This window comes from Nostoc sp. (assembly GCF_036917415.1).
Taxonomy (GTDB): domain Bacteria; phylum Cyanobacteriota; class Cyanobacteriia; order Cyanobacteriales; family Nostocaceae; genus Nostoc.
On record NZ_JBALDJ010000083.1, the window covers coordinates 1 to 57,671 of the forward strand.

Annotated in this window: 48 protein-coding genes (1 of these 48 running past the window's edge); 29 read left to right on the forward strand and 19 right to left on the reverse strand. The window is 40.3% G+C overall.

Annotation, left to right across the window (positions count from 1 at the left end):
- Positions 1–150: 150 nt before the first annotated feature.
- Entirely contained in the window at positions 151–1,497 is a 1,347-nt protein-coding gene (locus V7K41_RS17495; RefSeq protein ID WP_334850110.1) for a hypothetical protein, read from the reverse strand.
- Between the two features lie 622 nt (positions 1,498–2,119).
- Here V7K41_RS17495 and V7K41_RS17500 point away from each other — a divergent pair.
- A complete protein-coding gene (locus V7K41_RS17500) occupies positions 2,120–2,884 on the forward strand; it encodes a glycosyltransferase (protein ID WP_334850112.1) in 765 nt (254 codons plus the stop codon).
- A 4-nt stretch (positions 2,885–2,888) separates the two neighbouring features.
- On the opposite strand, the gene V7K41_RS17505 is transcribed toward V7K41_RS17500, so the two are convergent.
- Complete coding sequence (locus V7K41_RS17505; RefSeq protein WP_334850114.1) at positions 2,889–4,421, reverse strand: glycosyltransferase family 2 protein; 1,533 nt, start codon at positions 4,419–4,421, stop codon at positions 2,889–2,891.
- Positions 4,422–4,626: 205 nt separating this feature from the next.
- Between V7K41_RS17505 and V7K41_RS17510 the strand changes: the two genes are divergently transcribed.
- Positions 4,627–4,851 carry a hypothetical protein gene (locus V7K41_RS17510; protein ID WP_334850115.1) on the forward strand — a complete coding sequence of 75 codons (225 nt, stop codon included), beginning with the start codon at positions 4,627–4,629 and terminating at the stop codon, positions 4,849–4,851.
- Here V7K41_RS17510 and V7K41_RS17515 read toward each other — a convergent pair.
- From V7K41_RS17515 to V7K41_RS17525, 3 genes are all read right to left on the reverse strand, one after another.
- Complete coding sequence (locus V7K41_RS17515) at positions 4,848–5,870, reverse strand: zinc-dependent alcohol dehydrogenase (RefSeq protein ID WP_334850211.1); 1,023 nt, start codon at positions 5,868–5,870, stop codon at positions 4,848–4,850. The two genes, V7K41_RS17510 and V7K41_RS17515, sit on opposite strands and share 4 nt — an antisense overlap.
- Positions 5,871–5,977: 107 nt before the next feature.
- Positions 5,978–6,163, reverse strand: coding sequence for a hypothetical protein (locus V7K41_RS17520; RefSeq protein WP_181931823.1), 186 nt, complete (start codon positions 6,161–6,163; stop codon positions 5,978–5,980).
- 56 nt (positions 6,164–6,219) lie between these two features.
- Entirely contained in the window at positions 6,220–7,290 is a 1,071-nt protein-coding gene (locus V7K41_RS17525) for a glycosyltransferase family 4 protein (protein WP_334850117.1), read from the reverse strand.
- 459 nt (positions 7,291–7,749) lie between these two features.
- On the opposite strand from V7K41_RS17525, the gene xth reads away from it, so the two are divergent.
- Positions 7,750–8,532: an exodeoxyribonuclease III gene (xth, locus tag V7K41_RS17530; RefSeq protein WP_334850118.1), complete on the forward strand. Its 783-nt coding sequence runs from the start codon at positions 7,750–7,752 to the stop codon at positions 8,530–8,532.
- Positions 8,533–8,737: 205 nt separating this feature from the next.
- Here the strand turns inward: xth and V7K41_RS17535 are convergent, their stop codons facing one another.
- The 3 genes from V7K41_RS17535 to V7K41_RS17545 all read right to left on the reverse strand — a co-directional run bounded on the left by V7K41_RS17535 (position 8,738) and on the right by V7K41_RS17545 (position 12,246).
- Positions 8,738–9,802, reverse strand: coding sequence for a T3SS effector HopA1 family protein (locus V7K41_RS17535; protein WP_334850120.1), 1,065 nt, complete (start codon positions 9,800–9,802; stop codon positions 8,738–8,740).
- A gap of 103 nt (positions 9,803–9,905) precedes the next feature.
- On the reverse strand, positions 9,906–11,165 hold the full coding sequence (locus tag V7K41_RS17540) for a phosphotransferase family protein (protein ID WP_334850122.1): 1,260 nt from the start codon (positions 11,163–11,165) through the stop codon (positions 9,906–9,908).
- A gap of 760 nt (positions 11,166–11,925) precedes the next feature.
- Entirely contained in the window at positions 11,926–12,246 is a 321-nt protein-coding gene (locus V7K41_RS17545) for a TMEM14 family protein (RefSeq protein WP_334850124.1), read from the reverse strand.
- An 87-nt stretch (positions 12,247–12,333) separates the two neighbouring features.
- Between V7K41_RS17545 and V7K41_RS17550 the strand changes: the two genes are divergently transcribed.
- The 3 genes from V7K41_RS17550 (at position 12,334) to V7K41_RS17560 (ending at position 16,642) form a co-directional block, all read left to right on the forward strand.
- On the forward strand, positions 12,334–13,683 hold the full coding sequence (locus V7K41_RS17550) for an ATP-binding protein (protein ID WP_334850125.1): 1,350 nt from the start codon (positions 12,334–12,336) through the stop codon (positions 13,681–13,683).
- Positions 13,684–13,929: 246 nt separating this feature from the next.
- Positions 13,930–15,219: a tellurite resistance TerB C-terminal domain-containing protein gene (locus V7K41_RS17555; RefSeq protein ID WP_334850127.1), complete on the forward strand. Its 1,290-nt coding sequence runs from the start codon at positions 13,930–13,932 to the stop codon at positions 15,217–15,219.
- A gap of 94 nt (positions 15,220–15,313) precedes the next feature.
- The gene (locus V7K41_RS17560) at positions 15,314–16,642 is read left to right on the forward strand and encodes an ATP-binding protein (RefSeq protein WP_334850129.1); all 1,329 of its coding nucleotides are present in this window, start codon (positions 15,314–15,316) and stop codon (positions 16,640–16,642) included.
- A gap of 231 nt (positions 16,643–16,873) precedes the next feature.
- On the opposite strand, the gene V7K41_RS17565 is transcribed toward V7K41_RS17560, so the two are convergent.
- From V7K41_RS17565 to V7K41_RS17575, 3 genes are read right to left on the reverse strand one after another with little or no spacing between them, the layout of a single operon-like run.
- Positions 16,874–17,461 carry a Uma2 family endonuclease gene (locus V7K41_RS17565; RefSeq protein ID WP_334850131.1) on the reverse strand — a complete coding sequence of 196 codons (588 nt, stop codon included), beginning with the start codon at positions 17,459–17,461 and terminating at the stop codon, positions 16,874–16,876.
- Positions 17,462–17,500: 39 nt separating this feature from the next.
- Complete coding sequence (gene cdiI / locus V7K41_RS17570) at positions 17,501–17,836, reverse strand: ribonuclease toxin immunity protein CdiI (RefSeq protein WP_334850133.1); 336 nt, start codon at positions 17,834–17,836, stop codon at positions 17,501–17,503.
- 37 nt (positions 17,837–17,873) lie between these two features.
- Positions 17,874–19,067 carry an AGE family epimerase/isomerase gene (locus V7K41_RS17575; RefSeq protein WP_334850134.1) on the reverse strand — a complete coding sequence of 398 codons (1,194 nt, stop codon included), beginning with the start codon at positions 19,065–19,067 and terminating at the stop codon, positions 17,874–17,876.
- Positions 19,068–19,265: 198 nt separating this feature from the next.
- Here V7K41_RS17575 and V7K41_RS17580 point away from each other — a divergent pair, with 198 nt between their 5' ends.
- The gene (locus tag V7K41_RS17580) at positions 19,266–20,165 is read left to right on the forward strand and encodes an aspartoacylase (protein ID WP_334850136.1); all 900 of its coding nucleotides are present in this window, start codon (positions 19,266–19,268) and stop codon (positions 20,163–20,165) included.
- Positions 20,166–20,182: 17 nt separating this feature from the next.
- On the opposite strand, the gene mazE is transcribed toward V7K41_RS17580, so the two are convergent.
- From mazE to V7K41_RS17610, 6 genes are all read right to left on the reverse strand, one after another.
- Complete coding sequence (mazE, locus tag V7K41_RS17585) at positions 20,183–20,428, reverse strand: type II toxin-antitoxin system MazE family antitoxin (protein WP_334850138.1); 246 nt, start codon at positions 20,426–20,428, stop codon at positions 20,183–20,185.
- Positions 20,429–20,725: 297 nt separating this feature from the next.
- A complete protein-coding gene (locus tag V7K41_RS17590) occupies positions 20,726–21,520 on the reverse strand; it encodes a Tab2/Atab2 family RNA-binding protein (protein WP_334850140.1) in 795 nt (264 codons plus the stop codon).
- Positions 21,501–21,782, reverse strand: coding sequence for a hypothetical protein (locus V7K41_RS17595; protein WP_334850141.1), 282 nt, complete (start codon positions 21,780–21,782; stop codon positions 21,501–21,503). Before V7K41_RS17595 ends, V7K41_RS17590 begins: the two co-directional genes overlap by 20 nt.
- Positions 21,783–21,859: 77 nt before the next feature.
- Positions 21,860–22,129, reverse strand: a complete 270-nt coding sequence (locus tag V7K41_RS17600; protein WP_334850143.1) for a YciI family protein — start codon at positions 22,127–22,129, stop codon at positions 21,860–21,862.
- Positions 22,130–22,234: 105 nt separating this feature from the next.
- Positions 22,235–24,685, reverse strand: coding sequence for a phenylalanine--tRNA ligase subunit beta (pheT, locus tag V7K41_RS17605; RefSeq protein WP_334850145.1), 2,451 nt, complete (start codon positions 24,683–24,685; stop codon positions 22,235–22,237).
- A 407-nt stretch (positions 24,686–25,092) separates the two neighbouring features.
- The gene (locus V7K41_RS17610) at positions 25,093–25,590 is read right to left on the reverse strand and encodes a hypothetical protein (RefSeq protein ID WP_334850147.1); all 498 of its coding nucleotides are present in this window, start codon (positions 25,588–25,590) and stop codon (positions 25,093–25,095) included.
- Between the two features lie 1,119 nt (positions 25,591–26,709).
- Here V7K41_RS17610 and V7K41_RS17615 point away from each other — a divergent pair.
- Complete coding sequence (locus V7K41_RS17615; protein ID WP_334850149.1) at positions 26,710–27,795, forward strand: hypothetical protein; 1,086 nt, start codon at positions 26,710–26,712, stop codon at positions 27,793–27,795.
- Here the strand turns inward: V7K41_RS17615 and V7K41_RS17620 are convergent.
- On the reverse strand, positions 27,745–28,038 hold the full coding sequence (locus tag V7K41_RS17620) for a response regulator (protein ID WP_334850151.1): 294 nt from the start codon (positions 28,036–28,038) through the stop codon (positions 27,745–27,747). The genes V7K41_RS17615 and V7K41_RS17620 overlap by 51 nt on opposite strands.
- A 31-nt stretch (positions 28,039–28,069) precedes the next feature.
- Positions 28,070–29,455 (reverse strand): response regulator, encoded by a 1,386-nt coding sequence (locus tag V7K41_RS17625; RefSeq protein WP_334850153.1) that lies wholly within the window; start codon positions 29,453–29,455, stop codon positions 28,070–28,072.
- Between the two features lie 756 nt (positions 29,456–30,211).
- Here V7K41_RS17625 and V7K41_RS17630 point away from each other — a divergent pair.
- The 21 genes from V7K41_RS17630 to V7K41_RS17730 all read left to right on the forward strand — a co-directional run.
- Positions 30,212–30,886 (forward strand): vWA domain-containing protein, encoded by a 675-nt coding sequence (locus V7K41_RS17630; RefSeq protein WP_292750552.1) that lies wholly within the window; start codon positions 30,212–30,214, stop codon positions 30,884–30,886.
- A gap of 50 nt (positions 30,887–30,936) precedes the next feature.
- Positions 30,937–31,719, forward strand: a complete 783-nt coding sequence (locus V7K41_RS17635; RefSeq protein ID WP_334850155.1) for a PP2C family serine/threonine-protein phosphatase — start codon at positions 30,937–30,939, stop codon at positions 31,717–31,719.
- A gap of 57 nt (positions 31,720–31,776) precedes the next feature.
- Positions 31,777–33,945: a tetratricopeptide repeat protein gene (locus V7K41_RS17640; protein ID WP_334850157.1), complete on the forward strand. Its 2,169-nt coding sequence runs from the start codon at positions 31,777–31,779 to the stop codon at positions 33,943–33,945.
- 327 nt (positions 33,946–34,272) lie between these two features.
- The gene (gene rfbF / locus V7K41_RS17645) at positions 34,273–35,058 is read left to right on the forward strand and encodes a glucose-1-phosphate cytidylyltransferase (protein WP_334850159.1); all 786 of its coding nucleotides are present in this window, start codon (positions 34,273–34,275) and stop codon (positions 35,056–35,058) included.
- Between the two features lie 78 nt (positions 35,059–35,136).
- On the forward strand, positions 35,137–36,351 hold the full coding sequence (gene lhgO / locus V7K41_RS17650) for an L-2-hydroxyglutarate oxidase (protein ID WP_334850161.1): 1,215 nt from the start codon (positions 35,137–35,139) through the stop codon (positions 36,349–36,351).
- A gap of 634 nt (positions 36,352–36,985) precedes the next feature.
- The gene (locus tag V7K41_RS17655) at positions 36,986–38,014 is read left to right on the forward strand and encodes an NAD-dependent epimerase/dehydratase family protein (RefSeq protein ID WP_334850163.1); all 1,029 of its coding nucleotides are present in this window, start codon (positions 36,986–36,988) and stop codon (positions 38,012–38,014) included.
- 101 nt (positions 38,015–38,115) lie between these two features.
- Positions 38,116–39,069, forward strand: a complete 954-nt coding sequence (locus V7K41_RS17660; RefSeq protein ID WP_334850165.1) for a glycosyltransferase family 2 protein — start codon at positions 38,116–38,118, stop codon at positions 39,067–39,069.
- A 38-nt stretch (positions 39,070–39,107) separates the two neighbouring features.
- Positions 39,108–40,115 (forward strand): glycosyltransferase family 2 protein, encoded by a 1,008-nt coding sequence (locus tag V7K41_RS17665; RefSeq protein WP_334850167.1) that lies wholly within the window; start codon positions 39,108–39,110, stop codon positions 40,113–40,115.
- Positions 40,116–40,165: 50 nt separating this feature from the next.
- A complete protein-coding gene (locus V7K41_RS17670; RefSeq protein WP_334850169.1) occupies positions 40,166–41,008 on the forward strand; it encodes a phytanoyl-CoA dioxygenase in 843 nt (280 codons plus the stop codon).
- A gap of 21 nt (positions 41,009–41,029) precedes the next feature.
- Positions 41,030–41,851: a phytanoyl-CoA dioxygenase gene (locus V7K41_RS17675; RefSeq protein WP_334850171.1), complete on the forward strand. Its 822-nt coding sequence runs from the start codon at positions 41,030–41,032 to the stop codon at positions 41,849–41,851.
- 156 nt (positions 41,852–42,007) lie between these two features.
- Positions 42,008–42,565, forward strand: a complete 558-nt coding sequence (gene rfbC, locus V7K41_RS17680; protein WP_334850173.1) for a dTDP-4-dehydrorhamnose 3,5-epimerase — start codon at positions 42,008–42,010, stop codon at positions 42,563–42,565.
- A gap of 361 nt (positions 42,566–42,926) precedes the next feature.
- Entirely contained in the window at positions 42,927–44,240 is a 1,314-nt protein-coding gene (locus V7K41_RS17685; protein ID WP_334850175.1) for an NAD(P)H-dependent oxidoreductase, read from the forward strand.
- A gap of 295 nt (positions 44,241–44,535) precedes the next feature.
- Positions 44,536–45,636, forward strand: a complete 1,101-nt coding sequence (locus V7K41_RS17690; protein WP_334850176.1) for a glycosyltransferase — start codon at positions 44,536–44,538, stop codon at positions 45,634–45,636.
- A 125-nt stretch (positions 45,637–45,761) separates the two neighbouring features.
- Complete coding sequence (locus V7K41_RS17695; RefSeq protein WP_334850178.1) at positions 45,762–47,993, forward strand: GumC family protein; 2,232 nt, start codon at positions 45,762–45,764, stop codon at positions 47,991–47,993.
- Positions 47,994–48,828: 835 nt separating this feature from the next.
- Positions 48,829–49,548, forward strand: coding sequence for a heterocyst development glycosyltransferase HepC (hepC, locus tag V7K41_RS17700; RefSeq protein ID WP_334850180.1), 720 nt, complete (start codon positions 48,829–48,831; stop codon positions 49,546–49,548).
- Positions 49,549–49,759: 211 nt separating this feature from the next.
- A complete protein-coding gene (gene hepA, locus V7K41_RS17705) occupies positions 49,760–51,610 on the forward strand; it encodes a heterocyst formation ABC transporter subunit HepA (protein WP_334850182.1) in 1,851 nt (616 codons plus the stop codon).
- A 184-nt stretch (positions 51,611–51,794) separates the two neighbouring features.
- Positions 51,795–52,955, forward strand: a complete 1,161-nt coding sequence (locus tag V7K41_RS17710; RefSeq protein ID WP_334850184.1) for a glycosyltransferase family 4 protein — start codon at positions 51,795–51,797, stop codon at positions 52,953–52,955.
- A gap of 251 nt (positions 52,956–53,206) precedes the next feature.
- Positions 53,207–54,199, forward strand: a complete 993-nt coding sequence (locus V7K41_RS17715) for a glycosyltransferase family 2 protein (protein WP_334850186.1) — start codon at positions 53,207–53,209, stop codon at positions 54,197–54,199.
- A 143-nt stretch (positions 54,200–54,342) separates the two neighbouring features.
- On the forward strand, positions 54,343–55,545 hold the full coding sequence (locus V7K41_RS17720) for a glycosyltransferase family 4 protein (RefSeq protein WP_334850188.1): 1,203 nt from the start codon (positions 54,343–54,345) through the stop codon (positions 55,543–55,545).
- A complete protein-coding gene (locus V7K41_RS17725; protein WP_334850190.1) occupies positions 55,463–56,419 on the forward strand; it encodes a glycosyltransferase family 2 protein in 957 nt (318 codons plus the stop codon). Before V7K41_RS17720 ends, V7K41_RS17725 begins: the two co-directional genes overlap by 83 nt.
- A 70-nt stretch (positions 56,420–56,489) precedes the next feature.
- Positions 56,490–57,671, forward strand: the 5' portion of a protein-coding gene (locus tag V7K41_RS17730; RefSeq protein ID WP_334850192.1) for an O-antigen ligase domain-containing protein. The gene runs 285 nt beyond the window's last position; 1,182 of the gene's 1,467 nt are visible here — the first part of the coding sequence; it begins with the start codon at positions 56,490–56,492; its stop codon lies beyond the right edge, outside the window.

The following is a 57,671-nucleotide window of genomic DNA, read 5'->3' on the forward strand; positions in this document are numbered from 1 at the left end:
GAATCCGCAAAAAACTAGACCAGTTTGATTGTTTACGAGATGCCATTGAGCATATCTTATATATTGCGTCCTAACCGCCTTGGCGGTTGCTATATCACTTGTCTTGCTTGCAACAGTAATATAGGAATCCGATTTGATTTATGAAAAAATCTAAGTATCTGTAGAGGGAGCCAGCCGCGTGGGCGGGTTTCCCGACTTGAGCGGACTGGCGTTGGCGTAAGAGTCTTCAGGATTGTAAGAATAACCAACAACTTGACCAGAGTTATTGATACCATGAGCCTCGCTAGAAGTATCGCCAGGTAAAATGCCAAGGTCAGTAATTTGACCATTCTGGTAAAGGAAAGCGTCATCAGTTGAGAAGTAGTCAATTTCGGTGTAGTCACTGCCATAACCGCCACCAGGAATTATGTACTCGTAAGACTTCGGAAAATAAGAATGACCAACGATAGCACCAGAGTCATTGATAGCTGTAGCATGGCTGTCACTATCTCCAAATAGAGTACCGAGATCAGTCACCTTACCATCACTGTAAAGAAAGGCATGAGAGGCAGAGCCAGCATTAGTGTAAAAATCACCAACAATAGCACCAGAATTATTGATAGCTATAGCGTTGCTGTAAATGCCTCCAATCAATGTGGTAAGGTCAGTGATGCTGTAACTGTTAGCAATTAAGCTTTGTGCATCACTCAATTCTGACTGCAAGCTAAGTCCAGGGCTACTGGAGTCAGCAGTATTTTTCAGTGTAATATTCCCAGCACTAATACTACCTTTCGTTTGAACCTGAAGTGAAGAACCAGTATAGTTGCCAAACTTAATATTATTGAATGCTGAAATTTGAACTTTTGTTGAGCCATCAGTACCTTTGAAGATAACTTGCTCAAAGCTAGAGTTTCTAAAGACTTCACCCACTCCATCGCCTGTTAGAGAAAAAGTTTCTGGATTGCCATTAGTATCTTGCAGAGTTAACTGAAAATCTTGATGACCATCAAAATCTCCAAACTTTCCTACTGATACCAAGGAGTCACTTGGTGAGTTAGCATCAGTACTCTTAACAGAATTGTTTGATAGGGAAGCTGTTTTGAAGGTAGGGCTACCTGTAGTGCTAACTAGAGGAGCATCTTTTGCATTTCCTGTGAGTGGGTCAAAATCTGTTGTGCTGTTATTGTTTGTACTATTGTTAATTAGCGATGAGGATGGAACACTCGTTAAAAAACTTGATTGTTTAAACAATGGCGAACCATCAAGAACATTGTCTACAAATTGAAGCTCATTTGCACTTAAGTCAGTTGCTCTTGTATCTAATGCTGAAATCCGGTCTAAATCAGAATAAATAGAAGTAGCGCTAGGAGATGTAAATGCCTGTTGAGAACTTAAAATCCCTAATGTACTATCTAAGGTCGAACTTAAAGATACATTGTCTAGTAGAGATTTTGTTAGGATTCCATCTGTACTAGACACAAACATACCACTAGTCAAGAATGTTTCAGTACTTTCCATTGCTAACCTTTTGCAATTAATGAATTATTTAAAATTAAAAGTAAATTAAATACTTGATTCAGAACAAGGCTGGCTTAGTAATAATTGAATCGATTATATTACCTTTAATATGATATTACTGTCATCCAAATGTGAGTTTATTGGCTAGTCACTAGCCAGACGAAGCAAACTGTTACTAAACAGGTATAGTATACTAAGATTTATTTCCAAGGTCAGCATGGCATATACCCTACAATCGTTGGCAAGATTTACCAGTCTTCTTTACTAAATAAATATATTTATAAGTCGAAAAACTCAGAGCAACGAAAACAACTGTATTCCTAGTAATATAAAACTTTTATGTATTTGGAAAGAGATAAATTCAGATAATTTTTGTGTGAAGCTTTTACTTATATAGGTTGCAAGTTTCTTAATATTTTTAAGTGAATGAGTGTAATCTACAACAAGTTTTGGTTTTTCAAAATCAAGTTTTATATCAAGGGAAGAAAATTAAATAATCAGAAATTTAACAGTGTATTTACTTATCTAATTAGAGAGATATTCTTTTTAAAATACGTAAATTCAACATTGTTTTGATGACAACTTATATTCAAAGCTGAAAGTTGATTAGCTTGCTTATATTATGCTGACGGCTATTTCGATTGTTATACCTGTTTATAATCGGGAGCGCTACCTTAGCGCTGCTATTGAGAGCGTCCTTGGGCAAACTCGTCGTGATTTTGAACTACTAATTTGGGACGATGGCTCAACAGACGATTCTTTAAATATTGCCCGCTATTATGCCAAACACAACGAACAGATAAAAGTTGTGGCAGCAGAGCATCTTGGGCAAACTCTCTCGCTCAAAGCAGCGCTTTCAATGACTTGTGGAACTTATCTTGGTTGGGTAGATAGCGATGACCTTTTGGCTCCAACTGCACTTGAAGAGACTACTACTGTTCTGGATACCAATCCAAAAATCGGACTTGTTTACACAGATTATGTCGTCATTGATGAGAATAACTTAGTGGTGGGTTCAGGGCAGCGTTGTCGCGTTCCCTACTCCGCAGACAGACTCTTAGTTGACTTTATGATTTTCCACTTTTGGCTAATGCGCCGTTGTGTCTACGAGCAAGTGGGTGGTATTGATTCTAATTCTGGACTCGCCCAAGATTATGATTTGTGTTTGCGACTTTCAGAAGCAACAGAAATACAACAACTCAAGCGTTCGCTGTACTATTACCGGAATCATTCTCTTGGTGTATCCAATCAAAAGCGAATCGAACTGATTTTTAGTTCTCAACAAGCTATTGCACGAGCGCTTCAGCGCCGAGGATTAGCTAACCGCTATGAAATTAACGTAGAAATTGTCGGTCGTTACTATCTAAAGCCCAAAAGTGGAATATGAACCGTTACGCTAAGGATTGAGTCAAGATAGTAGTAGAGACTTGTTTTGACGTTTTGGACGTGACCTGCATTAATAATCCAGTTACTCTTAGCTTGTCTAATATCCGAAGAATTGCTTCTCGCTGTTCTGTAAATAGAGGTGCTTGTAGAGGTACAGTAGTGATGAAATTTAACAAGTTTATACTTGATTGACTTGGAGGCAGTAAAGCTTTTTCAGAGAAGGTACGATCATTGTCTAAAAGCAAACCTACACATACAGAAAGTGCTTCGGTAACACTCATTTTATAAACTTCAGGATGCAGCACGACTTGCTTCCATAGAAAGCGAATAATTTGATTAGTATGACCCATTAGTGTATCAACACTACGCAGGTATTTCATTGCTAGGACAATTCTGGCTTCAGCAGGTGTCAGTGTCATTCCCACACCATTCGAGAGATGTTGGAGCCAAAAACACGCCTTTCCTTCCTGTCTTATTTGTATTGGTACTAAACTCCAAAAGCCCCAATTTAATCCCAGTAAAAACCTGTGTTCTGCTGACAATTGCTGAACCTGTTGTTCAGTTGCATAATGTTGAAAGCGTACAGCTATTTGTTTGAGGCTTTGAACTCGCTGCCAATAAGGAGTAGAGCGACTAGTTTGTGTCTCAGACCAATGATTGTAACGTACAGTCGCTGTAGGCACATTCAGAAAGCGCAACCCCAGAACAGATGCTAGGGTAAAGTATTCTAAGTCAGTGTTGATTTGTCTTTGAGGATGCCATGCTTGAATTTGGTTTAATTTTTGAGCCGCGCTCCGACAGAGTAGGTAAGCATGGGGAGGATGCCAGTATTGCAGCAATAAATACCGTAGTGGATCGTTGAGTTTTTCAGAGGGAAACACTAACTTGTATTGATACTGGTGATTCTGATAAAAACACCATTCCCAGCTTCCATAGGCAATATCAAACTGGCGGTTTTGTTCTAATGCATTTACCTGTAAGGCAATTTTATTAGGTGTCAGTTCGTCATCTGCATCTAACCATTGAATGTAGCTTCCTTGAGCTATCGTAAATCCGTGCTTACGAGCCAAATTTACTCCTATTTGCTGACACTCTGTAAAAATTACCCGATGTTCTGCAATCCTAGCCAATTGCTTGGCAATAGTAATGGAATCATCTGTGGAGTTGTTGTCAACAATAATAATTTCAATATGAGGGTAAGTCTGCTGCAAACAGCTTGATAAGCACCGTTCAATCATTTTTCCAGCATGATGACAGGGAATAATAATTGACACCAAAGGCTGCTGATGAATTTGGATGTCTAGTGTTTGCTTTTTTAAGCTTTTACCGATTAAAAAATCCTCTTTTGTTCTCTGAGATATTTTTGATTTTAAAAAACCAATGTTCTTATCCAATTTAATCAGACTGCTTGGCTCAGAAATAGGTGCTTCTTTGGCATTCTCTGTAAAAGACTCGGATAAGCCTTTGTATCGTAGCACCGCCAATCCATGTTTGAAGGGAGCGATTTTTATGAGTTCTAGTTCAGGAATTTCTTTCAACCACAGATTTACTATCTCGGTTTCCTGATACCTAGAATAATCGTCTAATAGTAGCCATGTCCCTGGTTGAATAAATGCTTTTAGTAAATGTGGAGCTGGATATCGCGCTCTTAAGGAGCTTTTCTTGAGGAGGCCCGTCCACCATAATCAGGTCGGCGGCTGCGTTCCCTCATATCTTTTTTAGTCTAAACTCCAAGCTCAAGAGTTGTTAGTAAATCGTGGCAGTACCCTCAGATGTCATCCTATCAAGTGGGAAGATACCAGCGAAAGGGCATTTGGTTTGCCAAATGAAGAACAATTGGTTGACATACCATATCAGTTTTCCATCTCCTCAAATGAACATGGTAGGGTTCATGGATTCTTTCTTAACGAGATTTTCTACATTGTTTGGCTAGACCCAAATCATTTGCTGTACGCCGCAAAAAATTAAGGAATCATTGTTACCTTTATTACTTTACGCGCCTTCATATCAGAAAACACCTGTTCTAAATCTTTTAATGGTCGCTGTTCGCTAATAAGTAACTCAAAAGGAATTTTGCGACTAGCTATGAGTGCCAGCGCCGATCGCACATACTCTGGTGTATTATGAAACACGCCTTTGATGGTAAGTTCGCTATAGTGCAGCTGTTCAGTACTGACGGCAATCCTGGTATCCCGTGGACATCCACCGAATAAGTTGACTGTTGCACCAGGACGGGCGCAGGCGATCGCAGTTTCCCAAACACTTGGTACACCAGTGGCTTCAATTACTACATCTGCACCCCATCCTTGGGTAAGTTCTTTCACTACACTGGGAATCTCTGGAATTTGATGATAATTAAAGGTCTGGGTTGCACCCAATTTCTGACCAATTTCTAGCCTGTGGTTATTACCTCCCCACAACAAAACTTCAGCTTTCTCACTCAAGGCTGCCACAAACATCAGCCCGATCGCCCCATCTCCCAACACAACTACTTTATCTTTGGGCTTAATATTTGAACGCGCTACGCCATGCAACACACAAGCTAAAGGTTCGGTCATGGCTGCCAATTCCCACGGCAACTCATCGGGAATCTGCAACAAATTATGCTCTACGATTGGTGCAGGAATTTTTAGGTATTGGGCAAAAGTCCCATTATTCCATGTCAAATTTGGACATAGGGAATATTCTTGGCGTTGACAAAAAAAACATTTCATGCATGGTGCAGAATTATTAGCGACGACGCGATCGCCTACTTGCCAATTTGTCACCCCTGTACCCACAGCAACAATTCGCCCAGCACCTTCATGACCAAATAGGGTTGGCGGTATCAGCATCCTGGCATGACCACCACGCCGCCAGACTTTCAAATCTGTACCACAAGTTGTTGCTGCCCCCACTTGGATTACAACTTCCCCAGTCGCCGGAGTCGGATCGCAAACTTCCTCTAAGCGGAAATCTTCTTGACCATAAAGTAACGCTGCTAACAAAACTTTAAACCTATCAATTAGCTCCATCTGATTTTACCAGTTGAGGCTTATTGATAGGTTTAAACTAAATCAGTATTGATTTTTAGTAGGTTTTATATGTTGAAAAACTAGGTATTCACCGCTGGCTGGGGAACCACTCCGGTGTTCCGGGTTTCCACATTAGGCAGGCGAGTAACAGTTAACAGCGGTACTTCTTGTCGGCACGACAGGCAAAACCAATATAGTTCACCATGACGGGCATGACGCAGGAGGGAACCACCGCAGCATGGGCAGGTGTTGGCTCTCGTACTCATACCAATATCCTCCTTAAAAAAATTGTTGTTTTAAGCTCAGTAAAAAAAGCAGTTAATTAAAACTGAATCTTAGCTGCATGAATGCGGCCATTCGATTCTATGCGGTCTTTTATAATTTGTCTGTAAACAGCTTCATATCCGTTAACCATTTGGCTAACACTAAAGTTGTTTTCTACGTGTTTTCGACAGGTTTGACGATTGAGTTCCAAAGCTAGTGGAATCATTGTCGCCATTTCTGCATAGCTATTGCAGATAAAACCTGTTTTACCGTGGGCAATCACTTCAGGTACAGAACCTAAATTCATCGCAATCACTGGTGTACCAGTTGCCATTGATTCAGTCATTACTAACCCAAAAGGTTCTTGCCAGTTAATGGGGAAAAGAGTAATCGCAGCATTGCCCAAAAGTTCAGTTTTTTGGGCGTGGTTAATTTCGCCGAGATATTCGATTTGCTGACCATCTATGTGGGGGACAATCTCTTGTTCAAAAAACTCCGAATGGACTGCATCAACTTTTCCTGCCATCTTCAAGCGCCAACCACTCTGTTTAGCAATGGCGATCGCATATTGCGGGCCTTTTTCTGGCGAAAAACGACCTAAAAATGCCAAATATGGAGGTTCTGACGGTTGGACTACAAATGGGTAATCTGCTAGCTGAATTCCGTTATAAACCGTGCCAACATAATTAAGATCGATTTGACGCTGCGAGTTACTAATGCTGATGTATGGTTGCTTTTGGTGGTAGCTAAATGCGTGACGGTTGTCAGTTGTAAAATTATTGTGCAGGGTGTGGACTGTAGAAGTTGCTGTTATCAAACTCGCTAAAGGTAATGCCGAAATCCCTACATGAGAATGGATAATATCGAATTGGTCAGCACGCTGGTAAACTTGGCTTAGTTCTAACATTTCATACACTGCATACTCTTTCACATTTGGGTCTAAGCGCAATGCACGTGGATAAACTGCTTCTAAATGAGCCAAAGTTTGAGAATCGCCAGAGGCAAATAAAGTTACCTCATGACCGCGACGAACAAGTTCATCAGTCAAGCGACTCACTACCAGTTCGATTCCTCCATAATTAGGAGGTGGAACCCTTTCCCATAAGGGGGCAACTTGAGCGATTTTCATAAGTTTTTCTGGTTCAGTCTATGAAATTGTCCTCAATATAATGAGCGACATCATTATTTTATGAGTAAAGAGCATTTGTACTTACTCTTTTGACATTTAAATTAACCTAACAGGCTAACAAAAGCGCAATAACGGTTAACCGTCCCGCAAATTTTCTACCGACAAATCTAACGGACTATCGGCAAAAGTCAACTCTGAGCTACACTTCTAACCCTATAGCTAACCTATTACTTGTTACATCTGCCTTGGGGATCATAATCAGGTAGAATATTTTGTAGCAGAACTTACAAAATGGAATATTTTGTAGCTGACAATACTAAAATATTGAATGGGATCAAGTCATTAAAGCTTCATTTAAAGGTAATTAGCAAAGGGAACAGAAATTATAAATATTAAGTAATTGTACAATAATTACATAATTTGTAATTAGTAATTTAGAAAAAATCTGATAATTAACTAATGAAAATCGCTACTTGGAACGTCAACTCAATTCGCACTCGCCTTGAACAGGTTATCGATTGGTTAACCCTGAATCCCGTTGATGTTCTCTGCTTGCAAGAAACCAAAGTTGTGGATGCTGAATTTCCGCGATCGCCTTTTGAGCAGTTAGGCTATAACCTTTATATATCAGGACAAAAATCTTATAACGGCGTAGCCCTGATTAGCCGCCAGCCACTCCTAGATGTCAGTAGCGGGTTTAGGGCGATTTTGCCAGATTTACATCACGAATGGGACGAGCAAAAGCGCGTGATTACAGGTGTAATTGATGGTATTCGGATTATAAACTTATATGTTCCTAATGGCGCAGCCGTAGGAACTGAGAAATACGAATACAAACTGCGCTGGTTGACAGCGCTACACGAGTATTTGCGATTGCTCGTGCTGTCTCAACCTGCAATTTGTGTGTGCGGCGACTTCAATATCGCCTTGGAAGATAAGGATATTCACGAGCAAGTGAGTACAGAAAATCACATTATGGCAACAGAAACAGAGCGCCAAGCCTTACGGGATATTCTGAAACTGGGATTTGCCGATGCTTTTCGCAAATTCACCACAGAAGGTGGAAATTATAGCTGGTGGGATTATCGTTCCGCCGCCTTCCGTCGTAACTTAGGTTGGCGAATTGACCATCACTATCTTACACCCATCCTGTATGAGCGTGCGACAAGTTGCATCATTGATGTTGCACCCAGAAAGTTAACTCAACCTAGCGACCATGTGCCAGTTATTGTGGAATTTTGAGTGGGGATTGGGGAAAAACTTGCTGCAACTTCTCCTATAGTCCCTTATTTCCATGCTCCATGCCCCAATACGGTTTAGTTAAGGCTTAATTCTTTATCAAAGTAATTTTTTAACAAACCGCAAAGGCGCAAAGAACGCAAAGGAAGAGAAGAAAGAAATGCTTAACTGAACTGTATTGCTCCATGCCCTATGCCCAATTAATCAATCAATTTAACGGCTTATATATATCTTCAGAACTAGGATTGAGATAAGGACGCTGTAAATCTATTAGGTGTCGCGCAAAATGTTGGTCAATAACCCTCATCCGTTCCTCCATTGCATTTTTACCTTTTTGCCAAGCTTCCAATAAAGCATTAGCGACGATTTGGCAACGGTTCATCCCAAAACTTTCTTGTGCCGCAAATTTTTGGGTTGGTTCTTCGGCTAAACCTAACCCTGGGGCTAAAAATTTGGTAAACAAAGGAATTTCGGGCTGGAAATGGGATTGATTTTCGATATAAACAGTCTGAAGGATTGTGCGGATTGCTGGATAGTCGGGGAGTTCAAAGTAGAGTAGTCCCGAATCATAGCGTCCGTATGCAGAGGGTTTGTGGAGAACCTGAAAGCTAAAGGGAATCGAGGCTGCATTTAGTTGCAGCGTCAAGCTTTCCATGAGAGCGATCGCACCAGATGCCGTAAAGTTAAAGTAAATTCGCCCTCCTCCTAAATCAGCATCTGGGTTACTCTGCCGTTCTTGTCCAACATTGCTAACTGCTAAGTAACAGCCATTTTGCAGTCGATTTTTGGGCATCCAGATTGCTACCATATCACCCACTTTGGTAGATTTCTTACTGGATTCTAGATGGCAGTCTGGCTCAACATAAAGTGTTAAACCGCCTTTAGTCACAGCCATAGTCCCATCAGGTTCTTTCCGTAACATCTGCCATTGAGGGTCAAAGTAACCTATGCCGTGATTACTGGCGTGCAGTTGCTCGTAAAAGTCCCAGTCAATCTCCAAAATAGAATTATCTGCTAAATTATGCTTTGGCAGCCGATTAGTATTATCAGTATTGATTGCCAAAGTACTTTGCAGGGAGCCATTGTAATAGATTCCATAGAGAAAATTTCGTAGTAGGAGAGTAAGATACTTCTGTTGTAAATCTACTGAATTATGCTGAAATCTATCGGCTATTTTAGTTGGCAGAGCGAAGGGTTGATAATTGGGATGGTAAATACAAAAATTGGACTCAATCTGGATGTTCTGAGCAATATCAAACAAAGAATTTAGCATTAATCCATTCAGAAATCAAATTTTAAGAAAATAGAATTCAGGAGTCAGAATTCAAAATTAAATTCTGTGTGACTGGCGTGGTAGCGCAATTTTAATTTTTGTATCAACAACCACGTAGTCGAGTTTTTTCGTAATAAATCCGAAGTAACTGCTGCTCCTTTACAGGCTGAGGAAATTTTTGAATCTTTGCCACAGGATTCAGGATTTCTGACTCTGATATCCCAAAGATGGTCAATACAGCTTGTTCTGGCATTACAAGTAAACTTTTAGCTACTTGCAGCATACAGACTTCAGCATTATTAAAGTGTTTTTGGCACGTAATCATTTCTTGAATTTGATGAATTAGTGCCAGCCCCGCAAACTGGATAACCCGCGAAATAAAGTCACTGCGGTATTCCAAAATCATCGGGAAAGCATTTATATAAGCCCTAATTAAGGCAATAATTGAAGGTTGTAAAATCTCTAACGGTGTTAACGCCAAATGTAGAGATTCTTCTAGCTCAATGGTGGGGTCTACAACCAGACTCTTAAGCCAAATTTCTAAATAGCTTGCCAGTAAAGTTCCTAAATCAAAGGCTGGGTCTCCCCAAGAACAAGTTTCCCAGTCAATTAGTCGTACAAGACAATTGTCTAGTTGCTCCCATCTGGAATGAACCAAAATGTTGTTCAATTTCAGGTCATTGTGAGTTAAGCAGCAAGGATTCCAGCTATATGCCAAATCTGCGATCGCAGATGACAAACTCTCGTATTGTTGATAGAGAACATAGAATTTCAGTGCATCCGTGGGAATAGTCCCAAAAATCTCCGGCCCAATTGACCCTACCCCTTGGGCTGGATTGTAAAAGCCATAGCGAAACTCTCCTTGGGGAGCAGTTGCCATAAAATCCCGATATTCTCGGCGGTTGTAGGTGGCGCGATGCAGTCCCGCCAAAGTTGTGCCGATGGCAGAGGCAATTTCTTGTGGAAAAATCTCATTGTTGTGGTAGAATGTCGCAAGCTCTAGATATTCACTCAAGTAGCTACGGACAAGAATCGAATTTTCTTCGTCAAAATGCACTACCAATGGCGCGTGGTTTACCGCCGTAGGCATTGCTGAAGTATTACCTAGAACTGGAAACTGTTGTAGCAACTGGTGAAACAGCCACTCCTGAAACAATTCATGAGGCGCGCCGTCATTGTTGTTAACGTTACGTTCTTGTTTCAGGAGCAGTTGGCGATTATCTGCTAAAGTCACTAGTAAATTGAAATTGTTCTGACTACTTCCTGGCAACTCAGATTTGTCTGATGAGCCATCTTCTGAGCTACACAGACCCGCGTCTTGCAGATACTGGATAACGTTATGAGAAGACAGTGATAATACCATGTATTATTTCCTACTTCATTAAATTACTTAAACTTATCGTGTCAAATTTGCTTGGTCTTAAGAGTTTTCAGTAGATAGGAACTAATGCAAGAAGAGAGATGTGAATAACTATAAAGATTTCTACAATCTACTAATATCCCATATTTGGGAGAAAAACTTGCCAAAATGGCACCAAGTCCTTTGCAATTCCTTTAAAATTTGCTCCAAGATACCTTGACATCTTTACACTTTATCAGCATAGTTACTTAGATACATCTACAGTAAGTTTTGTGGTAGAGCCTTTTTTTGTGGCTCCATCTCCTTTTTTTGTGGCAAAGAAGCATCCCCAGCAAAAAACTGATTGGCGGCAGATGTTATGTGATGTTCAGTAGTCATCCTCAAAGCAGCGAAGAATTTCAGTAATCCTTAGCGGTACGAAGCACGAGATTCAACACTATTACTTTTATTTATCATCACAAAGCTAAAAAAACCGGAATTTTTTGGCAATTAATAATTATTTTTTGATTTAATTTTTAAAATTGATGTCTGGAATGCTTGTTATTACGTTATTTTTGTCACCTACAAATTGTAGATGACTATGGGCGATCGCAAACAAAGCTACATGAGTGCATCTTATGAAACTGTACTTTAACCGAGGTGCGAAATTGTCTTAGCCAGGGGTAACAAGTCACGGTAATATAAATGTACTAATAGAATCAAAGCAGGGAAAGTTATGCCATACCAAAAAAACAGGAGGATGGTTATTGCTTAGAGACTAATGCTACCTTAAAGCCACAAATTGATTCACCATCACCGCCAATGCCAGCATACCCAAAATCGTCATTAATCCCGCAGGCATAAACTTGCGTGTTTTTGCCAGTCGAAATGCAAAGAAAACTACTAAAACAGCAGTAACTAACACTGCTAAAATCGCACCCCAAGTTTGTCCTTGGAGTTGAAAGTAAGCGGCAAGTATTAGTAATAAACCGCTAATGCTACCACTTAGGAGTGAAACTCTACTTGTAGCTTGAATATAGCCAATAATCCCACCAACAATCGCTAATATACCGTAGGCAAAAGCAGCAACTATACCTAAATTCATTGTTAAAACCTATGTAGACTTTGACTTTACTGCCAGGGTCAGCAGACAATTTACCATAGCTATTTAGCTATACCACACAGTTGATTGATGGATAATCTAGCGATACCAATGGCAAGTACTTCCTTATATACAAAGGTTCAATATCTCCAGCGCCAAGCAGCCTCACTCTTACTGTACCAGTCTGTTCTCCAAGGCGAAGTCGGAATAGCATTTTTGGAACTGTTGCAAGCTATACGTTACACTAACACCGATGCACGGGGTTGTCTCCAAGCCTACGGCAGTTACTTCCACGTTTTAGCTGCTAGAAATCAAAACTGGGAAGACTATTTAATTACTCAACTTCTTTTCTGTGAGAATCCCTTCACAAAGCTGGCGGGAGTGCGAGAATTTGAAGATTTACCGCCAGCTTTAGTAGCAGCAGTTCAGCATGATTTACAAATATTACAAAGTCTCTATGAATGTAGCAGTGCTTCTTTGAGCGAGTGGGTACAAGACGTAGCTTATATGCCAATTTCACCAGTAGTGTGGTATAAAGAGCAAGAATTGGTAGGAGTAGAGACAAAATTCACTACATATCTACAAGAGTTAGATAATTGGGGTGATGGTGTAGAAGAGTTAGCAGCTTATTATCGGCAATGTGGCTCTGGTTTATTTGCAGAATATCGCGCTTTACGATGGCAATCTGGGCAGTTTATCGGTATTAGGTATTCTGACCCGGTTAAACTAAGTGCGCTTGTCGGTTACGAATCTCAAAAAGATGCTTTGCTGAAAAATACAGAGTTTTTATTATCAGGAGAGATGGCACTGCATGTATTACTTTACGGTAGTCGCGGTTCTGGCAAATCTTCTTTGGTGAAATCTTTGTTGAATGAATATAGCAATCGCAGCCTCCGCTTACTGGAAGTGGCAAAATCTGATTTAAAAGACTTACCAGAAATTGTGGAACATTTACGGGGTGTGTCACAAAAATTTATTATCTTTGTCGATGACCTTTCATTTGAAGAAGATGATGATGCTTTTAAGGCCCTCAAGGTAGTTTTAGAAGGTAATTTAACCGCGCGGCCTCAAAATGTCGTGGTGTACGCTACTTCTAATCGCCGCCACCTGATTCGGGAGTTTTTTGTGGATAGACCTACCCCCAAGGATAATGAGGAAATCCATGCTTGGGATACGATGCAGGAGAAGCTTTCGTTTAGCGATCGCTTTGGTTTAACCTTGACTTTTGAACCAGCCAATCAGAAAACTTATTTAAAAATTGTACAACATCTAGTGACACAAGCTGAAATTAATATTACCCAAGAAGATTTGGAATTTCAGGCATTACAATGGGCAACTCGTCATAATGGTCGTTCTGGACGTACAGCACGGCAGTTTGTTGATTTTTTAAAAGCAGATTTAACACTTTTTAATACAGGTAACAATACATCCAGCACGTAGGATGAAATTTTATTGGTGATTGGACTTTTATGTGATTTACACAACAATGTTATGCATCATTAAGTAAAATTAAATATTTGAGAACAACTATGAGACTAAAGTTGACAAAAATGCTTTATTTCATTAAACAAAATAAGGGATTAAAAACCAATTACGTTAAGTATTTTATATGTATATAATTTTTAATTAAGAATTACTATGAGAGCTACTTATTCAGATAATTTAACTACGCTAAAAACCAGCAATATGCAATCAGTAACGATCAGCAATCGATTTATACTAGTGATAGTTGCCTTTAGTGTGAGTTTTGGTCTTAGCCTTGTCCCAAGTTGGGATTTTAATAAAGCCTTTCTCACAGGTGTAATTACTGCCGTTACTATCCATACAACAGCATTATTCATAGACAAGCGACGCAGAAATTATGAAATGTTTGTTTTAGGTTCTCTCCGCAAGCGAATTAAAGATATGGAGGGATTAAAGGCTCGTGTTGTCAGAGAAATAAATCAAATTGAAGAACATCATAATTTACTCTATGCTGAATCACAACAGTTGCAAAATCAAGTCATAGAAAGCCGTAGCCAAAGAGATAGTCTACATCGAGAATTAAGAACATTTGCAGGACAAAAGAAGCAATTAGAAACAGAAGTTAGTAGCCTGCAAACTGAAATTAATAATTTGCAGAACAATCAAACTGAATTGAACAATGCTTTTTCTATCCTCACAGCAGAGAAACGCCGTTTAGAGTCAAATTGTAATGTATCTCGCGCTGAAATCACTCAATTGCAAAGTCAAATTTCCGAACTACAGCAGGAGAAACAAGAAGTTGAAAGCAATTTAACTCTTTTAGGCAGACTCAAACCCCAATTAGAAGAAAAATTATACGAACTGCGAATTGCAATTCAAGAACTAGAAGTTGAGACAACCCAAAAAACTCAATTGCTTGTAGCAACAAAAACCGAAAGAGAAAATATCCAAGCTATCCTGAATTCTTCACAAACGCAACTAGCAGAACAAAAAGCCGAATCACAGCAGTTGCAAGGGCAAATTTCATTATTGCAACAAGAACGAGACTCATTACAAAATCAAGTATGGGAATTACTACAACAAGTAGAAACATTCAATCCAGAGCCTTTGTCTGATAATTTCCAAGAAGATGATACTGAATTGTTTCCTTTTTCGGAAATAATGGAAACTACAGCAGTCATAGACAATTCGGAAATTGATATATCAGAGAATATACCTGAAGAATGGACTAATTTTTTACAAAATCTCCCAGTATACGAACTACAAGTATTAAAAGCTATAGTCGAACAAGATAATCCCAAGGCTGCTATTAAAAAAATTGCCGAAGCAAACATCACTATGCCGAATCTATTAATCGATTCTATAAATGAACGGGCAAATGATACTATTGGTGAATTAATAATTAATACAGATTCGGAAAAGATAGAAGTTGAGCCTGAGCATATTACCCATGTCAAAAAAATGATTGCAATGCATGAAAGCCTCATGACTAGACATGCTTCGTCAAATTAAATTGTTATTGCTGTCGTAAGATTTAGTAGTAAGATGATATTCCTTACCTACTTGCTGCGTGCTTCTGCGTTTAGAATACAGTGAAGTGTAATACATGGCAAAGCTCAAAATCTCTAAAAAAATCTCCACTGCTTTAATCAATTCCCTTGGTGCGGGGGTAGTACCAAGAGTGGGAGTTGAATATATTGCAGTAGGTCGAGAAAAAGAACTAAAAAGCCTATTACAAAATCTCGATGATATTGCAGAAGGTGTAGCAGCATTTCGCTTCATAATTGGTAACTACGGTTCTGGCAAAAGTTTTTTACTGCAACTAATCCGCAACCGTGCTATGGAGCAAGGTTTTGTAGTAGCTGATGCTGATTTATCCTCTGAACGCCGATTAGCTGGAAGCAACCATGAAGGTGTCGCCACCTATCGAGAATTAATGAGTCACCTAGCTACAAAAACTCGTCCTGATGGTGGTGCTTTAGTTTCGATTTTAGAAGGATGGATTAATAAAATTCAACAAGAAGTGGTTAAAGAAACTGAAATGCGTCCGAATGACGATGGTTTTGATGACCAAGTTGAATCAAAAATTAGGGAAGTAGTTCAGGATATTGAAGATTTAGTTCACGGTTTCGATTTTGGTAGCGTGATTATCGCTTATTGGCGTGGCTATCGATTGGATGATGATAATTTAAAAAATGCGGCAATGCGCTGGTTGCGTGGAGAATTTACTACTAAAGTTGAGGCGAAAGCAGCTTTAGGAGTGCGCGTCATTATTGATGATGATAGTTGGTATGACTACATCAAACTGTTTGCTAAATTTGTCGCTGAAATTGGTTATAAAGGACTGTTAATTTTAGTTGATGAAGCCGTACATTTATATCAAATATCTACCACAGTCACGCGTGAAAAGAATTATAATCGACTCCTCGCAATGTTTAACGACACGATGCAATGCAAGGCAGAACATCTTGGCATTGTCGTTGGTGGAACAACTAAATTTTTAGAAGATCCCAAACGGGGACTTTTTGCAGACCAAGCTTGGCAAAGACGCACAAAAGAAAGTCGTTTTGTTGCACAAGCTAATGTTCAGGAACATTTAGGACCAGTGATTCGGCTAAATCCGTTGAGTGAAGCAGAAATCTTGACCCTTTTGCAACGTTTAACTGAGATTCATGCACTCAATTTTGGGTATGAACAGACTTTGATAAATCGTGAGTTAAAGGAGTTTGTGCAAGAAATTATTAATCGCTTGGGTGCAGAAGCATTACTGACACCAGGGGAAATTGTGCGAGATTTTATGAGTGTGCTGAATCTTCTTCACCAAAATCCAGGAATTGCGTTTGGTGAATTAATTCATGGCTCTAAATTTAAACCTACTGCTATGGGTAAAGATGCAGATGTCGATGAAGATAATGCAGCAGAATTTAGTTTGTGATATTTTCATTAATGAAATATGCCAAAACTAGCATTTTGTAAAAGATGAGTCCTTTATTAAAGCTAGTAGAGTGGGTTGGAAGTTTGCTGGATGATTTGAGAGAGTTTCCAGAAGAAGTTCAACAAAGGAATGCTTGTTTAGGGATTTCCAAGAAATAGAATTATCCAAGAAAATGAACCACAGAGGCGCAGAGGGCAGAGAGAAATGAAGAAGAGAATCGCATTAACAAAATCATTCACTAGCACCCTCTGGAAACAACCGACTCAAATCTAATAATGCATCTTCAAATCCAGGAATCGCCACTGACTGGTTAGATAAATAAATCTGCTTGCTGAGATAGCTAAACTTACTTTGAGCATTTTGATACGGCTGGCTATGACGCTCAAGTTGACGAGTCGGCAAATTCACAATCCAGTAATGAGAAATTCCGGCTTCTGCATACAATGACAGCTTGGTTGTTTGGTCGTAATCTAGGGTTTTATCCGAAATTTCGATCGCTAACAAAATATCTTCGGGATAAGGATGATGAGCGAGATAATCTTCATCTCTTCCTCGTGCAATGACAACATCCGGCTCAGGCTCACTTTGATTAGGAAGGGTGATAGGATCTTGTCCACGGATGACTGCTCGATCGCCTAAAAGCCGATCCAATTGACGGCATAGGATAGAACTACAAACTGTATGAGGTGTTCCCTTTGCTGTCATTTGAATCAGTTCTCCTCGAATTAATTCAATATGATTGGCCTCTGTCAGAAATCCGAGTTCAATCAATTGATGGTATTCCGCGATTGTAAATCGCTTAGGTGTTACAGCATTCATGACGTTTTTTAGTTTGTCTAATCACTTAACTTGCCAGTACTATTGAGATAGTTTTTTGAGTACATTTTGAACCTCATCTGCCCTTTCTGGAGTAAGTTCAATGTAGCTTTCAGCCGCTATTTTGAGATATTTTTTGAATATGTCTTCAGAAACTATTTTATCTTCATCAAGATGGCTAAAGCGAACCCCATCAAATATATCATCCTCATCTTCACAAGGAAATGCACACATGGCATATTCATCACCATAACCAGTACCTTCAAGAAGATAATTTAATGCTTTAAGGAAAGAGATACCTCCTATTGCATTAAAGTATGACTTGACTATCCAAAGTGGATCGGTTCTATAGTCTATGTCAAATAATTGTCCGATCATAAAAAATAAGATGCGTTTTCCGTGAAGATTAAACTGACTACAAACTTAACGCCTCAAACTGCTGCCAACAAAGGTACAATGCACGCGGTACATGAAAACATCCTTTCCATTTGCCGCCTTTGAGGTTCAACAATACTTCTCCACGCCGATTTAGGTAGCCAAACCATTCACCATACTCAGAATCAGCAAAATGTGACCAGGCGTAATCGTGCATCTTTTGATACCATTCCCAACACACCTCACGCCCACTCAAGCGATAACCCATTGCTAATGCAACCAAAGACTCTAGGTGAACCCACCACAACTTTTGATCCCATTCCAATTGTTGTGGGGGATGACCATCTGCATCCATAAAGTAATACAACCCGCCATACTCGCTATCCCAAGCAAAATTTAGGATGTTTAGCACCACATCAACAGCTTGGTTAATAGTTTTGGTGTCGTTTTGGCGACGGGCGATGTCCATGATGAACCACATAGCTTCGATACCGTGACCTGGGTTAATCACCCGTCCCTCAAAAGAATCAATGTGGGAACCGTCAGGGGCAACGTTTTCGTACATTAGTCCCCGTTCTTGGTCGAAAAAATCGGTCATCACTTCGCGGACTGTCTCAGCTAAAACATTCTCTAGTGTTTCCTTTGGTAACAACCATTCCATTTCTAGAGTCAGGTTGGCTAAAATCATCGGTACAGCCAATGATTTCATCGGGCGTGTGTCGGGATAGGTTTTATTATATTTGCCTTTCGGGTTGTCCTTGCGGCGTAATACGTTGTTGTAAGCCTGCATTGCCACATCCTTTGCCCATTCTTCGCCACTAGCGAGTGCATATTTACTAAATGCCATCGCTGCAAAGCAATCAGAGAAGATATTGTAAGGCTGAACTAGTGGTTTCCCTTCACGGGTGAGGGCAAAGTACCAGTTACCATCGCTATCTCTGCCATGTTGGGCAAGAAAATTAGCGCCGTTGCTGGCAATTTTTAACCAGTTTTCGCGTTTTTCTAGCTGGTTGTAAAGCATAGAAAAAGTCCACACCTGGCGGTTTTGCAGCCAGATGAATTTATCTGTATCATAAATTTTACCCTCGCGATTGAGGCAGGTGAAATAGCCGCCTTGCTGCCAATCAAGAGAATATTTTTCCCAAAAGGGGAGTACGTCGTTGAGGAGGGCGTTTTTGTAAAGTTCAGCGTAGGCGTAGCCCGCCGGAGGCATCGCTTGAGAATTATACTCCATAAATTTCCTCCCCTTTTGTACCAAAACCAACAGCTTAACAGTTATCATATTTTGACTCGAACATGGAGCGTAGGCGTAGCCCGTCGTAGACATCGCGTCAGTCTTTTACAAGATTTAGTCAGCAGCAGGTATACTTCTATCTTGTATCTTGCACCATTCTCAATAACTGTAGGGTAGTTTTTTAGATATGAGGTTGTTATGAGTCAGATTGAACGAGTTGCGATCGTTGGAGGAAACCACGGTAATGAGTTAACAGGAGTACATTTAGTCAAAAAGTTTCAGCAATATCCTAATTTAATTAACAGGGCAAGTTTTGAAACTCTGGCATTACTTGGTAATCTCAAAGCTATTGAAGAAGGCAAACGATACATTGACAAGGATTTAAATCGTTGTTTCACTAATCAAGGCTTACAAAATACCCAACTCTCAAGTTATGAAGAGAGGCGGGCAAAAGCAATTCAACAGATATTGCAACCGCCAAATCAGCCTTTTGTAGATGTAATTGTTGATTTGCACAGCACAACTGCCAACATGGGCTTAAGTCTGATTTTTTGTGATATGCATCCTTTCTTGCTTCGGTTAGGTGCTTATTTAAGTTCTATCAATCCTTTAGTGAAAGTCTGTATTAACCAGCAGTCCAAAGAAAATGGTTTTCTCCGTTCTTTGTGTGAATTGGGTTTTGTTATAGAAGTTGGGGCTGTAGCTCAAAATGTTTTAAACGCCAAATTATTTCAGGAAACAGAACAGCTGATTTATGCAGTTTTAGATTATTTTGAAGGGTGCAACCAGGGGAATGTTCCGCAGACAAGCAACCACCTTACACTTTATAAATACATTCAGACTATCGATTATCCTAGAAGCGATGCCTACGGCGAGCTGCACCTACGCGGGGAAATTCAAGCCATGATTCACCCCCAGCTTCAGTTTAGGGATTATGAACCTTTGCATCCAGGCGATCCAATGTTTCTGACTTTTGAAGGAAAAGATATTTTCTATGAGGGTGAGTCTACTGTTTATCCTATTTTTATTAATGAAGCAGCTTACTATGAAAAAGGAATTGCAATGTATTTAAGTCAAAAGCAGGAAGAAATAGTTTAATTTGTTCGCCCTTCTAACTAAGACTGCAAATCAGCCAATGCAGTAAAATTGCCATCTTCTGCAACGCTGTCCCAAGCAGCAATTTCAGCTTGATACTCTGCATTTTCAACATCCTGCTTTAGCGCTGTAATCATTTCTGCTGCTAAAACTCGGCGGCGGTGTTCTGCTAGCAGTGTATTGATATATGCACTACGGTTCCCCTGTGCATACTGATCTACAAATTGCAGAATGTCTTCTTCTAAAATAATTGTGACTTTGAGCATCTATAATTAATTTTTAGTATTACTATTTAGTATGATTTTATCATCATACTAAAATTTGCTAAACTTATACCAATTCAATTAATGATTGCAACACATTCTTGGGTAAAGACGCGATTCATCGCGTCTCTACAAATGGTCTATTTGTCGTATTATTTTTTCAATTTGGTATTATACACCTGGCCTATATAAGCAAATTACAGTAAAGCGTAGACACATATTCCCTTGCGGTCAGACATCGCTTTAGTCAATTTATTTAGTTATAAAAATTAAGCAGACAAATATTTTTGGCAATTAATATCAATTTTCTGCCCGTAATAACCAAAAGCCGCTATAAGTCATACCAGAATCATCGGGTTGAACTAACAAAAAATGCAATCCTCGGCTTTGCTGCTTGCGTTGTTCAAATACTTGAGCCGCTGTTGTAACTTCTGGATCTTCAAATGTGGCAACAATCCACCTATCCACCAAGCTAGCTTCTAATATTAAGCCATCCGGTGCGCCAGAAATGTAGTTCAAGCTTACAGGACGGGCTTGCTGCAACCACCGTGCTAGGTGCATTGATTGCCGTCCACCATAAATTACTACACCAGGAACAGGAACTGTTGATGCTAAACCCAAATTGATTGGTTTGAAATGTTCTGGGATGTGCAAAATGGGAATGGGGCGATCGCTAAATCTCGTTTCTACATCACTAGCAGCTAGAGTCGCAAAACGCCATTGTTCCCCCCAGAGGTTCTCTGGTAATGGTGCTGGGGGTGGTTTATCCAGCGTTAAGGGATATTGCTTTTCTTGTAACCACTGCTTTAACGCCAAGGTGTGGCGGGTAGGTTCGACATTAATACTTAAATTGCGTCCCGCCGCCTCAATTAAGCTTAGAGATTGCGGACGAAACACCTGAATTACATCTGGCAATTTTTCACCAGCAGCTAGCTCAAGTTGAGTCGCAACCCAATTAGAATTTGCTGTTGACTGGAGACAGGTAGCTTCATATTGAAAGCTGCGAGTTGTGTCACAAATCAACAACTCCCATAAAATTTGTCCAGACGCATCTTGTGAGGGACGACGATAAAAATCAACCTGCCAAATTTTCATAATTATATGGGCATGGGGCATGGGGCATGGGGGGATGGGAGAGATCGGTGAGAGTTAAAACTGAAAGTTTTAAGTTCAGAGGTTCAAAGTTCATGTTCAGAGGCTCAACGTTGATGCTCAGAGGCTCAACGTTGATGCTCAGAGGCTCAACGTTCATGTTCAGAGGCTCAACGTTGATGCTCAGAGGCTCAACGTTCATGTTCAGAGGCTCAACGTTGATGCTCAAAGGTTCAACGTTGATGCTCAAAGGTTCAACGTTCATGTTCAAAGGCTCAACGTTGATGCTCAGAGGCTCAACGTTGATGCTAATTCTCCCATGCCCAATGCCCCAAACTTAATTTAAAAAGCCTGAATCCATTCTTTAACAGAATATTCAGTCCATATCCCATTTTTCCAGTAAGGATCGTTTTCAATTAACTGGCGCACAGTGGCTTCGTCTTCGGCTTCGTAAATCCCAAAAACTTTTGTAACATCCTTGGTGGGGCCGATGGTAATCAGCACACCGGATTCTTTCTGTTTTGCTAATCCGTCTAAATGAGCTTGACGATAGGGGGCGCGTTTTTCGATAACGTTTTCGCAGTAAGTTCCCCAGAGTACATATTTAGGCATAGCTAAGACTATTTTGGATTTTAGATTTTGCAGCCAGTGCATCGGGGAGTAAGAAATGATTAATTTCTCACTCCTAGCAAATGACAAACGACAAATGACAAATGACTAACTTCTCAAGTTAACGCCAAATTTTTCCACCAAGGCTTCGCGGACTTTATTGTGTACTGGTTCGACTTCGGCCTCCGTGAGAGTACGATCGCTAGCCCGATAAATTAAGCGGAATGCTAAACTCCGTTGTCCTTGGGGGACATTTTCACCACGATATTCATCAAATAATTCCACCGATTCGAGCAAATCTTTACCAGCTTTGGTAATTACTTTTTCAATTTCGACAACTGAAATTTTCACGGGTGCGAAAAAGGCGATGTCGCGATCGCTAGCTGGATATGTAGAATAAGGCTGGAATGTGGGGACGAGAATTTCATCTTCTCCTAGAGAATCTAAAAGCACATTTAGATCCAACTGAAAGACATAAACGGAATCTGGTAAACCTTTTTCTCGTCGCAGTTGGGGATGAAGTTGCCCAAAAATCCCCAGTCTGTTACCCCGAATCCACAGGGAAGCGGTGCGTCCTGGATGTAAGCGATCGTCGCGGCGATCGGGTTGAAATTCGATTTGCAAGCTCAGTTGCCGAAATACACTTTCTAAAATGCCTTTGGCTTCAAACCAGGTGATGGGTTCTTCGCGTCCACTTTTTGACCATTTGCCAACGGAAGTATCCCCTCCCATAATTCCCGCCAGGGCTTCTGTTTCTTGCAAACCGTCTTCTTCTTGCCAGAAAATTTGCCCGATTTCAAAACCGTTGAGGGCACCATTACCCTGCTCTAAATTGTATTGAAAGGCATCAATTAACCCAGAGATCAAATCGGTTCGCAGCGCTGAATATTCGACAAATAAGGGATTGGACAGTACTATATTTCTGTCTTCTCCTGGTTTGACTAAAGAATAGTGGATTAATTCTGTCAATCCTTCAGCCCGGAGGAAAGCTCGTAATTTGCGAATCAATTCCTCATCTAAAGGCAGATAACCAGCTTCTGCTTTTTCTGGTAAGGTATCGCAGAATTTGTTGTAACCATAAAGACGGGCGATTTCTTCAATTAAATCAATTTCTCGCTCTAAGTCGCGGTAACGATAGGGTGGAACAGAAACAGACCACGTAGGTTGATGGGTGCTATCTTCTCCTGAAGGAGTCAACTGACACCCCAATGCAGTCAGGATGCGCTCAACATCTTGTTTTTGCAGTTCGCCTGTGTCTTCTTCTAAATCGATGGGCCCCAATATCTGATTAACTCGGTCTAAACGCAGGCCGATAGAACGACTCCAAGTAGATGGATCGGGGCGGGTGTCGGCAATTTCTTGCTGGACTATAATTCCACTAGCTAATTCGCTAATTAAGGATAAGGCGCGGCGATTGGCTATTTCCAACTCAGCCCGGTTAACTCCCCGTTCGTATCTGCCAGAAGCCTCACTTCTTAACCCAACACTCCGGGAAGAACGGCGAATTGCCACGGAATCAAATAAAGCTGCTTCTAAAACTAGGCTTTGAGTACCTTCATGGACTTCTGTTTCTTCCCCACCCATGACTCCCGCCAGGGCAACAGGTTTGTCGTTAGCGGTGATTAACAAATTTTGGATTGATAGGGTGCGAGTTTGTCCATCCAGGGTTTTGAGAGATTCTCCATTATTGACGAAGCGAACGCCGATGCTTAAATTTTCACCACCTGCAACAGATTGTAGGCGATCGCCATCAAAAGCGTGCAGTGGTTGTCCCCATTCCAACAAAACATAGTTAGTAATGTCCACCACATTACTAATGGGACGTACCCCAGCCGCCCGCAAACGCTGTTGCAGCCATTCGGGAGATGGAGTAATTTTAACCTGTTCAATTACCGTACCAATGTATGCAGGACAAGCTTGGGTATCGGCAATTTTTAAAGCTAACTTTCCAGCTTTTTTGGGAATAGAGACTTCACTAGGTTCAAGAATGCTCAACTTTCCACCAGTTAAAGCTGCTACTTCCCGTGCTACGCCTACCATACTTAGAGCATCAGCGCGATTGGCAGTTGCGGTCAGGTCTAAAATTACATCATCTAAACCTAACAACGGACGAACATCACTACCCAATGGTAAATTTTCCTGGGTAAAAATATGAATTCCCTCTACATCGGTGGGCAAACCGAGTTCCTTTAAAGAACAAATCATGCCCTGAGATGGGACACCACGCAGTTTTGCAGGTTTGATTTTTAAATCAATTTTGGGTAAGTAAGTACCTGTGGTTGCCACTGGGACATAGATATCTGCCTTCACATTGACAGCGCCACAGACAATATTTAAAGTTTCACCAGTACCGATATCCACTTGGCAAACACTCAATTTATCGGCGTTGGGATGGGGTTGACGCTCAAGCACTTTGCCGATCACCACGCCATTTGCCCAAGTGCGGCGGTCTTCAATCTCTTCAACTTCAAACCCTGCCATTGTCAGGGTTTCGGCTAATTCTTCTGGACTAAGTTTTATCTCTACTAGTTCGCGCAGCCAATTTAGAGAAATACGCATGGAGTGTGCTTGTTTTAGGAATCGTCTTTTGCTCTTATTTTAGGGTGCAAGAAGCGATCGATGGCTACTCGCCCTGCAAGGCTTACCCTTTCACTTGAACAATCCTACTACGTTAGACTGGCAATGTAAAAATAAGTAAATATTGAGAATGTATCTACGCAGGGAAGTAATATCATGTCCGGTCAAAGACTTATCATTTAGACCGCAGTTCTTGCTGGGAGCAGGGAGAAAGAGACTTTTCCAATTTTTGCACAGATCCGGTAATCATAAGTGATTAACCGGACTTGATATAAGACATTATTTTTATTTGGTTGATTTTGACGTTAAACTACATAAGCCCGGATTTCTCGCTTGTGAAAAATCCGGGTGTTTTGTTTACGAAAAAAAGCGTGTCAAAGGTTGGTTATTTAGTTTCTACTAACAACAATTTTAACAATGTAGTCTTGGAGTGCGATCGTCTGTCCGCTGATTGGGTACGGGGAAACCTTTATCAATTTCACCGAATATTTATCTGAAAGTTGAATTGGTAAAGGATCGCGACCTGGGATCAGAGTTAGCATTAATGTTGAAAGTTGCTTTCCATTTTTTATGATGTCTAATCCAATAATAACTTGCCCTTGCCAAATACAAGTGACATTAGAAGGACACCGAGAATCCTGGATAACTTTTGAAAATTTGATTTCAATATTTTCAGTGGTGAGGTAAGCTGTCTTTCCATATCTAAGATAAAATGGAGTATCTAAAGTAGTTCCAACTCTAGCCATCAATTGTTGATGATTACCTTGAGCAATTGATTGGGCTTCGATTTGTGAAGGCTTGATATTTGATAACATTCCATAGCTAGGAAGACAATTTACTCCACTAATAAATGTTAAGATAACTGCTGCGCTCACTACACTTTTCATTTTTATACTCCATAGTCATGAATTTTTATTATTAGTTGAGCCAGAAAGCAGGCTTATAAATTATTTTGTTTTCTGCTAGAATGAAGCTTCAAAACACAAAACGCAATTAGCTAACTTTTGTGCGTAGGCGCAGCCCGTCGTAGACATCGCTTCTTGCATAACCATTACGATTGAGAGCCATTTGGTTTCTCACACTTAAGCTAAAATACCATAGAACCAGCAATCTAAATACACAAGCTTTTTTCTGATTTCAAAAACTTCAACAGCGCTTTTCAAAGAATTTGTTGCTTAATTTATCTTGGAAGATTCATTCTAGTTTTACTTTCTAGCATTATTACTGCATATTTTAGCAATTATTACATTATGTAAAAGGGACATTATTTTTTCTCTGTTCTCAACAAGCCCAGTTTTTTGCGATGAGCAATGACCACGATTTCACAAGGCGTAGCCTATCGTAGACATGGCTTTGAGACTTGGAAAATAAATCAAATGAGAAATGCTGATTTTTTCGTTGGTTCTTAACATTGGTTGCGATCGAGAGTAATTTAGATGCGTTTGCTCTGGCGATCGCAGAACTTGAATCTCTTAGGACTTACGCAAAAACTCTCTGAAACTCTTGTTCCTTTGTGTCCTTTGCGTCCTTTGCGGTTCGTTTTTTCATGATTTTGCGTAAGTCCTGTCTCTAAAACTCGATAAAATCTCACAAGTAATATTTTGCCACTCAACAGACTACAAAAATCAAGCTTCACTCTTTTTTGTAGTGTAATTGCATTGCATTGGTTTGTAGTACTCAACAGAGGTAAATTTCCCCTGTTTGAGCCGAAAAATCACTACTAAAACTGCCTCTAAAGCATTCCCCATAAAGATTATTGGGCAATTTTGCTGAAATCTGCCTGAACAATATCAAAAGAATGGCCAATCCAATCTAAATTTTGTTCATTTGAAATGTAAATCTGATTTTGTACACTTTTGCTAAGTGTGCTACTTGCTGTTTTATTGGGAACATCCCTATTTGGCAAGAAGATAAAAGCCAAAAAATGCTTTCATTCATGTCATTGCTCTTCCTCTTGATGGAGGAATTTCAGTTTGAGTAATTTGAGTAATAGGAGTTTAATTCTAATGGCAACTTCTGACAATAGCAATCAAACTGCTGAACCACAAGGTACTAGCAACAATTCAACTGGTAATGGCAATTTTTCTTTCAGTGATGGCAAATGGCAGTCCACCGATGGCAGCAGTTTAGATGGTGGCGGTAGCTTTGGTGACGCTGCTAGCGGTAGTAATATCTTCGCTTCCTTCATTGGTGGTGGCAACTCATCAACAATCAGTGAAGATGGAAAGTACGCCTACAATTACGAGCGACCACTCGACGAGCGGGCTTTGACTGATACTAATAATCCGTTCAATCAACTGATTGGAGTCCTTGGCGGTGATACCAGCGCATTAGGTGGTAGCAACCCCTTTGCTAGTGGTAATGCATCTGGTGGTAGTGCCTCTAGTGCTAACAATACCGCCGCTAGCGGCAACCTCCCTGGTAACTTACCATTTGGCAGCACTCCCCCCTCCAAGGAAAGTGGTAGCAACCTACCTGAAACAGGCAACGCTTTACCTGTACCTTATAACAGCGACAACTGGATATTTGATATTCAAAACTTAGATGGTGCAAATGCTACTGGTAACAGTGGTCAAGGTAACGGCAACTGGTTATATGGTAGTAACAACACAACCGATGGTAATGGTAACTGGAATTTTGGTAGTAGCAACACAACCAACGGTAACGGTAACTGGAACTACAGTGATGGTGGCAAAACTGAAGGTAATGGCAACTGGAGCTTTGGTAACGATAACACAACCGATGGTAATGGTAACTGGAACTTAGGCAATAACAACGACATCTTTGGTAATGCCAATACACTCCCTGGTAGTAACAACAACATCCTTGGTAGTGGCAACACTGCTAGTGTAAGTAACAGCAATCTCCTTGGAAATCGGATTGAAGCCAGTGGTGATGGCAAAACACTCGTTGGTAATGAAGGCTGGAATTTTTCTGTTAGTGGTGGACTGATATCGCTAGGTAGTACTACGCCTAACCAAGCTATCGGCACTGATGTCAGCAGTTTACTCAGCAGTCCTGACCTTGTAACATCCGCCATATCAAATCCAGGCTACAACAACCCGAATTATGATTTCTCTGCCATATACTAAAACTTTGTAGCAGACAGAAGCTAGTTTTTGCATTTGGCGGCAGAATTCAAAACCGCTAATTTCTGGTATTACCACATGAGTAATAATTGCATCCAGACGATAATTTATTGCCTTGCTCATTCCATCTTTGGCATTATAAGCTTTAATTACCGTATGTCCACTGTCTCTTAAAAAGCTATTGATTAACTCCAACTGAGAAGGAGCATCTTCAACAATTAAAATTGTTGCCAGATTTATCTTCATTAGCTCAAATTCGTGAGATTTTATGGTTAATTTAAGTCAAATGCATAAAGACTATTTTCAGCAATTCGGCACGAGTAAATGGTTTGGTTAGGTAACCAGAGGCCCCAACTAATTTTGCTTTTACTTTGTCTACAATTCCTTTACTACCAGTGACAAAGATGATGGGAGTCTTTTGAAATATAGAATTATTTCGTATAATTCGGCACAACTCATAGCCATCAATTCCTAGCATATTTAAATCCAACAAAATTAAGTCTGGTTTGTGCCTTATAATTGACAAAACGGCTTTCACTGGATCGTTAATAGTCACTACAGAAAAATTTTCATTTTCTAAGAAATAACTAATTTCTTTAAGAATTGTGGGGCTATCATCTACAGAAACAATTTTATGGACTTTTTGTACTGTTACAGTAGCAGCCGTTACTCTTTGGGAAGCAGGATTTATGTTATTTGATGTTGTTGGTTCCTGAAATTTTTCTTTTGAAGGAGTAGAAATATGTGGTAATCGCTGAACAGGAACTATTTTCTCTTCAGGAATATTTGGGTAAGAATTTACAGTGGTACTTAGTTCTTGTTTGGTGTCAATTAATTCTGAAATCAATTTTGAGAAAAGCGGTCGCTCCTCAAAAATCTTTGGTAATTTATCAAATGGTGGATCGGGTTCATGGAGGATAATCGCACCCTTAAGGATGTAAGGGTATAAATTGCGAGCTAGTTGAATTTCATCTTGATTCAAAATTGCAGCCAGATGACAGAGGCTAAAACCCTTCATCCAGTTAGTTAAATCTGGCTGGAGGTCTAGTAAATCTTGGTTATCAAACTTGTTATTAATCAACAGATATGGACGTTGATATGGAGAAGAAATTTTGGGTACAAAAGCCTGCCAATTCTGTAATCTTACTTGGCAATGGTCGAGAACTTTTTCTACATCTAGCCTGCAAATTTTTAGCATTCTATCAACTGGTTTTGTTAATTCATAAGTACCTTCTTGGATGAGCAAAAATGATTCAATTACCTCTTTAATTAATTCTTGAACCAGCAGTGCTGCTTGTGTAGAATGTAGATGTTGTTGACTAACAAGCCAGGATATAGCCTGATACTCAAGAGGGTAGCTACTCGAATTAGTGTCATCTTTGATTAACTGACTGTGTGAGTCAAGTTCAAACATCAGTCGTACTTGCACGCGAACCTCATTAGTAAGGAGTGGAATTTGCTGGCTGAGGCGTCGCAAATGGCGTTCTAGTCGATCAAAAGGTTCCACGGAATGGGTAGCGTAAGTTATTTTGCCCTGTTCTAAGTAAATCGACCAAGAAACTGAGTTACTCAATACTTGTAAACAAGTACTGTCGGAACAATTGGATAATTGTCTTAACAAACTTAGAGGACGTAGTTTGGTGAATGTACCTGAGTAATTCATATTTTTCAAGTTTTTTGCGGAATCAACAACTGAACATTTGTAGATTGAAAATATGAGCTATAAAGTATTCTTTTCTTTCTAATATTTTTCTAACCACAAATTATTTATTTGAAAGTATGTACATATATTAAAAATTGTAAGTTTTTTAAATTGTTTGTTACATTTGGCACATTTAACTTAATCTATCTCAAAAAACAAGTAGGTATGAATAAAGGTAAACATCTATCATAGCTAGATTATCAGTCGATGTTGGTTAATTCTAGATTTTACCTACTACTGACAATTCTTGAGTGAATACCTTAATAACGACGTTTATTTATACCCACTCACTTTAAGAGCCAAATTTGATTCCAAGTTCGCGCAGTTACACTGGTATAATTCTAGAGTTAACTAGCTTAATTATGGTTAATTACTCTTCCTTAAAGAAACGATTTTTCTACATAAAATCTTTAAAAAATTATCTAGGAAAGTTTACGTATTTATTGTAATGTAGGTTTAATGGATATAACTTTTTGGTAGATACATTACAACAGGTAATGCTGGGTTTTGATAAACTCTTTTTTGCTAAACTAAGCTGTGCTCGAGTTCATCTTAAATATATAGAGTATATAGAGAACTTCATGAAAATAATTTGTTTAATAAAGATTAGAGCATCTACCACTAGATACTATATTCTGTAGTCGCCTCGGCGATTGGATCTATATACTCTAAGTAAAGGAAAATAAAGCTTTGGACTTTAACATAACACAAAAAGTTATGCATGATACATTAAGACTTGATGAAGTAGTAGAATTTGCTGAGAACCCAGAACCACGTTGTCCTTGTGTACTTTTATTAGACACATCTGGGTCGATGCAAGGAGAGCCGATTGAGGCTTTAAATCAAGGTTTATTAAGCTTAAAGGATGAATTAGTCAAAAATTCTTTAGCCGCTAGACGGGTGGAAGTGGCGATCGTCACTTTTGATAGTAATATCAATGTAGTACAAGACTTTGTGACTGCCGATCAATTCAATCCGCCTATTTTGACAGCACAGGGCTTGACTACAATGGGTGCGGGAATTCATAAAGCTTTGGACATAATTCAAGAGCGGAAATCTCAGTATCGTGCCAATGGGATTGCTTACTATCGACCTTGGGTATTTATGATTACCGATGGAGAACCCCAAGGCGAGTTAGAGCATATAGTAGAGCAAGCATCCCAGCGCCTACAGGGAGATGAGGCAAACAAGCGGGTAGCATTTTTCACAGTTGGAGTAGAAAATGCGAATATGACGCGTTTAAATCAAATAACTGTACGTACTCCCCTAAAGCTCAAAGGATTAAATTTTATCGAGATGTTCGTCTGGCTGTCAACTAGTATGTCAGCTGTTTCTCATTCCCAAGTAGACGAACAGGTAGCACTACCGCCGATTGGTTGGGGGACTGTTTAATTAAAAATTGCAGCTTGATGTTTACACAGCTAGCTGCTAGAAAAAAATCTATGAAAATATCAAATCAGATTGCTCAATGGCGGATTGTGGCTGCGTCTGTATGTGGTACAAGTCACTTAAAAAACAATCAATTATGTCAGGATGCTCATCACTGGCAGATATTGTCAGATAATGTTTTCGTGGCGGCCGCAGCAGATGGCGCGGGTTCTGCTAGCCTTGGGAAAGTGGGAGCGATGGTTGCTGTGGAGACAGCAATAGAAAACATTTCTACCAAAGGGCTAACCCGAAAAACTTTGAGTGATGATACATTGGTGCGATCGCTCTTAAATGATGCCATATTCGCCGCCAAAAAAGCTGTGGAAGATGAGGCAGCTACTTGTGAAAAACAGCCTCAAGATTTAGCAACAACCTTAATTATGCTGGTTGCCACACCAGAAGTTGTAGCTGTGGTACAGATAGGTGATGGTTTGGCAGTGGCAAAAGATTGTATGGGCAACCTGTTGGCACTGACTATGCCTGACAGCGGTGAATACATCAACGAAACCACTTTTTTAACTTCGCCTAATGCCTTAGATACAGCACAGATGAGACTATGGCGCACAGACATAGTAAACGTTGGTATCATCACCGACGGATTACAAATGCTGGCTTTGAATATGGTTGTTGGCGAACCTCACAAACCATTCTTTTTTCCGCTGTTTGAATTTGTCGCCAATACCGAGGATAAGACAGAAGCGAAGGAGCAGTTAGTAAAATTTTTACGCTCAGAGCGGATTACGCAACGCACTGATGATGATTTGACACTCATTATAGCCGCATTCAACGACTTGTGAGCAATCAATCTACAGGTTTCACATCTTACAATAACTCCCGTTAGCGGTAATTTCATTATGCAGGTACTACGTTGTTCCCCTAAAAAAGAAATCCTCAGCCTCAATGTCAGTTTGGGGCGTGGGGGTGAAGCTTGCGTTTATACAGTGCCATCCGATAGCAATTTGGTGGCGAAGATTTACCACAAGCCAACCACTGCTCATGCTGATAAACTCCAGGCGATGCTTGCTAACCCGCCAGAAAACCCTACGGCTAGTTTGGGGCATATCTCTATCGCTTGGCCAGAGGATTTATTACGGGCGGCAGATGGCAAAAATATCATCCTGGGTTTTTTGATGCCACGTATTCAGGGGATGCGTCCAATCATCGACTTTTACAACCCCAGAACCCGTCGCCAACACTGCCCCCTATTCAACTATCAGTACCTGCTCCGCACGGCTCGTAACCTGGCGGCAGCTTTTGCCGCTTTGCACGCTAGTGGATATTGCATTGGTGATGTGAACGAATCCAATATCCTCGTCAGTGACACCGCACTGGTGACTTTGATAGATACTGACTCTTTCCAAGTAATCGACCCAAACAGTAATGTTGTTTATCGCTGCCCAGTAGGTAAACCAGAGTTTACTCCCCCAGAACTACAGAATAAAACTTTTGCCCAGCACGATCGCGAAATCTCTCACGATTTATTTGGGTTAGCGGTGCTAGTATTTCAACTCTTAATGGAAGGCACCCACCCATTTTCGGGGATTTTTCAAGGTGCGATTGAGCCACCACCTTACGAAGCACGCATTGCATCGGGTCATTTCACTTACAGCGAAAAGCGTTATGTACCCTACCTGCCGACACCCATTGCCCCCCCTTGGGAAATTCTCCATCCCAGCTTACAGGAACTATTTGTCCGTTGTTTTGAAGAAAGTCACAACAACCCACAGTTGCGCCCCAGTGCCCAGACTTGGCTCTCAGCAATCGCTGAAGCCGAAGATTCCCTGATTACCTGCACGACAAATCCCCAGCATCGCTACAACAACCACATGCGTAGCTGTCCCTGGTGCGAACGTACCGTGCGATTAGGCGGACGCGACCCCTTTCCATCACATCGGGCTATAGAAGCTAGAGAACATCTCCAACCGCGAATCAAAGCGAGAAAGCGCTACACTCAGACACCGCATTTTCCCCAGCGAGGCATGTCACCGCAGCAGCTAGTTAATTACTGGCAGCCAATAATGACTCCCAGCGGTTCATATAAACCTTCCAAAAAGTCAAAGTTGTACCCGATTATTTGTTGTTTGCTGGGTTTTGGTTTATTGGGATATGCAGACGTAATGATTAAATTTACTCAGCCATTGGTTTCCCAAAATGCTTACACCCAACAAACAATCAAGTCTCCTAAGCCAAATAATAAACTCAGCTTCGCTGATTCTTATCAGCAAGGTTATATTGCTTATAAAGAGCGAGACTATGACAAAGCAATTGTCAACTTTAGCCAAGCAATTGAACAAGAACCGACACATGCTAGAGCAATTGTAAATCGTGGTAATGCCCGCTATAACCTGAAAGACTACGAAGGAGCAGTTACAGATTATAGCCAAGCTCTGAAAATCAATCCCAATCAAATCAAAGCTCTGGTAAATCGGGGCAATGCCCGCTATATGCTCGCCGAATATAGCAACGATCCCGATAAAGAATATAATCTAGCGATCGCTGACTATAATCGAGCCATCGGTCTGGATAATAATGAAATTGAAGCTTATGTCAGACGGGGGATTGTCCGCGCCCAAATGGCTAAATACAGCGGCGAATCTCAACAAGTTTACAAAAAAGCGATCGCAGATTTTACTCAGGCAATAAAACGTAATGTCTCTAAAGCCGAAGCCTACTTCCAGCGGGGTGTCGTTTATTATCAAATTGCTCAATATAGCAGCAATTATCAGCAAGAATATAATCAAGCGATCGCTGACTTTAACCAAGCATTAACTCTAAGCCCCAAACTAGCAAAAGCATATCTTAAACGAGGTATGGTTCGCTATGAACTGGCACAATATGGTGGTAGTGAAGCTAACAAAAACCAGACAAAAGCTGTCGAAGATATACAGGCATCTGCCAAAATATTTCTTGAGCAAGATGACATGGATAATTATCAGCAAGCACTTAGCAATATGTGCGTAGTTGTAGAAAACAAATGTGATCCTTTATTCCAAGGCTCAATTAATGGGGAGAAAACTAACTAGAAACAAGTAAGTTTTGTTACTAGCATATTATTGGTTTTGATTTCAAAAATCAAGCCTGACTAGGGTTAGCGCCAGCTAATCCTAGTTATTTTATAGGTGACATTTTTATTTCATTGAGTAATTTATTTATATATTTATAGATATTCATAGAGCTTTTATATAGAAAAGATTTTAATTTATCTTACCTTTATAATTTCATCGCAAATTACAGTTAGATTATTGACGGAGAAGCAGAAATCAGAAATACATTTTTCTCCCTTTAAGTGCATCCTCTTCATCTCGAAAAAGTCAAATAATCATATCCCTACAAATCTCCGAGGTAATTGCATGAAAGCGGTGATTTTGGCTGGAGGTCTTGGTACACGCCTCAGTGAAGAAACCAGTATTAGACCCAAGCCGATGGTTGAGATTGGTGGTAAGCCAATTCTCTGGCACATAATGAAAACATACTCTGCCCACAGCATTAATGATTTCATCATTTGTTGCGGTTATAAAGGTTACATCATTAAAGAGTATTTTGCTAACTACTTCTTACATATGTCAGATGTTACCTTTGACATGCGCTTTAACCAGATGAACGTGCATTCTGGTTATGCTGAACCTTGGCGCGTCACCTTAGTAAATACGGGTGATAATACAATGACAGGCGGACGCTTAAAGCGAATCAGCGAACATCTTGGTAACGAGACTTTTTGCTTTACTTATGGTGATGGTGTTAGTAATATTAATATCACCGAGCTAATTAAGTTTCACAAAGAACAAAATAGCTTAGGAACACTTACTGCTGTTCAACCAGCCGGACGTTTTGGTGCTATTTCTTTAGGATATGAGCAAACCAAAATCACTAGCTTTCGGGAAAAACCGGAAGGTGATGGAGCTTGGATTAATGGTGGTTATTTTGTGTTAGAACCAGAAGTAATCAACTTAATTGCTGATGACTCTACGGTATGGGAGCAAGAGCCATTAGAAAAGCTAGCTGATATGGAACAGCTATCTGCTTTTAAACACGATGGGTTTTGGCAACCAATGGATACTTTACGTGATAAAAACTATCTCGAAGGGCTGTGGAAAAACAATCAGGCTCCTTGGAAGGTATGGCAAGAGAAAAGTTAGGAGTCAGGAGTTAAATGACAAATGACAAATGACAAATGATTTTATGGATTTACTGTAATTTGAAGTGCGATAATACTAATGTATGATTTTGCAATTATAGGTGGGGGAATAGTTGGACTCTCGACAGCGTTGGCTTTAGGAAAACGCTACCCCAATGCCCGTATTTTAGTACTAGAAAAAGAGAAGCAATGGGCATTTCACCAAACTGGCAATAATAGCGGGGTAATTCATTCTGGTATTTACTACAAGCCAGGGAGTTTCAAAGCTAAATTTTGTCGTGATGGTTCTCGTTCAATGGTAGAATTCTGTCAAGAGCATGGAATCGACCATGAACTTTGTGGTAAGGTAATTGTTGCAACAGAAGAACAAGAGCTACCACGCTTAGAAAATCTCTACCAACGCGGCTTAGACAATGGCATAGAAGTCCAGAGAATCAGCCCTGAAGAAGTCAAGGAAATCGAACCTCATGTAAGATGTGTAGGTGGAATTCGGGTATCCTCAACTGGTATTGTTAATTACAAGCAAGTTTGTTTGAAATATGCCCAGCTAATTCAACAGCAGGGTGGAGATTTACACCTGAATACAAAAGTCCTGAAAATCTCTCCAAGTGGTAAAAATCAGGTACTGCAAACAAACAACGGTAACTTTGAAACCCGCTTTGTAATTAATTGTACTGGATTGCATAGCGATCGCACCGCCAAACTAGGCCAAGTTGAACCCCAAGCAAAAATTGTCCCATTCCGGGGAGAATACTACGAACTCACCCCAGAAAAACGCTATCTGGTCAAGACACTAATCTACCCAGTTCCCAATCCAGATTTTCCCTTCCTGGGTGTCCACTTTACCCGGATGATTGATGGTAGCGTCCATGCAGGGCCAAACGCGGTTCTATCGCTCAAACGCGAAGGTTACAAAAAAACCGACTTTGACTTACGAGATTTTCTAGAAGTCATCACCTATCCCGGTTTCTGGAAATTAGCAGCCAAACACGCTGATGAAGGCATCCAGGAAATCATTCGTTCCTTTAGTAAAGCAGCCTTCACCAGAAGTTTACAAAAACTAATTCCCGAAGTGCAAGCAGAAGACTTAGTTCCCACCCATGCAGGAGTCCGCGCTCAAGCCTTAATGAACGATGGCAAGCTTGTAGATGACTTTTTGATAGTTTCTGGTCAAAACTCCATTCATGTTTGCAATGCTCCTTCTCCTGCTGCCACATCTTCTCTAGAAATCGGCAAAGCGCTTGTGGCAGAAATTCCCCAACTTTCGCATCTAGAGAGTGTAGTAACTGCATAGATAGCATAGTTGTTATTTCCGGGACTGCTGAATTAAGGGATGAAGCTTGTATAGTGAGTATCTTTGTCTGCTTGGAAAGACAAGGGACAGGTAAGACACCCATCCCACAAGAAAAAAAATGTCATGCATCAATTAAGAACCAATACGGTTCAGTTAAGGCTAAAACTCTTTATCAAAGCCAATTTTTTTAACAAACCGCCTTTTCTACGAGAGGCTTCCGCCAACGCGCAGCGTCTGTCTGCGACACGCTGCGCGAACGTAGAGAAGGACGCAAAGGGCGCAAAGAAAAGGAAAAAATGCTTAACTGAACTGTATTAAATTAAGAACCGCTATAAAAGCCTGCAAAGGTTTTAGTAACTAGATAATGACTGTTAGCCGAGTCATCTAGGAGTTCTTGATTGAGTCGAATACAGACCTAACCCCGAACCCCTTCCTTACAAGGGAAGGGGAGTAAGATTCAAAGCCTCTCTCCTCTTAGGAGAGAGGTTTGGAGAGAGGTCAAGTTATTGCATACAAACGAAAAATATAGCGGTTTTCTTCTAAATAGATGCAACACACTCTAGGGCGTACATCTGTGCGTCCATGCTAAACGAAAAATTTAACTCATCAACACAATACAAAGGAATTAACCACAATGAAAATATTAGTAACTGGAACAGAAGGCTATCTAGGTTCGTTATTACCGCCTCTGTTAATCGAACGAGGACATGAAGTTATTGGTCTAGATACTGGTTTCTATAAAGTTGGTTGGCTGTACAACCCTAGTGGAGTAACACCCAAAACCCTAAATAAAGATATCCGCAACATCACTCCTGATGATTTAGAAGGTATTGAAGCCATAGTTCACATGGCGGAACTCTCCAACGACCCAGCCGGACAATTAGCACCCAATATTACCTATGAAATTAATCATGTAGGTTCAGTTCGTCTGGCTAGTTTGGCTAAGGCTATGGGTGTGCGTCGCTTCGTATATATGTCTTCGTGCAGTGTCTACGGTGTTGCTACCGCAGGTGATGTCACAGAAGAATCCGCAGTTAATCCTCAAACAGCCTACGCAGAATGCAAAACTCTCGTAGAAAGAGATGTCAGACCACTCGCTGACGATGACTTTTCTCCCACCTTTATGCGGAATGCGACAGCCTTTGGTGCTTCTCCTAGAATGCGCTTTGATATTGTTTTAAACAACTTAGCAGGGTTGGCATGGACAAGCAAAGAAATCAAAATGATTAGTGATGGCACACCTTGGCGGCCATTAGTCCACGCATTGGATATTTGCAAAGCAATAGTCTGCACCTTAGAAGCACCACGAGACATTGTACATAACCAAATCTTCAACGTGGGAGATACAGCGAATAACTATCGCGTTAAAGAAATCGCAGAAATTATTGCTGATGTTTTCCCAGATTGTAAATTATCCTTTGGTGACAACGGCGCAGATAACCGCAGCTATCGCGTATCTTTCGAGAAAATCAACACAATCCTACCCGGATTTAAATGTGATTGGAATGCCCGACTTGGTGCCCAGCAGCTATTTGATTTATTCAGTCAAATACACATGGCTGAAGATACTTTCTTGTTTAGAGGATTTACTCGCTTAAAACAGCTAGAGTATTTAATTCGGACAGAACAGATTGACAAAGATTTTTTCTGGAATAAAAAGTAGTTAAAGTCATCTAGCAGTAACGGACAAATAATCTAAGCTTCCGAATCAACACTATTTGATTCGGGCTTATTCCATTCATCAAACTATTTGAAAATCGTTATATGAATAAATTGCTGACTATCGCAATTCCTACATTCAATCGTGCCCATATTTTAGATAAACAACTTACTTGGTTAGCCAAATCTATTAAAGGGTTTGAGTCTGACTGTGAAATCTTTATTTCTGATAATTGTTCGACAGATCATACCCAACAGATTATTCAAAAGTGGCAGCTAATTCTTAGTAATGTCACATTTACCTCAAATAGGAATAGTGAAAATATCGGGGTCATGGGTAATATTGCTTGTTGCTTAAAAGCCCCAAATAGTAAATATATTTGGACAATCGGTGATGACGATCCAATTCAAGAGAGAACCCTAGATTATGTGTTAACAACACTAAAAACATATTCAGATTTAGCACTAATGTTTTTAAATTTTTCTGGTCGTCAAAAACGAACAGGTCAACTTGTTGTAGAACGCTGGTTAAATAGTGATAATGACGAACTAAAAGTTGATGGTAAAACTGTATTTCAAAGTTACCTGAATGAAAATTTTGGTGGTGTACTTTTTATATCAGCAGCAATTTATCGTACAAATTTAGTACAACGCGCTTTACAAAAATGGCCGTCTGCTACTAATAATTGGGCGTCTCAAGCATATTGGACTGCATTTTGCGCTGCTCATGGAAGTATCATCGTCACTAAAGACACTTATTTAGAATGTACTATGGGCGCTAGTCTTTTGGATCTTGATCCAACATGGAACTTTAGAATGCGATATGCGTACATACCTGAAGTTTATATAAAACTACTAAAGGTAGGATATCCTCATAAATTTTGTCAGGAAATGATTTGGCAGAATTTCCATCAAAAAACTGACTTGAAAATCCTATTAGGTGCTTTAAAACGTTGGCCTTTCTTGACAATCAAGATATTTATTCCTTACCTACGTTTGTTAAGTATATCAGCTTGGGCAATTCTTTTTCCACCCAAACAGCTAGAGACTAGCCTGTAACCATTAATATATCAATTTCTTAACTACTATTTATTACCATGCAGAAATTACTGACCATTGCTATACCGACTTATAATCGTGCTGAATTGCTAGATAAACAGTTAGCATGGCTAGCTCAAGCTATCAAAGGTTTTGAAGATGATTGTGAAATTTTAGTTTCTGATAATTGTTCAACAGACAATACTCAGGATGTGATTAAAAAATGGCAAATAATACTTAGCAGTATCCCATTTCAATCAAATAAAAATCCTCAGAATTTAGGTGTTGTCAAAAATATTATGTATTGCCTGAATTCGACGACAACAAAATATGTTTGGACAATTGGTGACGATGACCCAATTCAAGATAGAGCCATTACTTATGTGATTAGCAAACTTAAGCAATATGAAGATTTATCATTATTGTTTCTCAACTTTTCCGGTCGAAACCAAATTACTGGTGAACCAGTTCATCCACCAACAATTGTTGGTAATCGCTGGTTTGATATAGATAGTGAAGATGGTGATGGTGATGGTAAAGCTATATTTGAGCATTGTTTCTCAAAAAGTGTCGGTGCAGTCATTTTTCTGACTGCTACAATCTACCGCACTGATTTAGTGAAATGCGCTCTACAAAATTGGCAAGATGCTGAGAATAATTGGATATCTTTAGCATATTTAGCCGGGTATTGTGCTTCTAATGGTCGTGTAATTGTCACGAAAGAGATTTATTTGGAATGTGTTGTTGGTGTGAGTTATTGGCAGAAAGAACCAAAATCTGCACTGTTAATGCAATACAAACACATACCTGAAGTAATTTTGAAATTGGAGCAGAGTGGATATTCTAAGCAGTTTTGTCGGCGGATGCTTTTGCAAAACGGTAAAGAAGTCAACTTGAAAGTTTTCTTAGGTGCTTTAAGAAGATGGCCTATGTCTGCCATTAAGACAGTAGTCCCATTTTTAGCTTTAGTCAGTTTATGTGCTTTTGATGTGATGGTTTCTAAAGATTTTAGTTTAGCAGAATCAAGTGAAATACCTACTCAAGAAATGCGGAGCTATAAGCCATAAGCTACTAAATTACCGAACAATTAACATTAAAACTAGAAAGTATTTACTATATGCTTAGTGTAATTAAACGCAAAATATCTACGCTATCTTCTGACTTTCAATATTATGTAGCTCGTTGGAAGCATAGCAGAAATCTGCCAGCATTGGAAGGGCGCGATCGCCACATCCTGAAGGTTCTCAAAAAAGAGGGTGTTTGTGTCACAACACTAGCAGATTTAGGCTTCAACTCTAGCTCCGAACTGCTCAAAGCTGCTTACCATCAATTGTCTCAGATGGAAAATCCTAACAATGACCATCTAGATGAAAAGTTACCACAAATTTCCACAGTTACAGGTTTACCAGAATTTTATGCCTGGGGAATGGAGAAAAGACTTCTCAATCTGATCGAAAACTATATTGGTCTTCCTATTGCTTTTCATGGTGTACATTTACGTAAAGATTTCCCTAGCAAACATCAGTTTGGCACACTACTATGGCATGGCGATTCCGAAGACCGTCGCATTATCAAAATCTTTATTTACTTGAATGATGTCGAAGAAAAAACTGGGTCTTTTGAATATATTCCCCGCTCATTAACTTCCTTATTGAGTTGGAATTATTTTCGGCTTTACTACAAACTTTGGAAGTCAGGCTATAGGGGCATTGATGATGAAGAAGTGAAAACAGTTATCCCCAAATCAGCTTGGAAATCCTGCCCAGGCCCAGCAGGTACTGTCTTGATTGTAGAGGCGAAAAATACTTTGCATCACGGCACAGTTCGCACAGAAGAACGCTCAACACTATTCTTTTGTTACACCGCCAACCCTCCTGAAAGACCAGAACTCTGCACCCAATACTGGGATGATACTTATCCCAGAGCAGAGTTAAGGCAACAAATAGAAAATAGCCGATAGTCTCTTAAAGGTAGTCATGCCATGCTGATCAAGATTAAACGCAAAATATCTTCACTGGGATCTGAGTTAGTTTACAGATTAGCACTTTTAAAACATGCTACTAATTTGCCTGTACTAGAAGAAGGCGATCGCCAAATTCTTGACGATCTTAAATTTGATGGTATTCATATTACCACACTTGCTGAATTGGGATTCGATTCAACATCAGAATTGCTCAAGGCAGCTTCTAGTTATTCGTCCCAAATGGAATCTGTCAATAATAACGATTCAAATGAAAAATTTCCCCAAGTTTACACAGTTACATATTTACCTGAATTTGCTGCTTGGGGAAGCGAAAAAAGGCTCATAAACATCATTGAAAACTACATTGGTCTGCCGATCATTTTTCATGGTGTACATCTCCGCAAGGATTTTCCTAATAAAAATCAGTTTGGTACACAACTATGGCATAAAGATGCAGAAGATCGCCGCATGATCAAAATCATTATTTACTTAAATGATGTGGCAGAAAAGCACGGACCCTTTGAATATATTCCAGCCTCTTTAACCTCTTTGTTGAGATTAAACTATTACCGTACTTACTACAAGCTTTGGCAATCTGGTCACTTAGGGATCACAGATGAAGAACTAAATGAAATTATCCCGAAAGAGGCTTGGAAATCTTGTACAGGATCGGCAAGAACAGTCATTATTGTAGATCCTAAAAAAACCATACATCACGGTACATCACGTACTGAAGATAGGCTAACTCTATTCTCTTGCTACACTTCTACTTCTCCCGATCGTCCAGAAGTTTGTACTCAATATCGAGACGATACTTTTCCCCAGCCAAATTTAACTTAATCAGTCATTAACAGCGCAATATAGTTCAGTCAAAGCAAGCTACTTGTTAATCTAACAATCCACTCAATACTATTGTTGATGAGGTTTGTAACAAGTTAAGTTTTCAAAATTGCCAAGTTTTGTTGTCCTCAATATTCCTCTCGAGGTTATTCATTCATGATCTTCACTCAAACTGCACTCAAAGACGCATTCATCATTTATTTAGAAGAAAAGCCAGATCACCGTGGTTTTTTCGCTCGGTCTTTCTGCGCTCAAGAATTTGCAGCACACGGATTAAAGCCAACAGTTGCCCAATGTAACCTATCTTTTAATTACAAAAAAGGCACTATCCGGGGAATGCACTATCAAATTCTGCCAGCAGCAGAAACAAAATTAATTCGCTGTACTAAAGGCGCAATCTACGACGTAATTATTGATATGCGTCCTGAATCTCCTAGCTTTTTATCATACATTGGTGTAGAGCTAACCCCAGAAAATCGCCGTGCTTTGTATGTTCCAGAAATGTTTGCTCATGGCTATCAAGCACTTACTGATGAGACTGAAGTTGTATATCAAGTGGGTGAATTTTACACTCCAGGATATGAAAGAGGTTTACGCTATGACGACCCATTCTTTAACATTGATTGGCCTCTAGATGTGACTGAAATCTCCGAGAAAGATTTAAATTGGCCCTTGTTGAGAATGATGACTGTTGGCGGTACAGCTTCCAGATAACTATAGACTATTTCTCTGTGCCAGGTGTTTTTCGCACAACACACTGGCTCCTCTGTATGAGGTAAGGTACTTCCGAAAAATATACCATCGCTATAGAGGCAGAAGGAGGGAATATGCAAGAGCAAATCATACCAAAGAAAAGTTTGCCCAAGCCTACAGAAATGCTGTGAAGCAAATTATCAAAAATCATAGCCGGAAAAACAAACTGCTGTTATAGCATCTAGCAAGCAACCAGTTAGTAGCTATCATTAATGATAATTTCCATGAAAATGTACTTAATATTTAGCCGTAACGAATTATTAAGTGCAAAATTATCGAGAATTTGTAACACAACAAACAGTTCCAAAAAGGAGTTTAGTTCATGATTATTATCGATCGCGCCTTACAAGCCAGAGCAGCAGCAGGAAATCCTATCAAGGTGGGAATGATTGGTGCTGGTTTTATGGGTCGAGGAATTGCCAACCAAATTGTCAATTCAGTGCCAGGAATGGAGTTAGTTGCTATCTCCAATCGTCAGATTGGTGCAGCTAAACAAGCTTATTCGGAAGCAGGAATTGAAGATATTCAAGTTGTTGCAACTGTCAGCGAATTAGAAGATGCGATCGCTAACGGTAAATATGCAGTCACAGAAGACGCTAAGTTACTGTGTCGGGCCGATGGCATTGATGCATTAATCGAAGTCACAGGTGCAGTGGAATTTGGCGCTGGGATCGTCATGGAAGCGATCGCCCACCGCAAACATGTGATTATGATGAATGCTGAACTCGATGGCACTATTGGCCCCATCCTGAAAGTGTATGCCGACAAAGCAGGTGTGATTCTCAGCGCTTGTGATGGCGACCAGCCAGGGGTACAAATGAACCTTTATCGCTTTGTAAAAAGCATTGGTTTAACTCCCTTATTGTGCGGTAACATTAAAGGACTCCAAGACCCCTATCGCAATCCCACCACCCAGGAAGGATTTGCTAAACGTTGGGGTCAAAAGCCCCACATGGTAACTAGCTTCGCCGACGGAAGCAAAATTTCCTTCGAGCAAGCGATCGTTGCCAATGCCACAGGCATGAAAGTCGCCAAACGGGGAATGTTGGGATATGACTTCAGCGGTCATGTCGATGAAATGACCCAGTTATATGATGTTGAACAACTGAAAGAACTGGGCGGTATTGTCGATTATGTAGTTGGAGCAAAACCAGGCCCAGGCGTATATGTATTTGCCACTCACGACGACCCCAAGCAACGCCACTATCTCAACTTATATAAATTAGGCGAAGGCCCACTTTACAGCTTCTATACTCCTTATCACCTCTGTCATTTTGAAGTTCCCTTGTCCGTAGCGCGTGCTGTTTTATTTGGTGATGCCGTTATGTCTCCACTAGCAGGCCCGCTAGTAGATGTTGTCACCACTGCCAAAATCGACCTGAAAGCAGGAGAAACCTTAGATGGCATCGGCTACTACATGACCTACGGACAATGTGAAAATTCCGATATCGTCCAACAGCAAAATCTTCTACCAATGGGTTTAGCTGAAGGGTGCCGCCTCAAAAGAGATATTTCTAAAGATCAAGTCCTCACTTATGAGGATGTAGAATTACCTGAAGGCAGACTTTGCGACCAACTACGAACTGAGCAAAACACCTATTTCGCTCCAGAAAAAATCTTAGTAGCAGTTGGATAATATCGGTTCTCAAAACATTTGCCACAAATGAATTAGCTGTAGGGGCGTACAGCTGTACACCCCTAATACGGTTTAGATGAGATCCCCCCGCCTGCGGCGATCCCCTTAAAAAGGGGGTAAAGAATCAGAAAAAGCCCCCCTTTTTAAGGGGGGTTGGGGGGATCTCCGAGAACATATTTGTCGCCAGAATTTCATCAAGAGGATAGAAAGCTATACTGCGGGACACTAAAGTTGTTGATAGTAACTTGCTGGGGAGCGTTTCAACAAACTCGATCGAAACTTTAGGTCAAATTTCATGAAAATTGCTCTAGTCCATGATTATTTAACCCAGCGAGGTGGGGCAGAGCGTGTATTTGAACTGCTTTGTAAGCGCTATCCCGAAGCAGATATTTTCACCTCTTTGTACGATCCCCAAAAAACTATCGATCTAGGCGATCGCATTGTCAATACAACCTTCTTACAAAAGATTCCTGGTGCAGCAAAATATTTCAGGTCGATGGCTCCTCTATATTTCCCTGCCTTTCGTGCCTTGGATCTGCAAGACTACGATTTAATTATTAGTAGTAGCACTAGCTTCGCCAAAGCAGTGCGAAAAAATCCCAATGCCCACCACATTTGTTTTTGCCATAACGTTACCCGTTTCTTATGGGATACAGCAACTTATTTAAGAGAGTATGGGGACTATAGATATTTTGCTCCTTTAATCGAACAAGTATTTCAAGTCATGAGAAAGGTAGACCTGAAATATGCACAGGAGCCTGACCTTTACATTGCTAATTCTAGTGTTGTTGCCCGCCGGATTGAAAAGATTTATGGCAAAAAGGCAATGATGGTGAACTATCCAATTGATACTAGTAAATTTGTTTTTTCAGATATAAAAGATGAATATTATCTGGCCTCCGCCCGGATGATCGGTTATAAGCGACTTGATATAATAGTCGAAGCTTTTAATTGGTTGGGGTGGCGGCTATTAATATCTGGTGATGGGCCAGAACTAGGACGATTAAAATCCAAAGCATTACAAAATATTGTGTTCTTGGGACACGTAAGTGATAGAACCCGCAAAGACTTGTTTTCCAAAGCCAAGTCTATTATTGTCGCAGCCTTAGAAGATTACGGGTTAGTGCCAGTCGAGGCTAACGCTAGCGGTACACCAGTCATCGCTTATGGAGCAGGTGGAGTATTAGATACTCAAATTCCAGGTGAAACAGGAGTCTTTTTCAAAAGACAAACACCCGAATCTCTCCAAGTTGCATTACTAGAAGCCAACGGCATTTCTTGGGATTACGATCGCATCCGTAATCATGCAGTAGCAAACTTTTCAGAAAATGCCTTCTTTGGCAAGGTTGAGCAAATTATTAACCAAGCTTGTGGTGTGCATCAATTATTCATTTGATTTCTGAATCTCTTTCCACTATCAGATTACCTATTTATTTGATATCTCCTCATTGGCGGTTCGTAAAAAAATAGGTATTCTTCGGAATCTCTCTTAGCGTAAGTCTTGAAGACAAGGATATAAAAGTGGTTCAAACTAGTCTAAATCCTCATCTAGCTCCAGCTTCTGAAAGTGAACCAAGTTACGGACAAATGTTTGCCGTATTTGTGCGGAGATTTCCTTGGTTTTTAGCAGTATTAATTAGTTCTATTGCTATTGCCAGCATAGTAACTGTAAAGACAAAGCCTACTTATAAAAGTTCTATGCAACTGCTAGTAGAACCTAACTATCAAGGTAAAACGGAAGGTGGTGCGGGGGTAGACAATCAGTTTACTGACTCTAATGTGGTCATAGATACTGCAACCCAGCTTAACTTGATGCAAAGTTCGGGACTAATCCAAAAAGCAGTTGATAAACTTCAGTCTAATTATCCAGATATAACTTCAGCTGAAATTAAAGCTTCTTTGGTCTTAACTCAAATCAGGAGCAAAGAAGATAATGTCGCAACTAAAATCTTTCAAGTTGAATACACCGCTGGCGATCCTGAAAAGACCCAAAAAGTTCTGGATGCAATTCGACAAGTTTATCTGGAATATAACAAACAACAACAGAATTCGCGTTTACAAAAAGGTCTGCAAATTATCAGGGAACAATTAAGTAAAGCCAGTGAAGAAGTAAACGCATCTGAGACAAATTTACAAAGGTTTCGCAGAAATCAGAACTTAATCGATCCAGAATCACAAGCCAAAGCGATTGAAACAGCTTTGAACAATCTTTCTCAAGAACGACAGACAACTCGTGCTCAGTATGGGGAAGCTTTAGCACGCCAAAAATCTTTAGAAGAACAACTTAATCGTTCTCCCCAAAATGCTCTAGTTGCTTCTCGTTTGAGTCAATCTACTCGCTATCAAGGCTTACTAAACGAAATCCAAAAAAGCGAATTGGCACTAGCACAAGAACGCTTACGCTTTACAGATCAAACTCCGAGTGTGCAAAAGCTCAAAGAACAGCTTCAGGGCCAGAAGGAATTATTGCAACAAGAAGTAGGAAGAACTTTAGGCGAAAAGTCTGCTGGTGCGTTCACTTCTGGAGACTCTCTTCTCGAAAAAGGACAGCTGGGCCAAATCGATCTCAGCCTTGCTGGTCAGTTAGTAGAAACGCAGACAACTATAGTTGCTTTAACTGCTCGCGATCAAACTTTGGCCCAGAAAGAAAATGAGCTACGTTTGGAAATCAAACGCTTCCCGCCTCTGTTGGCTTATTACAATCGGATGCTACCGCAGTTGCAATTTAGCCGTGAAAGATTAGAGCAGCTTTTAAGAGCAGAACAACAATTACGGCAAGAACTTTCCAAGGGTGGATTTAATTGGGAAGTGGTAGAAGATCCTCAAAAAGGCGCAAAATTAGGCCCCAATCTCCAGCAGAATTTGCTATTAGGTGCTGTGGTTGGCTTAATGTTAGGAGGCATTGCTGCCTTTATTCGCGAATCGGCTGATGATGCAGTTCACACCACTGCTGAATTGGAGAAGCAAATGGCCATGCCGTTGTTGGGAACAACTCCCAAGTTACCGCCAGCTAAACCCAGAGAATCAATGATCAAGTTGCCTTTTGGCAAGCCAGAAGTTCTCGCTCCCTGGACGATTCAGGTATTGCAATCTCCACCGCGTTGGGAATCACTGGATCTGATTTACAAAAACATTGAACTTTTAAATACTGTTACTAATTTAAAATCTTTGATGATTACCTCGGCTTTAGCCGATGAGGGTAAATCAGCTTTGGCGTTGGGTTTGGCAATGAGTGCTGCTCGTTTACACAAAAGGGTACTGCTGATTGATGCCAACTTACGCGATCCCAGTTTGCACCACCAACTGAATCTTCCTAATGAGCAGGGGCTTTCAACTTTATTGGCGAGTGATACAACTCTACCCAACCAAATTAGTCTTCAATACTCAGGCTCTTCATACATCGATATTTTGACTGCTGGCCCCAAACCTGCCGACCCAGCTAATCTGTTGAGTTCCCCTCGGATGATCCAATTGATGGCAGCTTTTGAAGAAAACTATGATTTGGTACTCATAGATGCTCCTCCAGTTCTCGGCTTGGTGGATGCCATGCTTACCGCATCATCTTGTCGTAGCGTGGTTATGGTGGCAAGCATTGGTATTGTGACACGAAGTCAGCTTAATCAAGCGACAGCTATGCTGAGTAAGTTAAATCTGATTGGGGTTGTAGCTAATGGGGTATCAAACTCTAGTAGTAATTACGTACCTAATATCAAACAACAGCAATTAGCTCTACGTCAAGCTGTAGAAAAATAGCTACGTAATTCGTAATTACTGTTCCGTAAGGGTTTTAGACATTTTAAATGTTTGGCTTATTTACGCTGTGCTGTACTAGTACTGCTAGATGATAAATCCCCGACTTCCTGGAGCATCGATTCAGTAATCAAAAACCTAACCCCCCAGCCCCCTTCCCTACAAGGGAAGGAGGAGCTAAAGTCCCCTCTCCTGCGAGGAGAGGGGTAGGGGGAGAGGTTCTTCGAGGATTACTGAATTGGTGTTCTAGAGAAGTTGGGGATTTTGCGTTTCGCATTTATAATCAAAATTTAATTTTGTTGCTATCGGGAAGAATTCAGTATATTTATGCTATCTTTATGAGTTTTCGGAGAAATCACTGACTCTTTAAAGAATAAATAAAGAAGTTATTTGAGCGATCGCTATTTCTACATCGTCTTATATTCTAGAGATTAAAGCACCTTCATAAAGGCTAGAAGACAAGAGCAGACTGGTTTTTTAAATCTATCGAGACAATGAACACTTCAGCGTAATTAAACGTAGATATAGATTCATGGGTAATTTCTCTCTACACTTCTCTACTGTCAGTAGTTTCCGGAAAATCAAGATTTGCCCATGAATGTTAATAGTAGCGGTGATTGCTACCCATGTAATTAGTATCTGTCTAATTTGTAAATCTCTACACCAGCAGAATTTTACGCAATACGTGCTTGGCTGAGTGGCAAATACTATAGCATATTTTTGCCCTCAATTATCTCCAACTTTTTGGACTTACAACAAGATTCGGATTTGGGTCTTTGGCATTAATAGCCTTTGATAACGCCTCAGTAATTCACTCCTGTATAAACCCAAAGACATTATGACAACTTCAATAATTCCAACTCTAAATAATTTATATGATGTAACCCAGTCACACCAAGATAATCGTGGGTACTGTACACTCCAGTGGCGACGGGGTAAGCTGTTGGTGAAGCCCCTTGGACGAGTTAAACAACCATATCTGGCTTCATTAGATAATAAGCGATCGCTAGTAGAATGCTTACAACATTCTTCAGTAAGTTTGGTCAGCATAGATCCAAAATTGGGTGAGGCTTTGCTCAAATTTTGGGCAGATGCATGTGAAGCAGCTCAAAAACCAATATTCCTAAGCATACCCGCTGGCAAAAAACTTCCTAACCAACCCTTCAGACAATTGCAGCGAGCAATTGATTGGATTGCTGCTTTCGTATTGCTGCTATTAGTAAGTCCAGTCATTTTGGGATTGATTGTATTGATGCAGGTTTACTCGCCAGGGTCACTTTTTTGTCATGAATGGCGTGTTGGGGAACGGGGTAAACTCTTTCAAGCGATGAGCTTTTGCACCCACAATACCACACTGCTAGCGCGTTGGATGGGCAAATACAATCTCGACAATCTGCCACAGTTATTTAACGTGCTACGGGGTGACATGAGTTTAACCGGATCTCGTTGTTGGACTTTGGAAGATGCAGTACAGCTAAATAAATTATCAGAAATTACAGCTTCTTGGGAAGTAGAGGCACAGTCTCATCTATTACATCTGGATAGCCAAACCCTGTAATTTATCTGTGCGGTAATTGATGATTTCATCTACCGCACTGAAGCTCAAACAAAAATTGTTTACGTAGCATCTATAGAGTAATCCGGTTCTAGATAATTGGTTTTTCAAGACGCGATAAATCACATCTCTACATCAAGGTTTTGTTGCTAATTCTGAACTGTATCTATCTATAGATGTCTATCTACCTTGGCAAAATATTATGATAAAATCCATGAATTTCCAGCTTCCTCAACCACTCAGGAATCTGCTTAAAGCTAGCAGCTTTTGGCAGGAGAACTATTTGATATTGCGAGAATTTAAACACTTTCGCAAAATTGCGATTTTAGCTCTGATTTTCTCAATTTTGGCAGCGACCTTTGAAGGTGTAAGTATTGGTTTCTTACTTTCCTTTTTGCAAAGCTTAACTAGCCCCAATGCTCAACCTGTCCAAACAGGAATAGAATGGTTCGATCTTTGGATTTTGGGAGCCAAGACATCAGCAATTAATCGTTTATATCGCGTATCTTTGCTGATTTTATTGAGTACTTGGTTACGTGCCACCTTCAATTATTTTTCTCAAGTTTATACTGAATTATCTCAACTGCATCTTGCCGATCGCTTACGCAAGCAAATTTTTGAACAGTTACAATCTTTATCGCTAAGTTACTTTAGCAAAACTCGTTCTGGCGAACTAATTAACACAATTACCACAGAGATTGAAAGAATCAGACAAGGTTTTAGTGGCGGAGCTTTTTTAGTAACTAGAGGAATAACAACCTTTGTCTACTTAATATCAATGTTTTTGATATCATGGCAATTGACGATAATATCAGCATTGCTATTTACACTTTTAGGAGTGGGGTTGTCAAATCTGAATGCTAGAGTCAGAGAATCAAGTTTTGGTATGACAACTGCTAATGCTAATTTTACATCAACAGCCATAGAATTTATTAATGGTATTCGCACTGTTCATTCTTGTGGTACTCAAGAATTTGAGCGTCAGCGCTATTATAAAGCTAGCGATAAGGTAATCAGTAGTACAACAAAAGTTGTATTTACCTGGACACTTGTGAAGCCAATTGCCGAAGGGGTAGCGACTACAGTATTGATCGGAATGATTATTTTGGCATTCACTAGTCTTGTCACTAATGGAACGCTACAAGTTTCTTCTTTGCTAACCTTTTTCTTTGTACTATTTCGCTTTATCCCATTTGTTCAAGATATTAATGGTACGAGAGCATATCTTAGCACTTTACATGGTTCAGCAGACAATATTAAAAATCTGTTGACAAGTGATGAAAAATATTATTTTCAAAATGGCAGAGTTAAGTTTAAGGGATTAAACAGATCAATAGATTTAGTATCTGTGGATTTTGGCTATGATGATGAAAATCTAGTGCTGCATAATATTACCCTGACGATTGAAAAGGGAAAGATGACAGCGTTAGTCGGAGCATCTGGCGCTGGTAAAACAACCCTTGCTGATTTGATTCCCCGATTTTATAATGCTACAGATGGATATATTTACATTGATGAAATCGATATCCGGCAGTTTGAAATTAACTCTCTACGTCGCAAAATAGCTGTTGTCAGTCAAGATACTTTTATTTTCAATACTAATGTTTGGCAAAATATTTCTTACGGGACTCCAGAAGCGACGAATGAGGAAATTCAAGAAGCCGCTAAACTAGCAAATGCACTAGAATTTATTTTGGAAATGCCCGAAGGTTTTGATACCCAATTAGGAGATCGGGGTGTTAGGTTATCTGGAGGACAAAGACAGCGAATTGCTATTGCACGAGCTTTACTGCGGAACCCAGAAATTTTAATTTTGGATGAAGCAACTAGTGCCTTAGATTCGCTATCTGAGCGCTTAATTCAAGATTCATTAGAAAAGCTATCTGTTGGTAAAACAGTAATTGCGATCGCTCACCGTCTTTCTACTATTTCTAAGGCAGATAAAGTTGTAGTTTTAGAACAGGGACGGATAGTAGAGCAAGGTAAGTATCAAGAACTATTGGAGCTAAAAGGCAAGCTTTGGAAATATCATCAAATGCAGTATGAAGTAAGGCAGCCAGATTAGAAAATACATCCAACTACCAAAGTACTTACAACATATTCATCGGCTGTAAATCTCTACAGCCGTAAAATACTAAATATGTAGCAATAATTTTGCAAAATAGTAAAATAATAAGATTTTAAAGACTTATTATCCCGATAAATAAGTTATTAAAATTAGTCCTATATACTTAAAATTCATAGAAAATATGTCCCAGGAAATCTTTGACAAAGACCTAATCTATCAATGCTCAAGTTTCGGTGTTGGTGGGAGCGGAGGTGTTGAAACTTACTTAGCTTCTCTGTTTGAACATCGACCACCTGATGTTAGCGATCGCGTGATAAAATCACTTAAAAATATCGATCAAAACCAGTTCAAACTGTTGCACATCCACAGTCCAGATTTGCTATTGCAGCTTACAGGGGAATGTCCTGCTATCTTCAGCGTTCATAATCACTCATTCTACTGCCCTAGCGGCACAAAGTATTTAGCAGAGCAACGAACAATCTGCGATCGCAACTTCTCTTACTTAGGATGTACTTGGGGTAAATTAGTAGATAAATGTGGTAGCCGTAGACCTTTAAGAACTCTTAGAGAACTTCAAACCACTCATCAGTTTTTAGATGTCTTGAAAAGGCTAAAAATTACTTTCATTGCTAATAGCGAATATGTGCGGCAAGAGTTAATTCAAAACGGTGTACCCCCAGAACAAACTATAACGCTACACTGTGGAATTTCTATACCAGAAACAGCAACTTCCCCTCTAAGTTTGGAAGTACATCAAAATCAGAGAATTTTGTTCGCTGGACGAATTGTTTCTGATAAAGGTCTGGAATGGTTACTCAAAACCTTAATACATACAGACCCGAAAATTCAACTTGATATTGCAGGTGAAGGTTGGGAACGACCACGGTTAGAAAAGTTAGCAACTACACTCGGATTGGATAAGCGAATCACTTGGCATGGTTGGTGCGATTCAGATAAATTAGATAAACTTTATCAACAGTGTTTTGCAGTCATCTTTCCCAGTGTTTGGCCTGAACCTGCTGGTCTTGTAACTCTGGAAGCATACTCTCGTTGTCGACCTGTAATTGGTAGTGCAGTCGGAGGGATTCCAGAACATTTACGAGATGGAGAAACGGGTATTCTTGTTCCAAGCAATAATATCCAAAAATTGGCTGATGCTATTAACGAATTGTATAGAGATTATCAAAAAAGCCGATACTTGGGTGAGCAAGGTCATACTTTATTGATGAAGGAATTTACAATGGCTGCTCATGTAAATAATCTCCGAACAATTTATGCAAAAACAATAGCTGAATTTCCTTCTCAAGCCAACAAACTATATAGTATCTCTCAAGCTAAATAAGCTGAATTTGCTAAAAACATCAAATATAGCACTCATATTTGATTTTTGAAAAAAACTCAGTACACTTTATTCCTTCTTCCCAGTCCCCAGTCCCCAGTCCCCAATCCCCAGTCCCCAGTCCCCAATCCTCAGTCCCCAGTCCCCAATCCCCAATCCCCAGTCCCCAGTCCCTAGTCTCTACGAGTAATTCAGGAATCAAATCGGATTGCTATAGTACATCTTTTACTTAGAAAATGTAAAGCGAGAAAAATATGTCATTACATCAAGAATGTCAACAACCTTTAGTCAGCGTTGTTATCCCCACCTATAATCGGCCAGACTATCTCAAGCAAGCGATCGCAAGTGCGATCAAACAAACTTATCAAAATATTGAAATTATTATTTCTGATAATTGTAGTTCAGAAAATCCCCAAGCAATTGTCGCATCTTTTGGTGATTCACGCATCAAATTTTGGCAGCATCCTCAAAATGTGGGGATGTTAGCTAATCAGCAGTATGGCTTTAAAATGGCGCAAGGTAAATATGTTGCTAGTCTACATGACGATGATATTTGGAATGAAGACTTTTTAGCAAAGCTTGTACCACCACTAGAAGCAAATTCTGATTTAATTCTCGCTTTTTGCGACCAATATATTATAGATGCTAATAGCATAATTAATCATGCTGGTACCGAAGAAAACACCCGCGCTTACAAGCGAGACAAACTAGCAAAAGGAATTCATCAACCTTTTTCCAAAATTGGATTGCTAGATAAAAGTATACCTACTGCTGCATCTTGTGTGATTCGGAATAATTTGGTGGATTGGTATAGTATTCCCTCAGAAGTTGGTGGGATGTGGGATTTATATTTAACCTATCTATTCTGTATATCTGGTTATGGCGCTTACTATTGTCCAGAAAGATTGACGCGATATCGCGCCCATGAGCAAACTGATACTATGCTCAGTGGAAGTCGAGATGTGCAAGCAAAAATTCGCAAAGCTAAAAGCGAAATGTTTTGTTATCAAGTATTTATGGAAGACCCTCGTTTACAGGAATTTAGAACTCATTTTCAACAGAAATGGTTAGAAGCTAATACTACTTTGGGAATTGGTTTGCTACGAAGCGAACAGATAGCCGCCGCACGTCCTTATTTTTTGCAGGCGCTGAATCAACAAAAATTTAATGTGCGAACTATGGCAGCACTTAGTCTTAGTTTTACTCCGCGATTTTTAGCAAGTAAGTTAATCGGAGTATCGAAATAATCAGGCAATCATATCTAAGTTGTGGTTCTAGTTTTTTTTACGAACCGCAAAGTACGCAAAGAGCGCAAAGAGAATAGAATCAGATTATTTAAAGTTTTTATTAGCGTCTCTGGGTGAGCTTTGATCGTTAAGGAAGATAGTGGATGAAACTTTGTATTGTTACTCATAAAATCAAAAAAGGTGATGGTCAGGGGCGGGTAAACTATGAGGTTGCTAAGGAAGCAGTTCGTCGTGGTCATCACTTGACATTATTAGCTAGTGAAGTCGCACCAGAACTAGAAGACAATAGCCAAGTTAATTGGATTAAAATTCCAGTCAAAGGCTATCCTACAGAATTTGTACGTAATTTCATCTTTGCCGAAAAAAGTGCAGATTGGTTACGTAAACATCGCTCTGACATTGATTTAGTTAAAGTCAATGGAGCAATTAATCTGGCTGCGGCTGATGTGAATGCTGTACATTTTGTCCACAGTTCATGGTTGCGATCGCCTGTTCATATTTCTCGCAACCGCCGCGATTTATATGGTTTTTACCAGTGGCTATTTACGGCGTTTAATGCCCGTTGGGAAAAACAAGCTTTCCAAAAAGCGCAGGTTGTGGTGGCTGTATCTGAAAAGGTAGCCCAAGAATTAGTCAACATTGGTGTACCGCGTTCTCGAATTCGGGTAATTGTCAATGGTGTTGACTTAGAAGAGTTTACCCCTGGCCAAAGTGAGCGCCAAAAATTAGGTTTACCGCAGAATGTCACCCTAGCCCTGTTTGCTGGAGACATCCGCACACCCAGAAAGAATTTAGATACAGTACTACACGCCTTGGTGAAAGTACCCGATTTACATTTGGCGGTGGTAGGTCATATCGAAGGTAGTCCCTTCTTACAACTAGCGGCATCCTTGGGGTTAAGCGATCGCGTGCATTTTGTGGGATTTCGCCGTGATATCCCCGAAATTATGCGGTCAGTAGATTTATTTATTTTTCCTTCCCGATATGAAGCTTGTAGCCTCGTATTGTTAGAAGCACTTTCTTCAGGACTACCAGTAATTACTGCCACAGCTACGGGGGGTGCAGAGTTGGTGACACCAGAATGTGGCATTGTCTTAGCCGACTCAAATGATATCGATGCTTTGGCTGTGGCGATGATGTCCTTGGTAAGCGTAGATATGCTAATGCAGCAAATGAGTCAAGCTGCTCGTTCTGTGGCAGAACAACACAGCTGGACTGCTATGGCACAAACTTATGTGGATCTATTCGAGGAGTTAAGCAAGAATGCGGAACACCGTTCTGATACCGACTTATCGCCGTCCACAAGACCTCTTACGCTGCCTTTTGGCACTACAGGAGCAAACTAAACCAGTCCATCAGGTGATAGTGGTTGTCCGCGATACAGATGCAGAAACTTGGCAATTTCTGGCGCAATTAAACGCACACAACTTGCCACTGCATACTGTGAAAGTGACACAACCGGGGGTAGTAGCAGCTCTCAACGCCGGACTAGCAGCAGTGGAGGGCGATATTGTTTCCATTACCGATGATGATGCCGCACCCCACCCCGATTGGTTAGAGCGGATTGCGGCTTACTTTACCTGCGATAGTCGCCTCGGCGGACTGGGAGGGCGTGATTGGATATACTACGGCAGCAAATTAGAAGACGAATCCCGCCCAGTAGTGGGACAGTTGCAGTGGTTTGGGCGAGTGATTGGCAACCATCACCTGGGAGTGGGAGAACCCCGCGAAGTCGATATTCTCAAGGGCGTGAACATGAGTTTTCGTACCGAAGCTATCGGACAACTGCGCTTTGACGAGCGGATGCGCGGTACTGGAGCGCAAGTACACTTTGAAATGGCATTCACCCTGGCATTAAAGCGAGCTGGTTGGAAGATAATTTACGATCCTAACGTTGCTGTAGATCATTATCCAGCACAACGTTTTGACGAAGATCAGCGAAATAACTTTAATGAAATTGCCTTTATTAATTTAGTCCATAATGAAACCTTAGTTTTACTAGAGCATTTACCATTTATCCGCCGGATTGCATTTTTGTTCTGGGCAGTATTCGTGGGTACGTGCGATAGTTTGGGTTTCGTACAATGGCTGAGATTTTTACCTACCCAAGGGCAGTTGGCGGGGAAAAAGTTATTAGCATCTTGGCGTGGACGTTGGCAGGGATATAAACAATTCAAAATTCAGAATTCAGAATTCAGAATGAGGCAGAGCCTCGAATAAATACATTCCCAGGCTCTAGCCTGGGAACGAGTTGTTTGCCAAATTGATTTATATGTACATCTAAAATTGAATGAATTCTAAGCAGATACTTTTCAATAGTTTTTTACAAGAAAACTATTCTCCTGAAGAGCGATCGCTACAGGGTTGGATGGCGATCGCAGGCTTTATATTACTAACTGTAGTTTGCTATTTTGCTGGTGCTACTGCCGCATTACGCCTAATTTTCCCGGTGACAGCTTTAGTAGTAGCCGTATTTTTATACTTGCGGCATCCCATTCTCTACATTGGCTTTACCTGGTGGATTTGGTTTCTCACACCCTTAGCGACTCGCTTAGTTGACTATCGGGTGGGTTGGGATGCTAGCCGTCAAATGCTCATAGCACCCTACTTAGTGGTGTTTATAACTATAGCAACATTCTTACGACACTTTCCCCACGCTTCTCGCCAAGGGGGTTTGCCGTTTGTTTTGGCTTTTATCGGAGTGTTCTATGGCTTTCTCATCGGTCTAATTTACAACCCACCTATCCCTGTAGCACGCGGATTGATGGATTGGCTCAGTCCTGTGATTTTCGCTTTTCACTTATTTATCAACTGGCGAGATTATCCCAGCTATCGCCAGAACATTCAGCGAACATTTCTCTGGTGTGTGTTGATTTTAGGAACTTATGGCGTATATCAATTTGTGGTAGCTCCTGAGTGGGATAGGTACTGGCTCATACAATCAAAATTATTCATGAGTTCTGGAAACCCTGTACCTTTCGGGATGCGTGTTTGGAGTACATTACACTCAGTCGGCCCCTTTGGTTCTGTTATGCAGGCTGGGTTACTGTTGTTATTGACTGGTTCAGGAAACTTAATTTTTCCGGCTTCAGCTGTTGGTTACTTATCTTTTTTATTAACACAAGCACGTACTAATTGGGGAGGCTGGTTATTTGGAATAATTATGATTATGGGTTCAGTCAAAGCCAGAATTCAAATGCGCTTAATTACGATAATTTTGGTCATGGCTATTTGTGTTGTGCCATTGACAACTATCGAACCAATTGCTGGAGTGGTAGCAGCGCGTTTTGAAACTTTTTCTAATATTCAAGAAGATGGCAGCTTTAAAGATAGATCGGGAACCTACGACAGAAATCTTGGTTTAGCCCTTTCTAATGGTCTAGGTAACGGCTTAGGAAATATTTGGAAGGTCAACGAAAAAACTGGTCAAATTGAAGTAGTGGTAATTGATAGTGGCATTTTAGATATGTTT

Excerpts from the sequence above, each read along its gene's own strand:
- V7K41_RS17635 (WP_334850155.1), top strand. The coding sequence starts at position 30,937 with ATGAAAATATCAAATCAGATTGCTCAATGGCGGATTGTGGCTGCGTCT.
- V7K41_RS17640 (WP_334850157.1), top strand. The coding sequence starts at position 31,777 with ATGCAGGTACTACGTTGTTCCCCTAAAAAAGAAATCCTCAGCCTCAAT.
- hepC (WP_334850180.1), top strand. The coding sequence starts at position 48,829 with ATGACAACTTCAATAATTCCAACTCTAAATAATTTATATGATGTAACC.
- V7K41_RS17580 (WP_334850136.1), top strand. The coding sequence starts at position 19,266 with ATGAGTCAGATTGAACGAGTTGCGATCGTTGGAGGAAACCACGGTAAT.
- V7K41_RS17520 (WP_181931823.1), bottom strand. The coding sequence starts at position 6,163 with ATGAGTACGAGAGCCAACACCTGCCCATGCTGCGGTGGTTCCCTCCTG.
- pheT (WP_334850145.1), bottom strand. The coding sequence starts at position 24,685 with ATGCGTATTTCTCTAAATTGGCTGCGCGAACTAGTAGAGATAAAACTT.
- V7K41_RS17550 (WP_334850125.1), top strand. The coding sequence starts at position 12,334 with ATGGATAATCTAGCGATACCAATGGCAAGTACTTCCTTATATACAAAG.
- V7K41_RS17600 (WP_334850143.1), bottom strand. The coding sequence starts at position 22,129 with ATGCCTAAATATGTACTCTGGGGAACTTACTGCGAAAACGTTATCGAA.
- V7K41_RS17715 (WP_334850186.1), top strand. The coding sequence starts at position 53,207 with ATGTCATTACATCAAGAATGTCAACAACCTTTAGTCAGCGTTGTTATC.
- V7K41_RS17595 (WP_334850141.1), bottom strand. The coding sequence starts at position 21,782 with ATGAACGTTGAACCTTTGAGCATCAACGTTGAACCTTTGAGCATCAAC.
- V7K41_RS17630 (WP_292750552.1), top strand. The coding sequence starts at position 30,212 with ATGCATGATACATTAAGACTTGATGAAGTAGTAGAATTTGCTGAGAAC.
- V7K41_RS17555 (WP_334850127.1), top strand. The coding sequence starts at position 13,930 with ATGCAATCAGTAACGATCAGCAATCGATTTATACTAGTGATAGTTGCC.
- V7K41_RS17670 (WP_334850169.1), top strand. The coding sequence starts at position 40,166 with ATGCTTAGTGTAATTAAACGCAAAATATCTACGCTATCTTCTGACTTT.
- xth (WP_334850118.1), top strand. The coding sequence starts at position 7,750 with ATGAAAATCGCTACTTGGAACGTCAACTCAATTCGCACTCGCCTTGAA.
- V7K41_RS17625 (WP_334850153.1), bottom strand. The coding sequence starts at position 29,455 with ATGAATTACTCAGGTACATTCACCAAACTACGTCCTCTAAGTTTGTTA.
- V7K41_RS17525 (WP_334850117.1), bottom strand. The coding sequence starts at position 7,290 with ATGAAAATCGCTCAAGTTGCCCCCTTATGGGAAAGGGTTCCACCTCCT.
- V7K41_RS17610 (WP_334850147.1), bottom strand. The coding sequence starts at position 25,590 with ATGAAAAGTGTAGTGAGCGCAGCAGTTATCTTAACATTTATTAGTGGA.
- V7K41_RS17535 (WP_334850120.1), bottom strand. The coding sequence starts at position 9,802 with ATGCTAAATTCTTTGTTTGATATTGCTCAGAACATCCAGATTGAGTCC.
- V7K41_RS17710 (WP_334850184.1), top strand. The coding sequence starts at position 51,795 with ATGTCCCAGGAAATCTTTGACAAAGACCTAATCTATCAATGCTCAAGT.
- V7K41_RS17495 (WP_334850110.1), bottom strand. The coding sequence starts at position 1,497 with ATGGAAAGTACTGAAACATTCTTGACTAGTGGTATGTTTGTGTCTAGT.
- V7K41_RS17660 (WP_334850165.1), top strand. The coding sequence starts at position 38,116 with ATGAATAAATTGCTGACTATCGCAATTCCTACATTCAATCGTGCCCAT.
- V7K41_RS17690 (WP_334850176.1), top strand. The coding sequence starts at position 44,536 with ATGAAAATTGCTCTAGTCCATGATTATTTAACCCAGCGAGGTGGGGCA.
- hepA (WP_334850182.1), top strand. The coding sequence starts at position 49,760 with ATGAATTTCCAGCTTCCTCAACCACTCAGGAATCTGCTTAAAGCTAGC.
- V7K41_RS17685 (WP_334850175.1), top strand. The coding sequence starts at position 42,927 with ATGATTATTATCGATCGCGCCTTACAAGCCAGAGCAGCAGCAGGAAAT.
- V7K41_RS17560 (WP_334850129.1), top strand. The coding sequence starts at position 15,314 with ATGGCAAAGCTCAAAATCTCTAAAAAAATCTCCACTGCTTTAATCAAT.
- V7K41_RS17565 (WP_334850131.1), bottom strand. The coding sequence starts at position 17,461 with ATGAATGCTGTAACACCTAAGCGATTTACAATCGCGGAATACCATCAA.
- rfbF (WP_334850159.1), top strand. The coding sequence starts at position 34,273 with ATGAAAGCGGTGATTTTGGCTGGAGGTCTTGGTACACGCCTCAGTGAA.
- V7K41_RS17540 (WP_334850122.1), bottom strand. The coding sequence starts at position 11,165 with ATGGTATTATCACTGTCTTCTCATAACGTTATCCAGTATCTGCAAGAC.
- V7K41_RS17545 (WP_334850124.1), bottom strand. The coding sequence starts at position 12,246 with ATGAATTTAGGTATAGTTGCTGCTTTTGCCTACGGTATATTAGCGATT.
- V7K41_RS17665 (WP_334850167.1), top strand. The coding sequence starts at position 39,108 with ATGCAGAAATTACTGACCATTGCTATACCGACTTATAATCGTGCTGAA.
- cdiI (WP_334850133.1), bottom strand. The coding sequence starts at position 17,836 with ATGATCGGACAATTATTTGACATAGACTATAGAACCGATCCACTTTGG.
- V7K41_RS17590 (WP_334850140.1), bottom strand. The coding sequence starts at position 21,520 with ATGAAAATTTGGCAGGTTGATTTTTATCGTCGTCCCTCACAAGATGCG.
- V7K41_RS17615 (WP_334850149.1), top strand. The coding sequence starts at position 26,710 with ATGGCAACTTCTGACAATAGCAATCAAACTGCTGAACCACAAGGTACT.
- rfbC (WP_334850173.1), top strand. The coding sequence starts at position 42,008 with ATGATCTTCACTCAAACTGCACTCAAAGACGCATTCATCATTTATTTA.
- V7K41_RS17575 (WP_334850134.1), bottom strand. The coding sequence starts at position 19,067 with ATGGAGTATAATTCTCAAGCGATGCCTCCGGCGGGCTACGCCTACGCT.
- V7K41_RS17655 (WP_334850163.1), top strand. The coding sequence starts at position 36,986 with ATGAAAATATTAGTAACTGGAACAGAAGGCTATCTAGGTTCGTTATTA.
- V7K41_RS17500 (WP_334850112.1), top strand. The coding sequence starts at position 2,120 with ATGCTGACGGCTATTTCGATTGTTATACCTGTTTATAATCGGGAGCGC.
- V7K41_RS17725 (WP_334850190.1), top strand. The coding sequence starts at position 55,463 with ATGCGGAACACCGTTCTGATACCGACTTATCGCCGTCCACAAGACCTC.
- lhgO (WP_334850161.1), top strand. The coding sequence starts at position 35,137 with ATGTATGATTTTGCAATTATAGGTGGGGGAATAGTTGGACTCTCGACA.
- V7K41_RS17720 (WP_334850188.1), top strand. The coding sequence starts at position 54,343 with ATGAAACTTTGTATTGTTACTCATAAAATCAAAAAAGGTGATGGTCAG.
- V7K41_RS17675 (WP_334850171.1), top strand. The coding sequence starts at position 41,030 with ATGCTGATCAAGATTAAACGCAAAATATCTTCACTGGGATCTGAGTTA.
- V7K41_RS17620 (WP_334850151.1), bottom strand. The coding sequence starts at position 28,038 with ATGAAGATAAATCTGGCAACAATTTTAATTGTTGAAGATGCTCCTTCT.
- mazE (WP_334850138.1), bottom strand. The coding sequence starts at position 20,428 with ATGCTCAAAGTCACAATTATTTTAGAAGAAGACATTCTGCAATTTGTA.